The 53,403-nt window shown below is 57.6% G+C and carries 46 protein-coding genes and 3 pseudogenes; 30 read left to right on the forward strand and 19 right to left on the reverse strand.

Annotation, left to right across the window (positions count from 1 at the left end; translation table 11 throughout):
- Nucleotides 1-398 precede the first annotated feature (398 nt).
- A complete protein-coding gene (locus ACIQWP_RS29685; RefSeq protein ID WP_402795519.1) occupies nucleotides 399-695 on the reverse strand; it encodes a hypothetical protein in 297 nt (98 codons plus the stop codon).
- Between the two features lie 248 nt (nucleotides 696-943).
- Nucleotides 944-1,594 (reverse strand): GntR family transcriptional regulator, encoded by a 651-nt coding sequence (locus ACIQWP_RS29690; RefSeq protein ID WP_402795626.1) that lies wholly within the window; start codon nucleotides 1,592-1,594, stop codon nucleotides 944-946.
- Nucleotides 1,595-1,722: 128 nt separating this feature from the next.
- Between ACIQWP_RS29690 and ACIQWP_RS29695 the strand changes: the two genes are divergently transcribed.
- The 7 genes from ACIQWP_RS29695 to ACIQWP_RS29725 all read left to right on the forward strand — a co-directional run bounded on the left by ACIQWP_RS29695 (nucleotide 1,723) and on the right by ACIQWP_RS29725 (nucleotide 9,137).
- Complete coding sequence (locus ACIQWP_RS29695) at nucleotides 1,723-2,370, forward strand: GntR family transcriptional regulator (RefSeq protein ID WP_402795521.1); 648 nt, start codon at nucleotides 1,723-1,725, stop codon at nucleotides 2,368-2,370.
- Nucleotides 2,371-2,477: 107 nt separating this feature from the next.
- A complete protein-coding gene (locus ACIQWP_RS29700) occupies nucleotides 2,478-3,314 on the forward strand; it encodes an ABC transporter substrate-binding protein (protein ID WP_402795523.1) in 837 nt (278 codons plus the stop codon).
- A gap of 70 nt (nucleotides 3,315-3,384) precedes the next feature.
- Nucleotides 3,385-4,077, forward strand: coding sequence for an amino acid ABC transporter permease (locus tag ACIQWP_RS29705; protein ID WP_402795526.1), 693 nt, complete (start codon nucleotides 3,385-3,387; stop codon nucleotides 4,075-4,077).
- 16 nt (nucleotides 4,078-4,093) lie between these two features.
- Nucleotides 4,094-4,984, forward strand: coding sequence for a 4-hydroxy-tetrahydrodipicolinate synthase (gene dapA, locus ACIQWP_RS29710; RefSeq protein ID WP_402795529.1), 891 nt, complete (start codon nucleotides 4,094-4,096; stop codon nucleotides 4,982-4,984).
- Nucleotides 4,985-4,986: 2 nt separating this feature from the next.
- A complete protein-coding gene (locus tag ACIQWP_RS29715; RefSeq protein ID WP_402795532.1) occupies nucleotides 4,987-7,908 on the forward strand; it encodes an FAD-dependent oxidoreductase in 2,922 nt (973 codons plus the stop codon).
- Entirely contained in the window at nucleotides 7,905-8,633 is a 729-nt protein-coding gene (locus tag ACIQWP_RS29720) for an amino acid ABC transporter ATP-binding protein (RefSeq protein WP_402795534.1), read from the forward strand. Before ACIQWP_RS29715 ends, ACIQWP_RS29720 begins: the two co-directional genes overlap by 4 nt.
- A gap of 87 nt (nucleotides 8,634-8,720) precedes the next feature.
- The gene (locus tag ACIQWP_RS29725; protein WP_402795538.1) at nucleotides 8,721-9,137 is read left to right on the forward strand and encodes a DUF3830 family protein; all 417 of its coding nucleotides are present in this window, start codon (nucleotides 8,721-8,723) and stop codon (nucleotides 9,135-9,137) included.
- 174 nt (nucleotides 9,138-9,311) lie between these two features.
- Here ACIQWP_RS29725 and speB read toward each other — a convergent pair whose 3' ends face one another.
- Nucleotides 9,312-10,367 carry an agmatinase gene (gene speB, locus ACIQWP_RS29730; RefSeq protein WP_402795539.1) on the reverse strand — a complete coding sequence of 352 codons (1,056 nt, stop codon included), beginning with the start codon at nucleotides 10,365-10,367 and terminating at the stop codon, nucleotides 9,312-9,314.
- Between the two features lie 96 nt (nucleotides 10,368-10,463).
- On the opposite strand from speB, the gene ACIQWP_RS29735 reads away from it, so the two are divergent.
- Entirely contained in the window at nucleotides 10,464-11,627 is a 1,164-nt protein-coding gene (locus ACIQWP_RS29735) for an aminotransferase (protein ID WP_402795542.1), read from the forward strand.
- On the opposite strand, the gene ACIQWP_RS29740 is transcribed toward ACIQWP_RS29735, so the two are convergent.
- The 4 genes from ACIQWP_RS29740 to ACIQWP_RS29755 all read right to left on the reverse strand — a co-directional run bounded on the left by ACIQWP_RS29740 (nucleotide 11,604) and on the right by ACIQWP_RS29755 (nucleotide 15,288).
- Complete coding sequence (locus tag ACIQWP_RS29740; protein WP_402795545.1) at nucleotides 11,604-12,143, reverse strand: flavin reductase family protein; 540 nt, start codon at nucleotides 12,141-12,143, stop codon at nucleotides 11,604-11,606. The genes ACIQWP_RS29735 and ACIQWP_RS29740 overlap by 24 nt on opposite strands.
- Before the next feature lie 11 nt (nucleotides 12,144-12,154).
- A complete protein-coding gene (locus tag ACIQWP_RS29745; protein ID WP_402795546.1) occupies nucleotides 12,155-13,495 on the reverse strand; it encodes an LLM class flavin-dependent oxidoreductase in 1,341 nt (446 codons plus the stop codon).
- Nucleotides 13,496-13,606: 111 nt separating this feature from the next.
- Nucleotides 13,607-14,548: a LysR family transcriptional regulator gene (locus ACIQWP_RS29750; protein ID WP_402795549.1), complete on the reverse strand. Its 942-nt coding sequence runs from the start codon at nucleotides 14,546-14,548 to the stop codon at nucleotides 13,607-13,609.
- Nucleotides 14,545-15,288, reverse strand: a complete 744-nt coding sequence (locus ACIQWP_RS29755) for a UTRA domain-containing protein (protein WP_402795551.1) — start codon at nucleotides 15,286-15,288, stop codon at nucleotides 14,545-14,547. The genes ACIQWP_RS29750 and ACIQWP_RS29755 overlap by 4 nt, the downstream gene beginning before the upstream one ends.
- Nucleotides 15,289-15,518: 230 nt before the next feature.
- Here ACIQWP_RS29755 and ACIQWP_RS29760 point away from each other — a divergent pair, with 230 nt between their 5' ends.
- The 5 genes and pseudogenes from ACIQWP_RS29760 to ACIQWP_RS29780 form a co-directional block, all read left to right on the forward strand.
- Nucleotides 15,519-16,346, forward strand: coding sequence for a transporter substrate-binding domain-containing protein (locus ACIQWP_RS29760; protein ID WP_069614156.1), 828 nt, complete (start codon nucleotides 15,519-15,521; stop codon nucleotides 16,344-16,346).
- Between the two features lie 97 nt (nucleotides 16,347-16,443).
- Entirely contained in the window at nucleotides 16,444-17,085 is a 642-nt protein-coding gene (locus ACIQWP_RS29765; RefSeq protein ID WP_402795555.1) for an amino acid ABC transporter permease, read from the forward strand.
- Nucleotides 17,082-17,750 carry an amino acid ABC transporter permease gene (locus ACIQWP_RS29770; RefSeq protein ID WP_402795558.1) on the forward strand — a complete coding sequence of 223 codons (669 nt, stop codon included), beginning with the start codon at nucleotides 17,082-17,084 and terminating at the stop codon, nucleotides 17,748-17,750. Before ACIQWP_RS29765 ends, ACIQWP_RS29770 begins: the two co-directional genes overlap by 4 nt.
- Nucleotides 17,747-18,538 carry an amino acid ABC transporter ATP-binding protein gene (locus ACIQWP_RS29775; RefSeq protein ID WP_402795561.1) on the forward strand — a complete coding sequence of 264 codons (792 nt, stop codon included), beginning with the start codon at nucleotides 17,747-17,749 and terminating at the stop codon, nucleotides 18,536-18,538. Before ACIQWP_RS29770 ends, ACIQWP_RS29775 begins: the two co-directional genes overlap by 4 nt.
- A 71-nt stretch (nucleotides 18,539-18,609) precedes the next feature.
- A pseudogene (locus ACIQWP_RS29780) lies at nucleotides 18,610-19,462 on the forward strand (ISKra4 family transposase); the annotation flags it as partial.
- A 155-nt stretch (nucleotides 19,463-19,617) separates the two neighbouring features.
- On the opposite strand, the gene ACIQWP_RS29785 reads toward ACIQWP_RS29780, so the two are convergent.
- The 7 genes from ACIQWP_RS29785 to ACIQWP_RS29815 all read right to left on the reverse strand — a co-directional run bounded on the left by ACIQWP_RS29785 (nucleotide 19,618) and on the right by ACIQWP_RS29815 (nucleotide 29,470).
- The gene (locus tag ACIQWP_RS29785; protein WP_402795564.1) at nucleotides 19,618-24,141 is read right to left on the reverse strand and encodes a molybdopterin cofactor-binding domain-containing protein; all 4,524 of its coding nucleotides are present in this window, start codon (nucleotides 24,139-24,141) and stop codon (nucleotides 19,618-19,620) included.
- A gap of 174 nt (nucleotides 24,142-24,315) precedes the next feature.
- Nucleotides 24,316-24,921 carry a deaminase gene (locus ACIQWP_RS29790; RefSeq protein WP_402795567.1) on the reverse strand — a complete coding sequence of 202 codons (606 nt, stop codon included), beginning with the start codon at nucleotides 24,919-24,921 and terminating at the stop codon, nucleotides 24,316-24,318.
- Nucleotides 24,922-24,933: 12 nt separating this feature from the next.
- Nucleotides 24,934-25,941, reverse strand: coding sequence for a nucleoside hydrolase (locus tag ACIQWP_RS29795; RefSeq protein ID WP_402795570.1), 1,008 nt, complete (start codon nucleotides 25,939-25,941; stop codon nucleotides 24,934-24,936).
- Nucleotides 25,938-26,771, reverse strand: coding sequence for a nucleoside phosphorylase (locus ACIQWP_RS29800; RefSeq protein ID WP_402795572.1), 834 nt, complete (start codon nucleotides 26,769-26,771; stop codon nucleotides 25,938-25,940). The genes ACIQWP_RS29795 and ACIQWP_RS29800 overlap by 4 nt, the downstream gene beginning before the upstream one ends.
- Before the next feature lie 22 nt (nucleotides 26,772-26,793).
- A complete protein-coding gene (locus tag ACIQWP_RS29805) occupies nucleotides 26,794-27,765 on the reverse strand; it encodes an ABC transporter substrate-binding protein (protein ID WP_402795574.1) in 972 nt (323 codons plus the stop codon).
- Nucleotides 27,766-27,795: 30 nt separating this feature from the next.
- Nucleotides 27,796-28,608 (reverse strand): ABC transporter permease, encoded by an 813-nt coding sequence (locus tag ACIQWP_RS29810; protein WP_402795577.1) that lies wholly within the window; start codon nucleotides 28,606-28,608, stop codon nucleotides 27,796-27,798.
- Entirely contained in the window at nucleotides 28,598-29,470 is an 873-nt protein-coding gene (locus ACIQWP_RS29815; protein ID WP_402795580.1) for an ABC transporter ATP-binding protein, read from the reverse strand. Before ACIQWP_RS29815 ends, ACIQWP_RS29810 begins: the two co-directional genes overlap by 11 nt.
- Nucleotides 29,471-29,608: 138 nt before the next feature.
- On the opposite strand from ACIQWP_RS29815, the gene ACIQWP_RS29820 reads away from it, so the two are divergent.
- From ACIQWP_RS29820 to ACIQWP_RS29830, 3 genes are all read left to right on the forward strand, one after another.
- Nucleotides 29,609-30,538 carry a LysR family transcriptional regulator gene (locus ACIQWP_RS29820; RefSeq protein WP_402795581.1) on the forward strand — a complete coding sequence of 310 codons (930 nt, stop codon included), beginning with the start codon at nucleotides 29,609-29,611 and terminating at the stop codon, nucleotides 30,536-30,538.
- A gap of 335 nt (nucleotides 30,539-30,873) precedes the next feature.
- Nucleotides 30,874-31,125 (forward strand): antitoxin, encoded by a 252-nt coding sequence (locus ACIQWP_RS29825; RefSeq protein WP_402795584.1) that lies wholly within the window; start codon nucleotides 30,874-30,876, stop codon nucleotides 31,123-31,125.
- Nucleotides 31,122-31,433: a type II toxin-antitoxin system RelE/ParE family toxin gene (locus ACIQWP_RS29830; RefSeq protein WP_402795587.1), complete on the forward strand. Its 312-nt coding sequence runs from the start codon at nucleotides 31,122-31,124 to the stop codon at nucleotides 31,431-31,433. The genes ACIQWP_RS29825 and ACIQWP_RS29830 overlap by 4 nt, the downstream gene beginning before the upstream one ends.
- A 451-nt stretch (nucleotides 31,434-31,884) precedes the next feature.
- Here the strand turns inward: ACIQWP_RS29830 and grpE are convergent, their stop codons facing one another.
- From grpE to ACIQWP_RS29850, 4 genes are all read right to left on the reverse strand, one after another.
- Nucleotides 31,885-32,514, reverse strand: coding sequence for a nucleotide exchange factor GrpE (gene grpE / locus ACIQWP_RS29835; protein ID WP_402795589.1), 630 nt, complete (start codon nucleotides 32,512-32,514; stop codon nucleotides 31,885-31,887).
- A gap of 73 nt (nucleotides 32,515-32,587) precedes the next feature.
- Complete coding sequence (locus ACIQWP_RS29840; protein WP_402795592.1) at nucleotides 32,588-33,154, reverse strand: HdeD family acid-resistance protein; 567 nt, start codon at nucleotides 33,152-33,154, stop codon at nucleotides 32,588-32,590.
- A gap of 258 nt (nucleotides 33,155-33,412) precedes the next feature.
- Nucleotides 33,413-34,384 carry a cation diffusion facilitator family transporter gene (locus tag ACIQWP_RS29845; RefSeq protein WP_402795629.1) on the reverse strand — a complete coding sequence of 324 codons (972 nt, stop codon included), beginning with the start codon at nucleotides 34,382-34,384 and terminating at the stop codon, nucleotides 33,413-33,415.
- Nucleotides 34,385-34,469: 85 nt separating this feature from the next.
- A complete protein-coding gene (locus ACIQWP_RS29850) occupies nucleotides 34,470-34,664 on the reverse strand; it encodes a hypothetical protein (protein WP_092714340.1) in 195 nt (64 codons plus the stop codon).
- Nucleotides 34,665-35,350: 686 nt separating this feature from the next.
- Between ACIQWP_RS29850 and dnaK the strand changes: the two genes are divergently transcribed.
- The 12 genes and pseudogenes from dnaK to ACIQWP_RS29910 all read left to right on the forward strand — a co-directional run bounded on the left by dnaK (nucleotide 35,351) and on the right by ACIQWP_RS29910 (nucleotide 48,653).
- Nucleotides 35,351-37,249 carry a molecular chaperone DnaK gene (dnaK, locus tag ACIQWP_RS29855; protein WP_402795597.1) on the forward strand — a complete coding sequence of 633 codons (1,899 nt, stop codon included), beginning with the start codon at nucleotides 35,351-35,353 and terminating at the stop codon, nucleotides 37,247-37,249.
- A gap of 229 nt (nucleotides 37,250-37,478) precedes the next feature.
- Complete coding sequence (locus tag ACIQWP_RS29860; RefSeq protein ID WP_402795600.1) at nucleotides 37,479-38,381, forward strand: DnaJ C-terminal domain-containing protein; 903 nt, start codon at nucleotides 37,479-37,481, stop codon at nucleotides 38,379-38,381.
- Nucleotides 38,378-38,659 carry a chaperone modulator CbpM gene (locus tag ACIQWP_RS29865; RefSeq protein ID WP_402795602.1) on the forward strand — a complete coding sequence of 94 codons (282 nt, stop codon included), beginning with the start codon at nucleotides 38,378-38,380 and terminating at the stop codon, nucleotides 38,657-38,659. Before ACIQWP_RS29860 ends, ACIQWP_RS29865 begins: the two co-directional genes overlap by 4 nt.
- A 177-nt stretch (nucleotides 38,660-38,836) precedes the next feature.
- Nucleotides 38,837-40,150: a sigma-54-dependent transcriptional regulator gene (locus ACIQWP_RS29870; RefSeq protein ID WP_402795632.1), complete on the forward strand. Its 1,314-nt coding sequence runs from the start codon at nucleotides 38,837-38,839 to the stop codon at nucleotides 40,148-40,150.
- The gene (locus ACIQWP_RS29875) at nucleotides 40,143-42,185 is read left to right on the forward strand and encodes a cache domain-containing protein (RefSeq protein WP_402795605.1); all 2,043 of its coding nucleotides are present in this window, start codon (nucleotides 40,143-40,145) and stop codon (nucleotides 42,183-42,185) included. Before ACIQWP_RS29870 ends, ACIQWP_RS29875 begins: the two co-directional genes overlap by 8 nt.
- Before the next feature lie 184 nt (nucleotides 42,186-42,369).
- Nucleotides 42,370-42,768 carry a hypothetical protein gene (locus tag ACIQWP_RS29880; RefSeq protein ID WP_402795607.1) on the forward strand — a complete coding sequence of 133 codons (399 nt, stop codon included), beginning with the start codon at nucleotides 42,370-42,372 and terminating at the stop codon, nucleotides 42,766-42,768.
- A 166-nt stretch (nucleotides 42,769-42,934) separates the two neighbouring features.
- Nucleotides 42,935-43,465, forward strand: coding sequence for a DUF1269 domain-containing protein (locus ACIQWP_RS29885; protein ID WP_402795610.1), 531 nt, complete (start codon nucleotides 42,935-42,937; stop codon nucleotides 43,463-43,465).
- 58 nt (nucleotides 43,466-43,523) lie between these two features.
- The gene (gene clpB / locus ACIQWP_RS29890; protein WP_402795613.1) at nucleotides 43,524-46,127 is read left to right on the forward strand and encodes an ATP-dependent chaperone ClpB; all 2,604 of its coding nucleotides are present in this window, start codon (nucleotides 43,524-43,526) and stop codon (nucleotides 46,125-46,127) included.
- Nucleotides 46,128-46,252: 125 nt separating this feature from the next.
- A complete protein-coding gene (locus ACIQWP_RS29895) occupies nucleotides 46,253-46,495 on the forward strand; it encodes a DUF2171 domain-containing protein (protein ID WP_112400213.1) in 243 nt (80 codons plus the stop codon).
- A gap of 57 nt (nucleotides 46,496-46,552) precedes the next feature.
- Nucleotides 46,553-46,669 (forward strand): annotated as a pseudogene (locus ACIQWP_RS29900) (formate dehydrogenase); the annotation flags it as partial.
- Between the two features lie 87 nt (nucleotides 46,670-46,756).
- Complete coding sequence (locus tag ACIQWP_RS29905; RefSeq protein WP_402795616.1) at nucleotides 46,757-47,827, forward strand: Dyp-type peroxidase; 1,071 nt, start codon at nucleotides 46,757-46,759, stop codon at nucleotides 47,825-47,827.
- 1 nt (nucleotide 47,828) lies between these two features.
- On the forward strand, nucleotides 47,829-48,653 hold the full coding sequence (locus ACIQWP_RS29910; protein WP_402795618.1) for a family 1 encapsulin nanocompartment shell protein: 825 nt from the start codon (nucleotides 47,829-47,831) through the stop codon (nucleotides 48,651-48,653).
- A gap of 188 nt (nucleotides 48,654-48,841) precedes the next feature.
- On the opposite strand, the gene ACIQWP_RS29915 is transcribed toward ACIQWP_RS29910, so the two are convergent.
- Nucleotides 48,842-49,768 carry a bestrophin family protein gene (locus ACIQWP_RS29915; protein WP_402795621.1) on the reverse strand — a complete coding sequence of 309 codons (927 nt, stop codon included), beginning with the start codon at nucleotides 49,766-49,768 and terminating at the stop codon, nucleotides 48,842-48,844.
- Nucleotides 49,769-50,042: 274 nt separating this feature from the next.
- Between ACIQWP_RS29915 and ACIQWP_RS29920 the strand changes: the two genes are divergently transcribed.
- Together ACIQWP_RS29920 and ACIQWP_RS29925 are read left to right on the forward strand one after the other, a co-directional pair.
- A complete protein-coding gene (locus ACIQWP_RS29920) occupies nucleotides 50,043-52,310 on the forward strand; it encodes an FdhF/YdeP family oxidoreductase (RefSeq protein WP_402795623.1) in 2,268 nt (755 codons plus the stop codon).
- A 77-nt stretch (nucleotides 52,311-52,387) separates the two neighbouring features.
- Nucleotides 52,388-53,275 (forward strand): annotated as a pseudogene (locus ACIQWP_RS29925) (cytochrome ubiquinol oxidase subunit I); the annotation flags it as partial.
- Nucleotides 53,276-53,403: the final 128 nt, after the last annotated feature.

Genomic DNA, 53,403 nt, shown 5'->3' on the forward strand with positions numbered 1-53,403 from the left:
CCCCGCAGGGCGGCGAAGGACCGGTCTATCCCAATATGTGAGATGCAATGACTGAGATTGCGCAAGGCGCCTGGACGGTCCGCGCCGCCAGAGCCCTCTCGCCACCCACATTCATCGCATCTGTGCAATATGGTATTTCTCCCGACTGTTGGGCTATCGGGTTGTCTTATATCCACACCGGTAGAGCGCGCCGCTGCAGCAGCGCATGGCCCTCATGACAAGAGCGCAGATTCCATTCATCTGACGCTGATATCATATCTATTTTCCCCGGCATGCCAGTCCGCTTTCAGCCCCAAATCGGTCACTCCTTCTCGGCCGCAGTCGACGCTTCCTCATTTCGACAAGCGGTGGCGGGGTCCACCTATGTGGTCCAGAGCAAAGGACGCTTGGGCGGCGCTTCAATCCATTTTTTCGGGGATTAGACGTATCGGATTTCCATTACATGCTGCGACGTTGATTGCCGTTGATATCTGATGAAGCGGTCCACGCGCGATGAGCGCCTCTGGCCGAGGGACTTTTCCGGGACCCGAATCGATAAAGGCGGCCCACTCGTGTTCCGAGTGGAGCATCGCCATGAACGATGTCGCGACAACCGCTTCGCCGCACGCGGCGCATCGAAGAATGTACGAGCCACCGTGGACGACTGACTCGGTTTTGTCTAATCCGCACGACATGCAGGTCAACGTATCACCCATTGCGCTATCCCAATCTCCACTGGCTCGAAGACGTTTCGACAACAGAATCCGACATTCATTTCAAGAAGATCTACGACGAAATCCCACAATGATGTTAGGACCGATATTGGGTGGACTTCCGACTGGGGCGTCCTGGCAACCAGCCCGCTCCTTCCTTTTTGATACGCCGCCGCGCAGGGGCATACTTATCAAGAGCTTAGTCAAATCAACTTGGCCCCCGATGGTCCGATTCTGTTCAAGAGCATTAGTCATTCCAATTGCTCTCGAGCGAAATTGATTAAGCTTTCAACGTGGCCAGCCACGGCAAGGCGTGTTTGCTCCACATCGCCGCGTTCCAATGTTTCAATTATGAGCAGATGCTCTGTCGAATCTGGTTTGAGCCGATCTTTCAGTCGATCGATCTCGAACAGGCGCGTGGTGGCGCGCAGTTCCCGCAAGACTTTCGCCATCACCGCGTTGGCGCAGTGATCAATGATGAGATTGTGCAGATTGTCGTCCGATACCCAATGGGCGTCCGTGTGATAGGCGGTGGCGCCGAGAAGGTCGTTGATTTCATGCCGGACAGCGATCAGTTGCCGCCGTGGGATGTTGGGGATCGCCAACACGGCAGCCTCAGGCTCGATCAGGAGTCTCAGCCGTAGGCTCTGCAGATATTCACCGATATCGACGCGGCGAACAACATAGTTGCGGCCGTCTCCCTTGCGCACCGAGCCTTCGCCTTCCAGCCGTTGCAGGGCTTCGCGCAAGGGAGTCCGGGAAATACCCAAGGCCTCGGCCAGCTTCGCCTCGACGATGACCTGGCCGCCTTTGAGCCGGCGGTGGCGGATCATGTCAGACACTGCCTTATATGCAAGCGAGGCGAGATTGTGCTGCCCGCCGGTCGAAATGCCGTTCTGCATGGTTGGAATGTCGCTCACCTTTTCCTCGCTCTGCGTATGGTCGGCACCGTTGGCAACGGCCGGCTTCCCTTGGCGCAATTGGTGTTACATATGGTAGCTGAACTTAGGAAGAAGCAAAAAGGGGAGTCATGGACGACCGGATAAACGACGCGGCCGAGGAAAGCTTGGCTGAGGAAACCTATCGGCTGCTTCTGGCGGAAATCCTCTCGGCGCGGCTTGCAGGCGGATCGGTGGTGCAGCAAAGGCGGCTGGCAAGTCAATATGCGGTATCCCGCTCGCCGATGCGCCATGCGCTTGGTCGTCTCGAAGGCGAGGGGCTTCTTGTCCGCAACGACAAGGGCGTCCTGTGCGTGCGTGTCATTACCTTGAAGGATTATCTCGATAGCCTTGCGATGCGCATGTTGCTGGAACCGAGTGCGGCGGCAGCGGCGGCGGCGCGTATGGCTCCGACGACATTGCATTCGCTGGAAGCGATGCTCGACGCGATCGAAGCCGATGACGAGCCGGAGCCGGAATTTGTCTGGCAATTCGACGATAACTTGCACATGTCGATTGCCGATGTGAGTGGCAATGGTTTTATGGCTGCCACCATCGGTGAAATGCGTCGCTATACCACGATTTTCGAGCGGCAGATGGCTGTCGTCCGGGCCAAGCCGGGCGTTGCCGAGCATCGCGGCATTCTCGCGGCCTTGGCGGGGAACGATCCGGAGGCCGCGCGTCAAGCGATGATGCGTCATCTCGAGGCGGTTCGCCAAGGCGTTCTTACAAATTTCTAACGGCAATCGAGTCATCTCTTGCATCGATGGGAAAGATTTGTATAAAAGTGGGATACCAGATGAATGCAAGTGTCTGGGCACAACAAAAAATAACTCCAGAGGTCAGCATGTTTCGATTTTCAATGTCACGCGGCCTGCTCGCCGCTTCGTTTCTATCCTTGACGACATCGGTCGCTCTCGCTCAATCCTGCACGCCGAAGGTCGCGGCAGGTGATCTGATTACCCCCGGCAAACTCGTCATGTCGACGAACCCGACCTTGCCACCCCTGCAATTCGTCGATTCCAGCGGCGACCTGAAAGGCATGCGCATCGAACTCGGCACCGAGATCGCCAAACGCCTCTGCCTTGAGCCCGAATATATTCGCATCGAGTTTTCGGCCATGGTGCCGGGCCTGCAATCCGGCCGCTGGGACATGATCGATACCGGCATCTTTTTTACCGAAGAACGCGCCAAGATCATGCAGATGATCCCTTACGAAGATCAGGCGATCAGTGTTTCCGTCGCGCCGGGTTACGACAAGAAGATCACTGGCAAGGACGATTTGGCCGGCATGACGATTGGCGTCGAAATCGGCGGCTTCGAGGAGACCAAGACGCGTCTGCTCGATAAGGAGTTGCGCGATGCCGGCAAGCCGGGTCTGACGATCCTGACCTTTGACAATTTCGCGCTCGCGTATCAGGCGCTTCGCGCCGGCCAGGTTCAAGGTGTGGTCTCGATCGACGCCGTCGCCAAGGACTACGATGCGCGCGGCGACTTCAAACGCGCCCTGAGCGGCCTCTATCCCGCCCCCGTCGCCGTTGCCTTCAAGAGCCCCAAGCTTGCCGATGCCGTTTCGACGACCCTTCAGGAGATGAAGGCCGATGGTTCGCTAAAGACGCTGTTTGACAAGTATGGCTTGCCAATGGTGACGGGCGACTATTCCGTGAAGGGACCCGGCCGCTGATTGGACTGATCGGTCCATCGGAAGGGCTGCGCGCGGCCTGGCCGCGCGCTTCGGAAGGAAGGTTACGTTCATGCAGCTTTGGAGCTGGTCGGGTTTCTTCGGATATCTCTTCAACCCCTTCATTCTCGGGGGTGTACTCACTACTATATGGTTGACGGTCGTCTCGCTGAGTGCCGGCCTGATCCTCGGATTTGCCCTGGCATTGATGCGGCGTTCCAAGGCGCGTTTGGTTCCGCTTATTGCCAAGGCCTATATCTGGCTTTTCCGCGGCACGCCCTTGCTTGTCCAACTGATCGCCATCTACACGGCATTGCCACAGTTCGGCATCCGATTTTCGGTTGTCGAGGCCGCGCTGATCGGGCTCGCGCTCAACGAGGCGGCATATCTGGCCGAGATCATTCGTGCCGGCATCGAAGCCGTCCCCGAAGGGCAGGCGAGAGCCGCGCGCGCGCTCGGCATGACCGAGCGCCAGATCATGCGTCATATCGTCATGCCGCAGGCGTTCAAGGTGATCATTCCGCCGCTCGGAAATTCGGTCAATGGCCTGCTGAAGACGACATCGGTGACCTCGGTCATCTCCATGGAAGAACTTCTGCGCCGCACCCAGGTCCTTATCCAGGAGCGCTTCATGGTGCTGGAGCTCTTCTCGGTGGCGGCCATCTACTATCTCCTTTTGACCACGCTCTGGGACTTTTTCCAGCGCCACATCGAGAAACGCTTCGGTCAGGCAGACTCCCGGCTGTCCATGACGGAAAAGCGCTAAAAGCAGGATAATCGACATGACCAAGAAATTTCGCGGTGTCTATACCGTGATGATCACGCCGCTAGACGAGCATGGCGCGGTGGATCTGAAGGCGCTCACCGCTTTCACCGATTGGCAGGTTCGCCAAGGCATCCACGGGTTGATACCGCTGGGGTCGACGGGAGAGTTTCTCTCGCTCAGCGAGGACGAACGCGATGGCGTTGCACGCACCGTGGTCGAAACTGTGGCCGGCCGTGTGCCAGTCCTGATCGGCGCCGGCGCGGAAGATACGCGGGAATGTGTTCGTCTCAGCCGCAAGGCGGAAGCGATAGGTGCCGACGGCGTCATGATTATCCCGCCGTTTTATTCGACCCCGACCGACGATGAACTGGTACACCACTATCGCACCGTCGCATCATCCATCTCCATTCCCATCATGGTCTACAACAATCCCGCAACGGCCAATGTCGACCTGAAGCCGGAGTTGGTCGAACGGATCGCTGAAATCGATGGTTGTGACTATATCAAGGAGTCGACGCTGGAGGTGACGCGCGTGCGTGATATCATCCGGCTCGCAGGCGACAATATGACGGTTTTTGGCGGCATTCTAGGCTTCGAATCCTTCGTTATGGGCGCGCAGGGCTGGGTGGCGGTCGCTTCTAACGTCGCTCCAGGACCGATGGCGCGTATTTTCGAATTGGTGGCCGACGAGAAGAGGATCGATGAGGCCCGTGCGCTCTATCTCCATTGGCTGCCGATCATTCAAGCCGTCGGCGGTCAGGCCTATGTCGCCGGTTCGAAATCGTTGTTGCGGCATATGGGTTTTGGCGCCGGTGCTCCGCGGCCGCCGCGTCTGCCTCTCTCCGCCGAACAGGATGCGGCCATGAAAAAACTGGTTCAGGATTTCAGCCTGAAATTCGACGCCTGAGGATGTCGTCTTTGTCGCCCGCTCCTCGACCCATGGCTGAAACGGCCATTGAATTCTTTGTCGATGGCCGTTCTCTTCATGCCGAGCGCGGAATGACGATCGCCGCCGCGATCGAGGCCGGCGGCCATCACGGATTTTCGCGCGGTTTGAAGGGTGAGCCGCGCGGGCTTTTCTGCGGCATGGGCGCTTGTCAGGATTGTCTCGTGACGGTCGACGGTAAAACCAGCCAACGCGCCTGCATGACGACCGTCGAGGCCGGCATGCAGGTCCACAAGCCATCCTCGCGTCCGGCTATCGCGTCGAGAGACATTGCAGATCTCTGTAACGTCCCCGGGTCGATCGCGACCATCGAGATGGATTTGCTGGTCATTGGCGCCGGCCCAGCCGGTCTTGCGGCTGCAGAAGCGGCTGCAAGCGCCGGTGCCAAGGTCACGGTTGTCGATGAACGCAAGATTGCAGGCGGCCAGTACTATAAGCAGCCTGCGACATCGACGGCCGCGGCGCAGCTGGAACGCGATGCCCAGGCCCGCGAGGGACTGGGCCTGATCCGAAGTGCCGGCGAGGCCGGAGCGACCCTGATCGGCGAAACGGTCGTCTGGGGCGCTGAAAACGGTGAAGGCGGCACCGTCATTGCCTGCCACAACCCGTCGGGTGCATTCTACTGCAGGCCTCGAATGATCGTGATTGCAACCGGTGCCTATGAACGGCCATACGCGGTGCCGGGCTGGACGCGTGCGGGCGTCATGACCACGGGGGCGGCGCAGACCCTCCTTAGAAGCTACGGCACAGTACCCCGCGGCAGGATTCTGATTGCCGGCAACGGACCTCTTAATATCCAGGTCGCCAACGAGATCCGTAGGGCGGGCGGCACGGTAGTCGCGCTGGTCGAAGCCGCAGCGTCGCCATGGTCGAAGCCGCTCGAAGCCTTGAATTTGCTGAAGCTTCACGGCGGTCTTGCCGTTTACGGCGCCCGGCAGCTTGCGACTTTGCAGACAGCCAGTATCCCAATCTACTGGGAAAGCAGGATTGCCTCGGTTGATGGACCCGCCGGCGTCCACTCCGTCATCATATCCGGCCCGAAAGGTGACAGAAAACTGGATGCCGATAGTGTCCTGATTGGTGGCGGCTTTGCTTCCTCGAACGAACTTGCGCGGCTGCTCGGCTGCGGTCACGCAGTCGCCGATGGCGAGCTTGCAGTTGCGAGCGCCGATGATGGCGAGACGACGCGTTCACATATTCATGTCATCGGCGAGGCTGCACGTTTCGGCGGTGCTCATATCGCCAGGGCGCAAGGCCGGCTGGCCGGGCTCGCTATTGTGCGCAAGCTGGGTCTCGGCGGCACGCCCGATTGTGAAACCGAGCGCAGGCTTGCCCGCCATCGTGCCTTCCAGGCTGCTCTGTGGAAGGTTTTCGAGCCGGCAACCGTCGATCGAGGCGAGACGCTTGCCGACGGGACGATCATCTGTCGCTGCGAAGGTGTAACGGGCGGCACCCTAAAGGCGATCATTGCAAGAGGCGCGGCGGATATCGCCACGTTGAAACGACTTTCGCGCGCTGGCATGGGACGCTGCCAGAGCCGTTACTGTGGTCATATGCTGGCTAATTTTGCACGCGAAGAGCGCAACGCGGGAGAGATGCAGGGTTTTCTAGCGCCACAAATGCCGCTACGGCCCATTCCCCTGGCAGCCCTCGCCGTCGAAAAGCCCGAATGGGGAGGACACAAGCGCGCAATGCTGCCCGAGAGGCAGCCGTTGCAATCGGCTGAGCCCTTGCCGTTCCGTGAAACGTCGACATTGGTGATCGGGGCGGGGATCGCCGGCCTGTCGACGGCGCTTTTTCTGGCACGCGAAGGCGAGGACGTCGCAGTTGTCGAACGCGCCTTTGCCAATTCGCTTGCCTCCGGCGGCAATGCCGGCAGCCTGCATGCACAGCTTCTATCCTTCGACCATGGCGCACGCGCGGAAGGCGGTGGCGGGCCGGCGGCGCAAACCCTGCCTCTGCAGCGGGATTCCATCGCACTTTGGGCTGCCTTGCAGCAGGAGCTTGGCCGCGATTTCGAGATGAAGGTAACCGGCGGCCTGATGGTCGCCGAGACCGAGGCGCACATGGGTTTTCTCGCCGAAAAAGTTGCTGTCGAGCAGCGCGCCGGCATTGATTGCCGGCTGATCGGTCGCGAGGAGTTGCGTAGCTTGGAGCCGGGATTGTCGCCGACCTTCTTCGGCGCTGCCTATTGCCCGCAGGAGGGCAAGATCAATCCGCTCGTTGCGACCCAGCATATCCTTGAGGCCGCGCGCGCAAGGGGAGCCCGCATCATCGAGAAATGCGAGGTTGTCGCCATCGCCGCGGCGTCGTCCGGCTTCGAGGTGCGGACATCGCGCGGCATCATCAGGGCGAAACGCATCGTCAATGCGGCCGGCGCCTTTTCTTCGCGCATCGGTGCCATGCTCGGGCTCGACATTCCCGTGTTCGGCGCGCCGCTGCAGATGGTCGTCACAGAGGTGGCTGCCCCGCTGATAACCTGCCTCGTCGCTCATGCCGATCGCCATCTGACATTGAAGCAGGCGGCCAACGGCAACTTCATCATTGGCGGCGGCTGGACTGCCGGCCTCGATCCGGTACACCAGCATCCTCGACCATTGCTGTCGAGCCTCGAAGGCAATCTTTGGGTGGCCCAGCATGTGGTTCCGGCGCTGCGCAAGCTGCATGTCATCCGCAGCTGGGCGGCGATGAACATCAATATCGATGGTGCGCCGATCCTCGGCGAACATCCGCAGCAGCCCGGCTTCTTCAGCGCCGTGACCTCCAATGGCTATACGCTCGGTCCGCTTGTCGGCCAGCTTACCGCGCAGCTCATCTCGGGCCGGGAGACCGGGCGGGCGCTGCAACCTTTTTCCATCACTCGTTTTACGAAAGGCCGCTCATGATCGAGATTAATGGCGTTTCCAAATTCTACGGCACCTACCAGGTTCTGAAGAACTGCAGCGTCAAGGTTGAGCGCGGCGAGATCGTCGTCGTCTGTGGACCGTCCGGTTCGGGCAAGTCGACCTTGATCAAATGCGTCAACGGTCTGGAACCCTTTCAGGAAGGCTCCATCCAGGTCCACGGGATAGAGGTGGGCGATCCGAAAACGGATCTGCCGAATTTGCGCACGCGCGTCGGTATGGTCTTCCAGAATTTCGAGCTTTTTGCCCATCTCAGCATCCTCAACAACATCATGCTGGCCCAGAAGATCGTGCTCGGGCGCAGTTCCGCCATGGCAGAAACCAAAGCCATGCAACTGCTTGATCGTGTTGGCCTGACCGACCACGCCAGGAAGTTTCCAAGCCAGCTTTCCGGCGGCCAGCAACAGCGCGTGGCCATTGCCCGCGCTCTCGCCATGGACCCTCTTGCCATGCTGTTTGACGAGCCGACGTCAGCGCTTGATCCGGAAATGGTGTCCGAGGTGCTTGATGTCATGACTGGCCTGGCGAGAGACGGAATGACCATGATGGTGGTGACGCATGAGATGGGTTTTGCCCGCCGCGTAGCCACACGCGTTATCTTTATCGACCAAGGGGAGGTCGTTGAAGATCGGCCCAGTGAGGAGTTCTTCGCCGGCACACACAATCCGAGGACGGAAGCCTTTCTCGGCAAGATTCTTCGGCATTGATGGAAGCTCGGACCGCTGCATGAAATGCACAAATGCCCAGGCGGCGGATAAATCAAAATTTCAGACAACGACAAAAGAGAGAGTGGAATGAAACTGAGAATTACCGCCGGTCCCTTCGAATTCGATGCCGTGCTGGAAACGGCGAAAGCACCAAAGACCTGCGAGGCGTTTCTGAAGGAGATGCCCTTCGAAGGCAAGATCGTTCATGTGCGCTGGTCGGGCGAGGGCGTCTGGATTCCGCTCGGCGAACGCGATTTCGGCGTCCCTTACGAAAACCATACCAGCCACCCAGCTCCCGGCCAAATTATCCTTTATCCGGGCGGCATCAGTGAAACGGAAATCCTGCTTGCCTATGGCGGTGTCGATTTCTCGTCAAAGATGGGACAGCTCGCCGGAAACCACTTCATCACGCTTGTATCGAACGTGGACGCGCTCCCTGAATTGGGCCGCTTAGTGTTATGGGAAGGTGCCCAGAATATCATGTTTGAGCAGGCTTCCGCGTAGTTTGAAGCTGACCGCCATGGTTGTGATGCTACGGATAGTATCAATCAGCATCGGTGCGTGATCCAAGATCACGCACCGATGCCCGTGATGTTGATGCCAAGATGACGATCCCCTCGCGCTGAAGAGTTGGCCTAGAAATTATTCGCAGGCTTCGCGTTAGTTGGCCCGTAATGCTCAGCGTTTGTCGATCGATGGGCTGAATACCATTAGGCTCAGGATCTCGAAGAGGACTTGAGCTCCTGCATGTGCTGTGTTGGTCGTTGCATCATATTGCGGCGCAACCTCGACGACGTCACCGCCCACGATGTTTATGCCTTTCAACCCGCGGATCAGCTCAAGAACTTCGCGCGTCGTCAATCCGCCGACCTCGGGCGTACCCGTGCCGGGCGCAAAGCTTGGATCGAGACTATCGATGTCGAAGGAGAGATAGGTCGGGCTGTCGCCGACGATGGATTTGGCCTTGGCGATGACGGCCCCGATCCCCATTCCGCTGAGGTCTTCCGCATGGATCACGGTCATTCCCGACGCATAGGAGAATTCCCACAAATATTCCGCCGAGCCACGGATGCCGATCTGGATTGTCCTTGTCGGATCGAGCACGCCATCCAGCACGGCGTTGCGAAACGGTCCTCCATGATGAAATTTCGTCTGATCGAAAGCCCCGCTGGTGTCGCAGTGCGCATCGATATGGATGAGACCCACCGGCTCCCTCCGGCCGACTGCCTTCAAGATCGGATGGCTGATGGAGTGGTCTCCCCCGACCGAGAGCGGCGCGACGCCGGCATCGACAATCTGGCCGATACGTTTTTCGATGTCGTCGTGACTGAGCTCCAGCCGGTAGCGGCTCTGGAACGGCACGTCGCCAATGTCGGCGACCCGAAGATCGAAGACCGGCGCCGTTCCCAGAACGTGGTTGTAGGGGCCGATCCTTTCGATGGCGCGAAGGGCACGTGGTCCGAAGCGGGAGCCCGGGCGATTGGTGACGCCAAGATCCATCGGTATTCCCGTGATCGCGACCTGAAGATTACCGAAGTCCGGCTCGTCGGCTGCGACCTGCATATAAGGCGCGCTGAGGAAAGTCGGAATTCCGGCATATGGCGCTAGTCTCGTGCCATTCTTCGAGATGATTTTCTCCGCCACCTTGCGAAACTTCTCGTCGAATATTTCGCCGCCATTGGCGTCTGAAAATTCCGCGCGCAGCTGTTCGAGCCGCATCTTGTCCCACACCATGTGCATGCGTCTCCACTTGAGGTCCGTCTCGCCCAACAAAGAGGTTGAGAAAGCAATTGGTATCGTTGTAGCAATCGGTATCAAAGAGAAATCGATATGACCGCTGCAAAATCCAACTCGCTCGTTGCCCGCCTTTCGGCTCCACCCATCCCTTCTGTCGTTGCCTGGGGCCGCGAATACAAGGGACTGAAGGGGCCGCTCATTGATCTGTCGCAGGCCGTACCCGGCTACCCCGCGCATTCGGAAATGCTGCGTCTCCTTGGTGAGGCGGCCGGACAACACGCGATGACGGGATACGGTCCGATCGAGGGCGAACCTTTGCTGCGACAGGCCTATGCCGCACATGTCGCAGAACTTTATGGGGCTGACATATCCGCCGGCAATATCCATATTACGGCCGGCTGCAATCAGGCATTCATGTGTACGGCGATTGCCCTTGCTGGCGCGGGCGATACCGTCGCACTCACCAATCCGTTCTATTTCAATCACGACACGACGCTGTCGATGCTGGGGATCGGGCGACGACTGGTCGACTGCGATCCCGTCGCCGGCTTTCTTCCCGATCTCGGTTCAGCCGAGGCCGCGCTTGCCGCCGGCGCGAAGATGCTTGCCGTGGTTACGCCCAACAATCCTACCGGAGCCGTCTATCCGCCTGGCCTGCTTCGCGCGCTTTTCATGCTGTGCCGGAAATATCGCTCCTGGCTGGTCGTTGATGAAACCTATCGCGATTTCCTCGCCGAAGATTACGGCCGGCCGCACTCACTGCTGTCGGAGCCGGGTTGGGAGGATACGCTCGTTCTTCTCTATAGCTTCTCGAAATCCTTCTGTATTCCTGGCCATCGGCTGGGTGCCGTCACAGCGGGGCCTAAGCTCATTGCAGAGATCGCCAAGGTTATGGACAATATGCAGATCTGCGCCCCGCGTTCGGCTCAGATCGCCGTTGCATCGGCTCTGCCGGTGCTTGCCGATTGGCGGGCTGGCAACCGGCTGGAGATCGCCCGCCGTGCCGATGCTTTGAGAGCGGCTTTTTCCGGGTTGGCGGGCTGGGAGATCGCAGCGATCGGCGCTTATTTCGCCTTTGTTCGCCATCCTCTGGTGGATCGATCGTCGTCCGCGGTTGCCGAAGAACTTGCCAGAGAGCGCGGTGTTGTCTGCATTCCCGGAGCATATTTCGGGGAAGGGCAGGAGCGGTATCTCAGACTTGCCTTTGCCAATGCCGATGTCGCCTCGATCGGCTTATTGCCGGATCGGCTCCGCTAGGCAGCGCTGATCAGCAGCCGCCGGAAGGTCATGATAGCCGCCTTGCCAGTAGAGAAGCGGCCCGACGTTCTGCCGGACTTCCATCGCACAGATATGCCCGATCAGAATGGCGTGGGAGTGATGATGGAAAGCGGTTTCGAGCTTGCAATCGAGGACAGCCAGAGCCTTTTCAAGGGCGGCCGAGCCTGTCTTGAGGCGATACCACCCGGCACCATCATAGCGATCGACACCCTTGCGTCCGCCAATGCCGGCGAAGGATTGCGCCACGTCCCGCTGGTCGGCCGCAAGCACGTTGACGCAGAAGCAACCATACCGCTGTAACGCCGGCCAGGAGGAGGAGGTCCGGTTGACGCTGACGATCAGCGAAGGCCGCTCCGCCGAAAATGAGGAAACCGACGTTGCCGTGAAGCCGGTACGGTCCTGTCCGTCACCGACGGTTATGACGCTGACCGCGCCGGCCAGATGGCGCATGGATAGCCTGAATTCCGCGTCGCTGATCAGAGTCTCGTCAGCCATCGGACTGGCCCTCACGTCTTGGCAAAGCGATTTACCGGCGTTGAAATGCCGAGGTTTTCGCGCAGGGTCTTGCCCTCATATTCCTTGCGGAACAGGCCGCGGCGGCGAAGCTCCGGCAAGACGAGCCGCACGAAATCGTCGAGACTGGACGGCAAGGTCGGAAACATCAGGATAAAGCCGTCGGCGGCACGCGTCTCGAACCACTCCTCCATGTAGTCGGCGATCTGGGCCGGTGTGCCTGTTATGCCGTTGCCGGTGTGCTTCTCGGCATAGTGCCGGATCAGCTCGCCGACTGTGTGGCCGCTCTTGACGAAATCGACCAGCTCGTCGAACAGGGCGCGTGATCCCTTTGGCGCCGCCGGTAGCCGGTCCATCGGAAAAGGCTCGTCGAGCGCCACGCCACGCAGGTCCGCCTCCAGGAACTCGGAGAGCATCAACCGCCCGACATCGGGATGCATCTTGTCGATGAGATAGTCGACTTTTGCCTTTGCTTCGGCCTCGGTTTCACCGACGTTGACAACAATGCCCGGCATGATTTTCAGATCATCCCGATCGCGGCCATAGGCCGCCATTCGGCTTTTGACATTGTCGTAGAAGGACCGGTTCCGCTCGATGTTCGATGCGAGGCTGAAGACGATCTCGGCCGTGCGTGCCGCCATGTCCATTCCGGGTTCGGAACCGCCTGCCTGGGCGATGACAGGACGGCCCTGCGGCGTGCGCGCGATATTGAGCGGGCCGCGAACCTGAAAGTGCTTGCCCTTGTGGTTGAGCGTGTGGTGCTTGTCCTTGTCATAGTAGATGCCGGATTCACGGTCGAGAAGGAGTGCGCCTTCCTCGAAGCTGTCCCAAAGGCCGAACACGACGTCGACAAACTCGTTGCCACGCTCGTAGCGCAGCGCGTGCGGATCAAGCCCCTCGCGATTGAAATTATAGCCGGTTTCGTCATGGTCCGACGTGACGACATTCCAGCAGACGCGGCCCTTGCTCAAATGGTCGATCGAGGAAAACAGACGAGCGACATTGTATGGCTCATAATAGCTCGTCGAGACCGTTGCCACGAGACCGAGATCGTTGGTCGTGACGGCCAGTGCAGAGAGCAACGACAGCGGCTCGAAGCGGTTCATCTTTGTGGGAATGCGGGCAAGCGCACTCGGATCGCCGACGGCAGCTGCCGGAGAATCGGCCATGAACATGAAATCGAATTTCGCCGCCTCGGATCGTTTGGCGACATCCAGCAGATGCGCGAAGTCGTTGGCGCCGTTGACATCGCTTGCCGGATGCAGCCAGGAGGCTGGATGAAAGCCGAACGTATAGACGAAAGTTCCAAGTTTCATCTTGTCGGTCCGTGCCATCGAACTCTCCCGTCATGTCGGTCACGCCGTTCCCTTGAAGGCGAATGCGTAAATTATCGCCAGGCGCAAAATTTCATCAATATCGTGCGGCTGGGTTCCGTTTTAGTTTTTCTAAAGTGTCGGCTTCGGCGCCGACGCCTGAGCTTGCTGGCGGGAAATGGCGAGAAGCCAATCACGGAACTTGTGTCCATGGGGCTTTTGCAGGGCTGCCCTATCCCAGGCGAGAAAATAGCTTTCGCGCAAGGCAATGCGGATGTCGACGGGAATGACCAGCGTTTGGGCCTCAAGCTCATCGGCGATCATCGACATTTGTGCAAGAACGACGCCGCGCTTGTTGACGGCCGCGTCAATTGCGCTGCTCGACAGAGTGAAGGAGAGGCCGGCGGCGCTGTCCGCAAGGGCGGCGCCACTCTTCGCGGCAAACTCAAGCCAGCTCGGATAGGGCGTGAAATGCCGCTCCCATTCGACGTGCAGGAGTGGATATTCCAGAAGCCGCGCGGGCGAGGGCATCTCGCCCTTGATCAATGCCGGCGAGCAGGCCGGAACCACCCAATCGCGGAACAGCTCCGTATAATGTTCATGCTGCAGTACATCCGACCCGTAGCTGATACGGAAATCGATGTCGTCGAAGCCCATGCGCGGCTCCTTGTCACGGCCGACGATCCTGACATGCGCGTTGGGATGAAGGGCCTGCCAGTCGAAGATCCGGCGACCGATCCATTTGTTGACGACGGAGGACAGGGCGCTGAGTACAAGGGCATTCTCGTTGCGCGCTCGTTCCAGGATTTGTTCCGCGGCTGCGAATTGCTCGAATCCTTTCGATATTTCCAGATGATAGAGCCGTCCCCATTGGGTGAGTTCCACCGTGCGACCATTGCGCTCGAGCAACGTCACGCCGAGAAAGCTTTCGATCTTCCGGATCTGCTGACTGATGGCTCCGGGCGAAACCTTCAGCTCCAACGCCGCGGCGTTCACGCTGCCACAACGGCCGACGGCTTCGAAGGCCTGCAAGCCCTTGAGCGGAACTGCCCTGTTGATCCGTTTCTCGTTCAAGAGGCGCTTCCTTGCGGCGGTTGATCGATGGTCCTGCTTTCATTGGGATGAAAGTCCCCGGCGAACTGGAAACGGTCGCCGGGATGGACGAACTCGACATAGGTGACCGTGCGGCTGCTATGCCATGTCTGGCGGATAAGCTTCAGGCAGGCTTCGCCACGCTCGGTTTCAAGCAGGCGTGCCGTCGTGGCATCGGCCGAGACGGCACGAATGACATGCCGGGCCTTTGACCAGGGTACCATGTCCAGCAACCATTTGCCGGGGGGTACCGATGCGAAGCTCTCAGTTCTTGCGGACGGCACCAGGTCCAGCATGATGATGCGCCGCTCCAGCGCATTCGCCTTGCCGTCGACCGCATGCAGGCAGTGGAGCCGAAGGATTTCGGCTCCCATGGCTTCGCCAAGCCGCATCGCGGTGGCGGAATCGAGCCTCTCGACTTTCCGCATCAGCATCGTGTGGCTGTGTTTATGCCCTGCCAACTCCGCTTCCGTGGAAATGTCCTGGATGTCCATGACCGTGCGGTCGATCTGCCGCGAGGCGACGAAGGAACCGAGCTTGCGGCGACGGATGATCATGCCACGCTCGGCCAGGGTCGAAAGCGCCTTGTTCACGGTCATCCGGGAGCATTGATACTCTTTCAGCAACTCGTGCTCGACGGGTATCCGATGACCGGGCGGCCAGATGCCGCTCATGATCCTGCTTTCGATATCCTTGAGAATTCTCTGATGAATTGGAACCAACGCTCATCTTGCTCCAGCAATGAATTCAGTGTCCGTGGGCGCCGTGTCCGCCAGATTCATCGGCATCACTCGGCATAAATCTTGCGTCTGTTGTGTTTTGTGTTTGACAGTGTAGGCCAGTCTGTATCTATTTGTATAGACAAAAGCGGATCATAGAAATCCGCCTAGACGGGACTATGCCTGGGGAACCTGAACCTTCCAAAGGAAGGGTACAAAACTGGAGAGAAAACATGAGGAAGAATTCGCTTCTGAAGGGGCTGGTTGGCGCAGCACTTTTGTTCGGTGCAACGATTTCGGCCCATGCGGCTGATACGCTTGCCGCCGTCAAGGCAGCGGGCACGCTAAAGGTCGGCACCGAGACGGCTTTCGCCCCGTTCGATTTCATCGACGCAGGCAAACATGTCGGCTTGAACGTTGATCTCTTCGATGAGATCGGCAAGGAGCTGGGCGTGAAGATCGAATGGGTCACGCTGCCATGGGACGGCGTTTTCCCGGCACTTGAAGCCGGCAAATTCGACGTCGTTGCCGGGCCGGCGACGATCACCAAGAAACGCATGGAGCGCTATCGCTTCACGCCGCCCCTGGCCGAAGCGACCATCGCGATCCTGAAAAAGGCGGGTGATAAGACGATCAACAAGCCGGAAGACATCGCTGGCAAGAAGATCGGCGTCGGCAAGGCAACCGCGCAGCTCGATCAGCTCAAGGAGTTTTCTGACACTCTGCCGACCAAGGCCGATATCCGCGAATATCCGGCCTTTACGGAATCTTATGCGGATCTCGCGGCCGGCCGTATCGCCGGCGTCGCCAACTCGCTGCCGAATATTGCCTTTGTCGCCAAACAGCGTGAAGGCACGTTCGAAGTCGTGCTGCCGCCCTTCGGCAAGAAGTCCTATTTCGGCTTTATCGGCTTGAAGGATGCCGATCACGCACCTTTGATGGACGCCATCGATGCCGCCATGTTGAAGATCAAGGCTGACGGCCGCATGGCGACGCTGCAGAAAAAATGGTTCGGCGCGAGCTTCGACACGCCTGACGCCGTCAAGGACCCGGCATTCTGATCAAACTTAGGAAATCGGCCGTGCCACACCGTTGTCCTGGCATGGCCGAAGACCGAGATCGCAGCTTCCTGGTCACCACACGGGCGAAAACTCAACAATGTCCATCGAGCTCTTCGGGTTGCTTCTGCAGGCATCGATCTACACCGTGACGATCAGCCTTGTGTCGATCTTTATCGGCTTTGCGATTGCGATCCTTGTTTCGGGAATGTTGCTGACGAGGCGCAGCCTTTTCGTGCGACCTGCCCAGATTTTCATCAGCTTTTTTCGCGGCGTGCCGCTGCTGGTGCAATTGCTGCTGATCTATAATCTGCTTCCAGCAGTTGGCATCAACGTGCCGAGCATCGTCGCCGCGATCATCGGCCTGTCGCTCTGCACGGCCGCATATCAGGCAGAGAACCTGCGTGGCGGCTTTGCCAGCGTGCCACTCGGCCTGGTCGAGTCAGCTGAGATGGTTGGCCTGACGCCGCGCCAGATCTTCCGCCGCATCAAGGTTCCAATTGCCCTGCGCCTGACATTTCCGGCTCTTGTCAACGAGGCGATCCTTATTCTGAAGGCATCGTCGCTGGTCTCCGTTGTCGGCATCGTCGAACTCACCCGCATGGCCCAGGATCTTGCTGGCAGCACCTTTCTGCCGCTGCAGATCTTCGCCTCGGCCGGCCTCATCTATCTTGTGATCAATTGGGTGGTGACGCTTGCCGGCGGCCTGATCGAAAGCAGATTGCCCGGAGTACCGCGATGACCTTCGACATCAACGTCCTGATCGGGCAGTGGCCTGCGATCCTCAGCGGCGCCGGCGTAACGATCATGATCTGGGTTCTCGGCACCATTGCCGCGGCTGTCATCGGCTTCCTGATGGCGGTCGCCCGGCAATATGGCGGCATGGTGGTCGACAAGGTGCTTGGTGCCATCGTGGCGGTACTGCGCGGCACGCCGTTTCTCATCCAGATCTTCCTCGTCTACTATGGTGGCCCTTTCATCGGCCTCGAGCTCGATCCTTTGCCCGCCGGATTGATGGGTATTTCGATCTATGGTGCCGCCTATTTCAGCGAAATCTTCCGTTCCGGATTTCAGGCCGTGCCGAAGGGCCATATCGAGGCTGGCGAATGCGTTGGCCTGACGCGGGGGCAGATCATCAGGCGCATTCTGTTGCCCGAGATGACGATGCTCGTGCTGCCGCCCTCCGTGAACATGGTTGTCATCCTGATGAAGGAGACGGCGGTGTTGTCGATCATCACCGTGCCGGAGCTGACGGCGACCTTGAGCGCGATCGGATCGCAGCAATATGCCTTCGTCGAGGCGCTTTCGGCCCTGGCGCTCTTCTACTGGGTGCTCGTCGAAGTCACCGGCTGGCTTGGCAACCTTGCCGAAACGAAACTTTCCAGATTCAGGTTTTTCAACGCATGAGCGTCCCCGCTATCGCAGTCAGGAATCTCGTCAAGACGTTCGGAGAGACCACGGTCCTTCATGGCATCGATCTTGCCATCGAGCCGGGGCAGGTCTCCTGTCTCATCGGCCCATCCGGCTCCGGCAAAAGCACGCTTTTGCGATGCATGGCCTTCCTTGAAGAGGCGACTCGCGGGATGATCTCCATCAACGGCGAGGTCCTTGGCTTTGCCGAGGATTCTCAAGGACGCCGTGAACGTATTTCGGCGGCTACCAATCGTTCGATCCGCGCCCAGATCGGTATGGTGTTCCAGCAATTCAATCTTTGGCCGCATATGACCGCACTCGGCAATGTGAGCGAGGCGTTGAAGACGGTTCACAAGATGAGCCGAAAGCAGGCAGAAGATGCGGCCATGGTGCAACTTGTCAAAGTCGGGCTCGAAGCAAGGGCAGGGCACTATCCCTCGCAGCTTTCAGGCGGACAGCAGCAACGCGTGGCGATCGCCCGTGCCCTAGCATTGAAGCCGAAGATCATGTTGTTCGATGAGCCGACCTCATCGCTCGATCCGGAGCTGACGGGCGAAGTCCTGAACGTCATGCGTGATCTGGCGACCGAGGGTATGACCATGGTCGTTGTCTCGCATGAAATCGGTTTCGCTGCGACCGTCGGTCAGCAGATCATCTTTCTCGATCACGGCAAGGTACTGTTTAGCGGACCGCCTCAAGAGGTTTTCAAGAAGCCGAGAAATCCGCGTCTGGAGCAGTTCCTCGATACCTATCTCGACCGTGGTGCGTCGATGCTGCTTTAACAATGCGGGAGTGGTAAAAACGTGGGGGTAAGGATCTTCAGGTAATCGAATGCATTTTGGAAAGGTACTCGTTGACCGCGCAATTGAAGATGATCATCTCCGTCGAGCTCGTAGGAGTGGACGGCGTTCGACAGCGTCGCGAAATTGCCAACGTTCAGCGAAGTGTCGATGAGGCTCGTCTCGACGATTTCGGCCCTTCTTTGCAAGAAGCCAAAGAAATTCAGCAGCGTCTGCAGAAGGAGCTGACGCAGTTTCAGGCGGATCAGGCCATCCGGCGTGATCGGAACTGCCGGCACTGCCATATTCCCCGCCAGATACACGATTACAGATCCCGTACGATCCATTCGCTCTTCGGCCCTTGTCGTGTGCGCGTGCCAGGTGGAGGCGTTGCGAATGCGGATCGAATGCAAGATCGGGCACCGATCGCGTCGCGACCCTATTGAATGGAAGAGCAACACCGGAATTGGAGCGAATTCAGGCAGAACTTGGCTCCCGTCTGTCCTTTCGAGAAGCAGCTCGTGTGCTTGATATCTTTTTGCCGACGGGAAGAGCCCATAATCACCGGACTCTCAGTAACCGTCTGGCCAAGGTTGCCAATCAGGTCGAAAAGTGGGACGTCGCGAGCCTCTATCGTCTCGTCGTTCCGGCACGTCTCCCGTTTCCGTTTTCGTCGATGGCGCCTATATTGGCGCGGTTCCCGGCTATCAAAGCCGGCATTTCGGGATCGCGATGGGACGCGTTGTTGCGCAAGGCCGAGCACCGCGTCAGTTTGCCGGTGCGCCGAATATCGCTACCGGCAAACATGATATCGTTCGCGCGGCAATGCGCGCGCAAGGATGGCTGCCCGGCCGAGACGTCAGTGTTTTCAGCGACGGAGACGTTGGCTTGCAAAGCATCGTCGTCAGCGCAACGCGCCAGCCGTTGCGCACGGCCGTCTCAAACAGGCAAAGCTTAATCTTGCAGTGTGACCCCCATGTTTTTCCCGCTCCCGGCATTCGGCCGCTCCAACAGTCACGTCCGAACGCACAAGCCTTATACGGGCGGATTAGTCTTCTCGTGGTTGTCCCCGGGAAAACCGCCTAATTAGGCAGGTCGAGGGTGCATGCGCGGCGCACCTCCTGAACCGTGGCTGGCGCTCTCAAGTTGAACAGGCCGGAGAGGCCGCGTTCTATTCTTGATGCCCGGATTGCATCCTTGATGGCAAAGAAGACCGAATTTGCCAGCACCAGGGGAGGCTCGCCGACTTCCTTGGCAGAGAAGATTCCCTGATCGTCCGGAGGGATGTTGACAACCGACGGATCGTTTCGCGGAAACAACGACACATTGAACTCGAGTGGGATCGTGACCTGCGCAGGGATCTTATAACGCCAGGTATTGGTCGTATTGAGTTGCCCCTTCTGATTTCCAGCATTCGTGTCGGGCTGGTATACGAGGTCCTCTGTCATGAGAAAGCCGACACCCTGAACGAAGGCGCCTTCGACTTGCCCGACGTCGAGCGCGGGGTTCAGACTCCATCCAACGTCGTAGACGAGGTCGGAGCTACGTATCTTCGTCTCGCCTGTGAGGATGTCGACCTCGACAACCGAGCAGGCTGCCGAATAGGTGAACCCCACGAACTGGTTCTGCACGTCGGTGACCGTTGTGACGTTGGCTCGCGTTATGCCAGGGATATTCGGCTGGTCCTCGGCTTGCTTGAAGGTCAGGACCGGCATGTCGAAGTCGCCGTGCTCGATATTGGCGTTGAACGTTGCCGTCAGCGGCAGTCGCTGTACATAGGCGTAGTAAACAAGGTTTTGCCAGATTAGGGCAGCGACGTCGTTGATGGTGACTTCGGTGTTCCAGCCGGCCTCGCCGTAGTTCCAGAAGTCAACCCCATGTGCTTGGCACCAGTCATTTCCGTTGTCCTTGAGGAGCCGATAGCCGAATTCGGTCAGTTCCTGCCGCAGTTGCTCGCAGGTTCGTTTCACCGCCTCCGCGCTATAAGGCGTTCCCGTTGAGGCACCAGAGCTGCTAGTGTTGGGGGTCGTATCTGTTTGCGGACTTTCCACATGGATGAGCGACTGCGGGATGTTGAGCACATAGGCCGCCACCTGCCTGACCTGGGTCAGCAAGCCCTGACCCATGTCGACGCCGCCCTGATGAATGACGAGCGAGCCGTCCGATTGATTGACTACGACGATTGCAGACGACTGCTTCAATTGCTCGAAATTATATCCCGATCCGTATTTGACGGGAATGAGCGCGATGCCTCGCTTCCTCCATTTGTTCTGGGCGTTATATGCCTGAACCTCCATGAGCTTATTTTGGAATTGGCATTTTTCCTTCAGGTAGTTCCAGACTTCAAGCATGTAGCAGGCGGTCAAGGTCTGGCCGTAAGGAGTGACTTCGCCACGCTGGTAAAAGTTCTTCTCCCGCAAGTCCTCCGGGCGAAGACCAACCGCGGTTGCCGCGTCGTCTATGAGGTTTTCCAGAATATTGGTGGCCTGAATGTCTCCAAACGCTCTCATCGCCGTATTTGGCGGCGTATTGGTCCTGCAGGCATCGATCTGGCTCTCGAAGTTGTCGATCATATAGGCGTTATCGATCCGGGTCTGGATGCAGTTCGTGACCACGAACGAACAGTCGTAGTAGGCACCACCGTCTGCCCAAAGGGTCAGATGCGTGCCTTTAATTCTACCCTTATCGTCCGGGCGGACCGAACCATCATCGACGGCTATCTGCCCCACTCCATAAAGGGCGTGCCGTTTGCCGATCATCGCCATATCGCTGTCGCGGGCCATCGCCAATCGGACGGGCGCATCCATCACCGCGGCGGCGACGGCGGTCGGCCCCGTTGTGAAACGCGCCTGCTCGGTTTTCCCGCCAAAGGCGCCGCCAAGCAGTCGCGTCTGGATCTTGACCTTGTTGTATTGTCGTCCCAGTGCCAAGGCCACGGTCTGATGCATCTCCATCGGGCTCTGCGTCGACGAATTGACAATGATCCTTCCTTCGTCCGCCGGAATTGCCAGGCAGGCTTGCGTTTCCATGTAGAAATGGGCTTGTCCGCCGGTTTTCTGATTGTTGACCACGCGGATGCAATTGGCCCCGTCGACAGTCACGTTGTCCGTCGTTGCCGGCTCGGCGTCGAAATCGCTCGGTACAGCCGGTAGGGACGTCATCCAATCAAATCGACTGCGCGGGCGCGTGATCTTCCAGATGTGGCATAGATAGCCTGCCGTGGATGGAGTATCAGGAAAGATACTTCCCTTTGTAATAGCATCCTCGATCGCCAATATTGGTTCTTGCCAACTCACGTCCCAATTAATCGGCTGATAGCCGAGGCAATATTCGGAAACATAGTCAGCTATCAGATTCGCGTCCTCTTCGGTCTCGGCAAGCACCATTGCGATCGCCTGGCCGAAATAAAGAACGGAGCCTTCGGCAAACATGGGTTGATCGCCGCCCATGCCTTGGAAATTGGCCGGCCGGACCGGCACGTCCTCGCATGTCAGCAATCGGCGGAAGTGCGGGAACATGTCCGCCAGCTTGTCGCTGAGATCATCAGGCTGAACCGGGTTGCTTTCCCATTGGAATGAAAACTGGGCTAGCGCGCTGCGACTCTGGACGAAAGCGGCATGAAGGGTGCCTTGGGGATAGGCGAGCTCGTGGGTATAGTGCGTGCGCCCTGAACACTGTTCCAGGGCCGTCGCCTTGACATATGGCTGTCCGACCGGAGCTTTGAAATCCTGTGCGGTATAATCCTGAAGACCGTTGCTGACGGCCCATGTCCCCCAGGTCATTTCGCTGGCGGAATTGGCGTTGACTGGCATTGCAAAGCCCAATCTGACAAGGACCGCAACACCCGCCTTGTAAAACATCGCAACGGCAAGGTTCGCCTTGTACTCGTCGGTAAATCCTTCCCATGGAGCCTCCTTCCTGCGAGCCGCAGAATCCGCCAGAGCTTGTGTTACGTCTGCCTTGAGTTGCGCGCAGGCGGACAACAGATTTTCATAGGAGAAAACCTTGCCACTCCAGAACCAGCCCTCAATGGTCGAGGCCCTCCAATAGGAGGCATTTATCCCTCCGAATATGACCTTCCCAGGACTCTTTGCGTTGCCCGATGGAATATCAATATCAAATGAAATGAAGGAGTTAACGATGGAGTGTGAATTTACCTCCCGCAATGCCACCTTCTGGGCAAAGGAAAAGTAGCGCTCATAGGGGTCCGAGATGGACGTGCGGGCGGGAGTGATCTGAAAACTGACGATCACAATTTTGCCCGGAAAGGTTGGATCAGCGTCAATCCTGGTAAGAAGCGCATCGACCTGATCGGTCGATTGCTGTCCTGGCACTCCATTGACGAGATCCAGTTCATAATAGGTTACGGTCAGGTTTGTCCCGATCAGCGCGAGCGTCAGATCGGACGGGAACGGCTCACCGCTGCCGCCGGCAACGTGATGGAGCCACAGCATAAAGTTGCCGCCGATCGACGCGGCATTTCGAACAATGCGTCCCGCCGTCCTTTCGGCCATATACAGAATGGCGGCAAAATCGGGAGAGTCATCATCGAGGCTGGCGATAAATTCGATGAGTTCACTGTAGGTGGTGCAGGCGGGGAGAGTGTAATTAAGCTGATCGTGAAATGCCGGGCCAGGTTTGCCTTGCAGTTCCTGTACGTCTCGCAGGTCGATAAAGGCATCGACCGTCTCGAATTCGGTCTTGTAGATCCCATAGGACGTGCCGCCATGTATGAAACGGAACGTCTTGCCGCCATTCGTCAGGTGGGCCGCGTCCGCTGCCAGTTCATCCATAGTCGATGGCGTGAACCACTGCACAGACCCCGGAACGTCCAGGGGCTCCACTGGAAATGCTGAGGCTGGCGCGTCGATTCTGACCGGCGTTCCTTTTGGAATATCGATTTCCGGATCCTCAAGACACTTCATCCGGTTGTCCTCGTCGTGCGAGGACCAGTCGCTGGCTAGGGTCTTCATGCCAGTGAGGATTGGACGGTATCCCGTGCATCGACAGAGATTGCCATCGAAAATACCTTCGACATCTTGCTTGGTGGCCTGGGGATTGCTTGTGATAAACTCCGACATGTTCATCACAAAGCCAACACTGCAATAGCCGCATTGGCTGCCATTGTTGCTTGAAAGTGCATGGGCAACAGGATTGATTTGAGAGATATCCGGCCCCGCGGCAAGTGTGAGATCGCTCTTGTTGCTTGCCTTCACCTGCTTGATCGCTTCAACCAGGCTTGTGGGCAGGGAATCCTGGAAATCAGGACCTCCGCGTGAGGCCGTCGGATGATGTGCGGGATAAGCGGCCAACGAGGCCGGCATGCTGCCTGTCCCTTCGATCGTTGTAATCGCCATTCCATTCAGCGAGCAGAGTCGGCGCAGGCAGGAATTGATGGCTCGGTGTCTGATAGACGCTCCATCCGGCCAGTCCGAGAGAATAACCGTGCAGCCACCGCACCCGCCTTGCCCGCAGGGCTTCTTTGTGCCTGTCAGCCGCACCTCCGGCGACCGCAAATAGTCAACGAGCAAAGTGGACGGAGAGGGGTTCTCGATAGTCACAGACTTACCGTTGAGATAGAACTGTAAGGTCGACGTGGCTGTCATTTGTGGCTCCCTGGCTGACTACGATTAAAAATTCGCCTCTACAGCGGAGGCCCCGCTGGTCATGAGGCGGCTGCCTATCTGAGATTGATTAATCTGCTTCGGCCGGTCCGGCTGTTCCAACCGGGAATCCGCCCGTGAATTTGCTTTTGTGCGCAGAAAGGCGCAGCCCGTGCGTCAGTTCAGCGGTATGGCGTTTTGATGCTTGCCCTGTTGGTAGAGCACTGACAATGAAGCGTATCTGTCGGCTATCACGGACGCGCGCTCTTCGAAATGTGAACGCATCGGTTCGTCTGAAACGGCGATCATGTCGCGAATGAACCGGCTATCCCAAAAGGCGTTTTGGCGCCGGTATTGTCCAGGGGCCAGTCCAAAAACTTCCTTCAGGATCTTCAAGTCGTGAGGGATGCTGAAGGCGTCGCGGGAATCTTCATGTGTGAAGAATGAATAGAAGTTGTCGAACCCCGCCCAGGTGATCGCCGAAAGGCACATGGGACAAGGTTCGTGCGTGGACAGAAAGATCAGGTCTTTCGGAGAGGGTCTTTCTGCCGCGGGCAGTTCGGAAAACTGCTTGAGAGCATGGATCTCGCCATGCCACAATGGACTTTCCATCTCATTGTTCGTTTCTGCCAGGACGACGGAATAGTCGTCTTTTCGCAACAAGGCGGCGCCGAAGATCTTGTTGCCGCGCGACACGCCCTGCTGTGTCAGAGGCAGTATATGGTCCTCAAGTGCGGCCAGAAGTGCATTCAAAAGCAGGTTTTCATCTCTCGGAACAGCCATGCTTGTCATCCCTCACGATGCCAGAAGGCAGGGAATATGCGTTCCAAGCAGCATGCCAAGCACGCGATTGGCGTCTACGCTGACAGCAACTTTCTGATCGGGCGCCATATCCCATTCGCCAGGTGGATAAAGGGTTCCCCAGTCGCGTTGAATCGTCTGCCCGACCGCAACTCCTTCCGTTGCGACGCGGATCGGCCCTGATCGCACCTTGAACAAGGATGGATCGATCACGTAGACGGCGGCGGTAGCATCGTGAACGTAGTAGCCGTCTATTCCGAACTGCGCATGGAATGCGCGGTATCCCTTGGATATTTCGACAATAAAGCGGCCTGCCTCGCCACCATGCGCTGCCAGGCGATTGAGCTCTGCCGGTCCCATCACAACCTGTCGGGTGACATCGAGGCCAATCGCGGTAACAGGCCATGCCGCACCGAACACTTCATCGGCCGCAAGAGGATCGCCGATGATGTTTGCTTCGGCCACCGGCGTTACGTTGCCATTGTGCCCGCGGAGCGAAAAAGCCCCGCCCATGATGACGACGTCCTTGACGAGGGTGGCGATGTCGGGCGCCTCTCTCAGGGCAAGCGCAAGATTTGTCAATCGGCCGACGGCCAGGAGCGTGACTTCACCTAGATTTTCCCGCACCGTGTCGATGATGAATCTGTGCGCTGGTCGCGGGTCCAGCCCTGGGAGGTGGGACTCATCCAGTACAATGTCTCCAATGCCGTTCTGGCCATGGATATGAGCCGGCGGCAGGCTTGTCTCGCCGGCAAGCGAGATGCCGGCGCCGCGCGCGACCGGTGCCGGAATGGCGAAACGCTTTTTGAGATAAAGAGCGTTGCGTGTGACCGTATCGATGTCGGCATTGCCGAAGACGGTGGTAACGCCAAGGAGCGTGACACGGGGATAAGCGTTAAGGAACAGAAGCGCTGTCGCATCATCGACGCCAGGGTCCGTATCGAAAATGACCTTGAGCGATCTGTTCCGTGTAAGGGTTTCCGGGTTCCGCATCGTCGTCATGCTTTCGCCAGGAGCGTCGGGAAGAAGTGCTTCTTGCCTGCTTCGGCTTTCTTCGCATCCCAGCCAGCGAGAATAACCACCGCGCGGCTGGCAACTGCACAACACCTTTTTATCGAATCGGCGGAATCCTCGCGTTTGCGCGTGATGCGGTTGGCACCGACAGAGCATATCATCCCGCCGCGAAACCCGAACAATTGTGCCAGCGTGAATATGGTCGCTGCTTCCATTTCGAAATTTGCGACCTTGGCCTGCTGGAGGTCATCGATGACATGGTCCATTTTTGACTGGCGGAAACCGCCAGGCATCGGATTGACCTCGCCGGCGTAGAAGCTGTCGACGCTGGCCGCAAGGCCAAGATGATAGCGTTCGCCCATGTCTTCGGCTGCCTGGACCAATGCCATCAACACTTCATGGTCGGCGACCGCCGGATAGGACCTGTCGACATAGGCGTCGACCGTGCCCGATAGGCGTAGCGCGCCAGTGGAAATTACCAGGTCGCCGGGCTCGATCTCAGGCTGAAGGGCCGCACAGGAGCCGACGCGAATGAAGGTATCGGCGCCGCAATTCGATAGTTCCACTACGGCGATGTCCGTCGAAGGGCCGCCAACGCCATGGGAGCAGGCCGTGATGTCTACGCCATCGAGCGTCCCGCGCGCCGTCCGGTATTCACGGAAATAGGCGACCTCTGCATACGAATCCCAGGAGCTTCCGACGACCGGCACACGGCCGGGATCGCCAGGGGTGAGGACGTAGCGGGAAACATCGCCCGGCCTGATCTTCAGGTGCATCTGTAGGCCGCCGGGATGAATGGGAGTGTGCTGGATCGTCATGATTTCCTCCTCATGTGCACGATCATTTCGCGGGGATGAATTCGGTCGAATAGGTCTTCGCAACATCGACCGCGGTCTTCAGATCGCCGAATTCCCGAAGTGTCTTTTCGGTCTCTCCGATCACTGCGCCGTCGAAGGCGCAAGTGCCCTTGGCGCGCGAGAAATCGGTGTAGACAAAGCTTTCCTGCAGCGCCATCTGTCTGGTCTGCTGGACCGAATCGAGCTGGCTGTTGAGGCCGACGACGGTCCTTACGGTCTCGTCCTTGTGGGCGTAGGCATAGTCATAGCCCCTCTGTGTCGCGGCTACGAAACGCTTGACCAAATCCGGGTTACCATCGACTGTCTTGCGGGCCGCAAAGATCACCTCGGCGTAGGTGCTGACACCAAAATCGGACGGCAGCAGCGTCGATGTCTTGTGCCCCTGCAGGTCGAGGGCGACGGCCTCATTGATGACGAAGCCGGTCTTGGCGTCGACAGAACCGTTGACCAGGAGCTGGTCGCTCGGCGACACGACCAGTTTGATCTTTTCGAGTGGCACTCCCGCCTTGGCGAGCATCGCCTTGGTCAGTGCCCATGGACCGCCTTCATTGTAAGCGAGTGTCTTGCCGATTAGATCGGCGGGTTTCTTGATACCGCTTTTCTCCAGCGAGACCACTCCGGCTGGATGGCGCTGAAAGCATGCCGCGACCATGACGAGGTTCATGCCATTAGCATCGCCCAGCAGAATCTGCCCGACATCGCTCGTTCCGAATGTGTTCGCGCCGGAAGCCACCAGAGCCGTCGAATTCAGGTTGGGGCCGCCAGGCATGATATCCACGTCCAGGTCGGCATCCGCGTAGAAGCCTTTTTCGCGGGCCATCACGTAACCGGCGGACTGCACATTGAGGAGCCACGGCAAGCGAAGCGAGACCTTGTCGGCCGCAAGAGCTGGCGCCGAAACAACGACGGGAGCCAGCATCAGGGCAGCAAAAAGGGCATGTGCACATGATCTCATTGCAAAGTCTCCGAACAGGTTGTGAATGGTTCAGGCGTCCATGCTGGCTTCGGGCCAGAACAGACTGATTTTTTCGACGACGACCACCAGGTAAAACATGAGGATGGTTGCGACGGATGACGCAACGATCGCCGAAAACAGCATGGCGGCATCCTGCTGGTAACCGGCCGTGACGATGACCGTGCCGATCCCGAAATTGGCGCCGGTGAATTCCGCCACGATGGCACCGATAACGGCGGTACTCGAGCTTACCTTGGCGGCCGCGAAAATATAGGGAAGGGCGGCGTAGAACCGCGCATGACGAAAGACTTGCGCCTTTGTCGCGCCGATGACCGAAAGAAATTCCAGGCTTTGCCGATCGACGGTGCGCAATCCCTTTACCGCGTTGACCAGTGTCGGGAAAAAGCAGGCAATTGCGGCGATCGCCACTTTGGGCTGTAAACCGAAACCGAGCCAGATGGTGAGAAGTGGAGCGATGGCAAGGATGGGGATTGCTTTCAACGTGATCGCCCACGGAAAAAGCGCCTGTTCGGCGGCTCTGGAATAAAGGAAGAGCACAGCCAGCGAAACCGCGAATGCCGTGCCGATGATGAAGCCGAGAACCGCGGCAACCATAGTCCAGACGAGATTTTGCAAAAGCATGTCACGTGCTTGCCAGATTTTCACGCCGATGGCGCTCGGAGATGGAAGGAGATAGGTCGGAACGGAGAAGACCCTGACCGCGACCTCCCAGAAGATCCCGATTGCAACGAACAGTCCGATGGCGGGCGCGAGGTCGATGATGCTGGAAACAACGCGTGCGGCGGCGATTTGCGTGGTGCGTGCGACGGAATCATTGCTCATGGATCAATGCCTCCAGATCCCGCATTTGAGACACATACTCTGGACTGGCGCGCAACGCGGGATCGCTGACGCGTGGATTGAGAACGGAAACAATCGATTTTACCCGGCCGGGGCGGGGAGCCATGACGACGATCTGATCGGAAAGGTACAGCGCCTCGCTGAGTGAATGCGTGACGAATACGACCGTCAAACCCCGTGCGTTCCAGATGCGGATCAATTCGTCATGCATCTCCTTGCGCGTCAGGTCATCAAGCGCGCCGAACGGCTCGTCCATCAGCAGAATGTCTGGCTCGTAGGACAAAGCGCGTGCAATCGACACGCGTTGTCGCATGCCGCCGGAGAGTTGAGCTGGATAATGATCGGCAAATGCATCCAGATGGACGAGATTAAGGAGATCAAGAACCTTGTCCCGGCGCTCAGCCGGAGATCCGGCGCCAAGAATGGCCAGAGGAAGTTCTACATTCTGGAAAACCGTCTTCCAGGCGAAGAGGCTGGCATCCTGAAACACGAAGCCGAATTTCTTGCGGTGCTGGTACTCGACCGAGGAAAGGCCGTGAACGCGGACATCACCCTTCGTTGGCGGAAGGAGATTGCTGATGATCCGAAGCAAGGTCGACTTGCCGCAGCCACTGCGACCGATTATCGATATGAAGCGATTTTCAGGGATGTCCAAATTGATGTCGACCAGTGCCTCGACGGTTGCCCGCTTTCCGGGAAAGGACATGAACACATTTCTGATCTCGATCGCGGCACGCAATGGGGATATGTCTGATACCGTCTGTTCAATCGAGGAAAAAACCTCCCTCACGGGTTTGATCAGCATTTCAATCCCCTGTGTTGCGATTGTCCTGAAATGATCCACTGCCCATTTTGTGGCATCGCTGAAGATGCCTTATCGGCTTCTCTTCGGTAATATCGATGATATGGCTGTCGGATGGCCTTGCACTAGCAGATTTATTGATGCTCTCTGCTCGAATAATTCGCTCACTTGGAGGCTGGCATGGCGCTTCTCAAGACGTCGCTTATTCATTTCGATGCCGCGATCCGGCATGGCTCCATTCGAAAGGCGGCCGAAAGTCTGAACGTCGCGTCCTCAGCGATGAACCGCCAGCTTCTTCAACTCGAGCAGGAGATCGGTGTTGAACTGTTCGAGCGGCTGCCGCGTGGTATTCGTCCGACGGCAGCTGGGGGTGTTCTTCTGAGCTACATCCGTCGCTGGAGCAGGGAGGTGGCACTGGTGAAGCAGGAAATTGGCAGCCTCAGCGGCGGTGTGCGAGGCACGATCCGCATCGCCGCTGCGGAGACCTTCACCGAGGACCTGTTGCCGAACGCAATGATGAAGCTGCAGGCCGCCTTCCCGCACGTGAATTACACGCTGATCTCAGGCGACAACCAGCGCATTACCAACGAACTTCTGGCAAAGGAGGCGGATCTCGTGCTCGCCTACGATGTCAGCGACCATGTCCGCGCCGAAAGAGCCTATTCGATCATCGATCCGATCGGGATTATCACCGCCCCAGATCATCCGTTATCCCGAAAGGAATTAGCGACACGGGCCGATATTGCCGAGTGGGCGCTCATTGCGCCTGGCGATGACTGGCTCCGGCATAGCGGTTTGAAGCATATTTTCGAAGGAGAGCAGGCTCCTGGCCGTATCGTCGCTCGAGCTGAGCGGCCCGGTATTCTAAAGGCGCTCGTTCGCGCCGGCCTGGGTATCGCTTTCCTCTCGTTGCTCGGCGTGGAAAAGGAGGTCTCCGAAGGCAAGCTTGCATGGATACCGCTGGGCCCTAGCATCATGGAGCCGGCGCAGATCTCACTCCTGATACCACGCGGCCGTGTGCAACCCGTCTACATGATGGAATTCATAGAAATCGTGAAGGGCGAGCTGAGCGAGTATTTGCGCGCCAATCGTCAGGGTTCATGGATCTGACAATTGTGAAATCTTTGCGTGCCGGCGCTGGACTATCGAGGGGCCTATTCAAGCTGTGACCATGACTGAGCGTAAATTCAGTAAATTGTGGTTATCGCCCGGATAGAACAACGGGGTCACCGGTTCTGATCCCATCAAGAGCGGCATAGGCCGATCGGTATTTGTTGAGATAGGATAGCAGAGATCCGTCCGGTCGGAGCGAAAATCCCACTTCGCTCAAGACACGCAAAAATCAGAAGTGTTAAGCGACATCGGGAAGATCAGGAGCATCGCGGCGGTGGCCACATACCCACATATGTGTTAATGGGGGTTTTCTAAGTTCAGGAGCACGTCAGATGAGCCGATTGACGATCGACATAACGGACCAGCAACATCAAAGCCTGAAGGCGCTCGCTGCTTTGCAGGGCAAGACAATCAAGCAGTACGCGCTCGAGCGCCTCTTTCCCGGTGACACAGATGGAGAGCGAGCCTGGGAGGAGTTGAAGACGTTGATGAAAACGCGCATCAATGACGGGCTCGCCGGAAAATTGTCGATCAAAACCGTAGGTGAGATCCTCGACGAGGAGATTGCCGAGGACCGTGCTTGAGGGCCTACATTCTTACCGCAGAGGCGGAATCGGATCTACGTTCGGTAGTCCGCTACACACGTGCGCAATGGGGTGCTGCCCAAGTACGCCGCTACGTCTCAGCTTTGGAGCGAGGTATCGTAAATCTGGCTGAGGGCAAAGGTCCTTTCAAGGATGTGAGCGAGCTTCATCCGGCGTTACGAATGGCGCGGTGCGAACATCACTACGTCTTTTGTCTGCTTCGCGAGGATGCGCCCGCCCTGATCGTGGCGATTTTTCATGAACGAATGGATCTCATGCAGCGTTTGGCAGGCCGTCTAAACGAATGATCTTTCGACGAAGGCGAGATTGCCTGAGCGCCAGGTCCATAGGTCATTGTTATCGCGTGGTTAGAAGCGGGATCGCCAGTTCTGATCCGTTCAAGGCGAAAGGGTATTTCGGCTGTGTTGACATTGTCGATGGGCAGCGGCTGCCTTCGGGTCTAACAGGCGTCAACCCAGTGCCTCACTAGCCACAGCTGCAAACGCTCCTTGCAGGCTTCTTGGCGCAAAGTCCAGGAGGGGCGCTCGCAATTTGGAAGCGCTTGCCTCGGTCATCGCGCCTTCTTCGTCAAGGCGGCATGCGTCCCCGCAAGGATCAACACGGCGGCGAAGACCAGGAAAACGTATTGGAGCAATTCTGTTACCAATGTCATTGTTCAGTCCTGCTCAAACCGAAGAGGGCTCGGCGTCTTGGTTGGTGTTTTTCGTGCGGCGCGGCATAGACGCGGTCGACGGACAATCAGTTTCGAGACCCGCGTGGCGGGCCGCCACGTGACACCGCGACTTTTGCTGGTTTGAGGGGACGGGTTCCTATGGCGTAGCCAGGTTCAGCCACCATCGTGACAGTGCCATGAGGGACACTTGGATCTTCTGTCTCGAACATTGCTTCGTGAAAATTCGGATCAAACGCCTCGCCAGTCGGATCGAGCTTGGTGACACCGTGCTTTTCCAGCGTGCGCAACAGCTCCTTCTCGGTGAGTTCGACACCTTCTATGAACCTTTTTACAGGCCCTTCTTGAGGCCGAATGGCTTCTGGAATGCTGCTGACTGCCCGCTCGAGGTAGTCGGCCACTTTTGTCATGTCGCGGGCGAATTGGGTAACAGCATATTGCCGTGCATCGTTTACATCGCGTTCAGCTCGTCGGCGCACATTTTCCGTCTCGGCCAAAGCACGAAGCAGGCGATCTTGAAGGCTTTTATTATCTGCCTCCAGGCTCTTCAGTTTTTCAGATAGGGCCGTTTCAGAGAGAAGCTCGTCGGTACAAACCGACTCGTGGCTATTATTTCCTTCTACAGGTTCGTTTGGCGAATGTGGGTCCTTCGCGGACTTTGTCGATCTTTCGTGAGGTTGCCGTTTCTCGTCGCTCATCTCGATCTCCTGTCAGGGTTTATCACTGGAGGCTGGGAACGAAACCGCGCCTCGAATCTAATGATGGGAGAACTCATGGAATTGTTCCGAGCCAGCAGGCAAAGCCGATGAGCGTCATGCCCTGGAACATCAGGTCGATCGTCAAAAGCAAGCCAAGGAGCCAGATGCTGTTGACCGGCCACCCGATCAGGAAAATCAATCCTGCAAGAGCCGTCACCGCACCGGATGCGATGATCCAGCCCCAGCCCTTCGTCGACCGGGCGCGAACGCCAATGAGCAGTCGGAGCACACCGGCAGACAGGGTCAACACCGCAAGCAATAGTGTGAGGATCACCGACGCGAGCGCTGGATTGGCGAGGGCGGTTACACCGGCTATCGCATAGAATAAGCCGCTGACGAGCCAGAGCAAGAAACCACCCCAGGTCCTGACGCTGAAGGCGTGCAGAACCTGCAATGTTCCAGCCATGGTCATAAGGATGCCGACATAAAAGACGGCGGCGATCGTCGCATAGAATAGGTTGCCTGCAGCAATAGCACCGAGGGCGATAAAAGCGACACCGAGGAGGAGAAACCATCCCCACTTCCCGTGTGCATTGGCGAATGTCTCCCGCCGAGCGGGAATCACGCTGATCGACGTCATCTGCGGCCTCCTTTGCCCGAGCGGGCGGCAAGGATTTCAAATCCGGCTTTGAGGTTGGTGAGCGGCGCCGTTCCAAGCTCATATTGGATGGACGCAATGAATGTGCCAGTTGGAATGACGCGTAAAAACAGTACCTTGCTTTAGAAGCGAAGAGGGAAATAGACATATTGTCCAAACCTGCCGGGACAACATGTCAGATAAGCAAGTGGGAAAAAGCTCTCGGTGGCGAAGGAGATGGCTGACCCGGGCATCTCACCTTCATGGCGGTGCCGTTGAAAACAGATAATTGCCGAACCGTTTCCTACGAGCTCTTTCGAATTGCTCGAGCGTCTGCGGTTTGACGAACAAAGCAACGACCTCGGGATGTGCTGAGCGGATCTTTTCCTCGATCAAAGCCACGCATTCCTCAATCTGCTCGGTGAATAAGGTAGGGTCGAATTCAATACTCAGTGCCACCATCGCCTGATCGGGAGCGAGTTGTGCCGTTAGTGCGCTGTTTGCGTGCACCACGCCATGCTGTTCCTGTGCAATGTTGCAAATGGCCTCGACAAGGGCAGGGGTTGCCCGTTCTCCTATGAGCAAGCTTTTGCTCTCGGCCGCCAAAAGAATCGCCGTTATCGCGAGAACAATGCCGATCAGAATCGATGCTACTCCATCCAGCACCGGCATTTGAAGCTTTTCGGCCGCGGCAATCCCGATCATGGCAATGGCAATGCCGATCAGGGCAGCGCTGTCTTCGAACAGCACCATGAATGAGGGCGGATCCTTGCTTTGGCGGAATGCTTTCCAGAAACCCAAGCTGCCACGCGCCTTTGCAAAGGCCCGCCAGCCGACAACCCAGGACGCGCTCTCGAACATGAAGGAAAGAGTGAGAACGATATAGCTGATCTGCGTGTCTTCGACAGGATGAGGAGCCAGCACATGCCGTATGCCTTGGTAGATCGATACGCCCGCGCCTAATGCAAACAGCAGCAATGCGACAATGAAACTCCAGAAATAGAGTTCACGGCCGAAGCCGAGGGGATGGACGAGGTCTGGCCTTCGAACGGCACGACGGTACCCGTAGAGAATGAGGCCTTCGTTGCCGCAGTCGACGACTGAATGGACAGCCTCACTGAACATTGCCGCGCTGCCGGTGATGGTAGCTGCAGCGAGCTTCGTTATTGCGACGGCGATGTTACCGGCCAACGCTGCATAGACGGCCGTTCGAGCGGAATGCCGTCCCTGTATGCGCGGATCGGAAATCGCTGTGGACACCGCCGTCTCCTATGAAAAAGTTGACGCCGGCAAAATCACATCGACCGATCGAATGGCATTAATCCATGTCACGGAATGCATGTCCGGCCGTGGCCACCCCTTCGATAACACTCGGCGGCAGGAGATCTGCTGCGTCGGTGCCGTCAAAAATCCATTCCTTTGGGTCGGCGAAGTCTGGGAGACTTGCTCCGGTACGCACGTAGAGACCGATGGCAGGCTTTTTTTCGTTGATGTAAAGATCATATTCTTGCACGATCAATCTCCTCTGCAGCCCAATTCAAAACCTATGCAAATCTGCTGCCGGGCCGAAGCTTGCCATTGGCAAAGGGCAGCGTAATAGTTGCAACGACATTGAAGCAACGGTCGTGCCAGTTCTAAAAGATCAGCATAATCAATCGTCTATTGCTATGATGCATTTGACTTCCGACATTATGTCGGTGGGGTTTTGGACAAAATGTCCACTCCGGGGAGCACGTTTGCAAGATCCATTCCTGCTCGTCTGGAGTATCGGGTCGGAAGCGGATCTCTTTTCCAATTCAATGTATGCATGGTATATTTGCCGCGACTGCAAGACGCTGCTGCAGGGCTAGTCGATGCAACGGCATATCTGTCAGCTTTGACAGAGCCTTCTATGAAAAATCCGGCGTGGCGCCGGACATTTTGTCCGATCGTCGCGGGACATCCTGTCTGAGAAATTCGACAAATCGCCTCTAAGCGATTGATATTCATGAATATCAAAAACTGGCACGGCTGTTGCTCTTCCCTTCGGCAATACCAGCTCGTCGCCCAATATCGTCACGGCGGCGGGGTCCAATCCGGATGACCGCCGTTGCTCCTTGAAGGATCACGGCATGTGCGAGCTGGCAAAGGGGTGATCCCGGACGGACGGCTGTGCGGGGCGCGAACATCAATCCGCGAAGGAAACAGAGGAGTAATACGGTGAGTAAAGTTATCGGAATCGATCTGGGTACGACTAACTCCTGCGTTGCCGTGATGGACGGCAAGAACACGCGAATTATCGAGAACTCCGAAGGTGCGCGAACAACGCCCTCCATCGTTGCGTTTACCAGCGACGGTGAACGCCTGGTTGGGCAGCCGGCACGCAGACAAGCCGTCACCAACCCCACAAACACAATCTTCGCGGTGAAGCGTCTCATCGGCCGTCGTTACGATGACCCGACGGTCGAAAAGGATAAGGGCCTCGTCCCTTATAAGATCGTCAAGGCGGGCAATGGTGACGCCTGGGTCGAAGCGGAAGGCAAGACCTATTCACCGTCCCAGATTTCCGCCTTCATCCTGCAGAAAATGAAGGAAACTGCCGAAGCAAATCTCGGCGAGAAGGTGACACAGGCGGTCATCACGGTTCCTGCCTATTTCAATGATGCGCAACGGCAGGCCACTAAGGATGCGGGCAAGATCGCGGGGCTTGAGGTCCTGCGTATCATCAACGAGCCGACAGCCGCAGCGCTGGCATATGGGCTTGAAAAGAAGAAGCAAGCTAAGATCGCCGTCTATGACCTTGGCGGTGGCACCTTCGACATTTCGATCCTCGATATCGGTGATGGCGTCTTCGAGGTGAAGTCGACCAATGGCGACACGTTCCTTGGTGGCGAGGACTTCGACATGCGTCTTGTCGAATACCTCTGCTCGGAGTTCAAGAAGGAGCAGGGCATCGACCTGAAGACCGACAAGCTTGCCCTGCAGCGTCTGAAAGAAGCTGCCGAAAAGGCGAAGATTGAACTTTCGACAACGACACAGACCGAAATCAACCTTCCTTTCATCACCGCCGACGCCACCGGACCGAAGCATCTGCAGGTCAAGATTACGCGCGCCAAGTTTGAATCCCTGGTTGAAGATCTGGTGCAGCGGACAATCGAACCATGCCTCAGCGCCTTGAAGGACGCTGGCCTGACGGCGAAGGAAGTGAGCGAGGTCGTACTGGTCGGCGGCATGACCAGAATGCCGAAAATCCAGGAGGTCGTCGAAAAGATCTTCGGCAAGGAGCCTCATAAGGGCGTGAATCCCGATGAGGTGGTCGCCGTCGGCGCCGCGATCCAGGCGGGTGTATTGCAGGGCGACGTCAAGGATGTCCTGCTTCTCGACGTGACGCCTCTTTCGCTCGGACTGGAGACCCTGGGCGGCGTCTTTACGCGCCTTATTGAACGAAACACGACCGTCCCTGCGCGCAAAAGCCAGACTTTCTCGACGGCTGAGGACAACCAGAACGCAGTCACGATCCGCGTCTTCCAGGGCGAGCGCGAACTGGCGGCAGACAACAAGCTGCTCGGCCAGTTCGATCTGATGGGAATCCCGCCGGCGCCGCGCGGCACTCCGCAGATCGAGGTCACGTTCGACATCGACGCCAACGGTATCGTCAACGTCTCAGCCAAGGATAAGGGGACCGGCAAGGAACAGCGCATCCAGATCCAGGCTTCGGGTGGTCTTTCCGAGGCCGATATCGAAAGAATGGTCAAGGATGCCGAGACCCATGCCACCGAGGACAAGAAGCGCAGGGAGACCATCGAAGCCAAAAACGCTGGTGACGCTCTGATTCACGAAACGGAGAAAACCTTGGCCGAGCACGGCGCAAAGCTGGGGGATGCCGATCGGCGGGCAATTGAAGACGCCGTGTCGAACCTCCGCGAAGCGTTGAAAGGCAATGATGGCGACGCGATCACAGCAAAGGTCAATGCGCTTCAGCAGGCGAGCATGAAACTGGCTGAAGCCGTCTATTCGCAACCTCAGCAGCCTGAAACCGCTTCACCGGCGTCGGGGAATGATGATGTCGTCGATGCTGAATTCACCGAGCTCGACGACGACCAGAAAAAAGCGAATTGAGATTGAAGGGGCGGAGCTTTGGCAATCCGTCCCCCCGATCGCCCTTGCATGATCACGGCAAAAGTCCAGCCATAGGGTGCTGCGTCCGGCTGGACTTGCCGTACTTTTTCCGCGGGGATCAATGGCCGGCCCCTTCTTTATTCGTTGTCCCGCGTCGCGGAAAGGGCTCGGACGTCCGAGACGCCTCCTGCTCGATAATTGCTCAACTCAACTATATCCGGAGTAAGACGTGAAAAATCCTTATGAGGTTCTTGGGGTCAGTCCCACCGCCTCCGCATCGGATATTCAGTCCGCATATCGCAAGCTTGCAAAAAAGCTGCATCCCGACCTGAACCCCGGCGATAAATCTGCGGAAGACAAGTTCAAAGAGGTTGCCGCCGCCTATGATCTTGTCGGTGATGCAGACAAGCGGAAGCGCTTCGATACCGGTGAGATCGATGAGACCGGTGCGGAACGGCCGCAACATCATTATTACAGGGATTTCGCGCATTCTGATGACGGTCACCCCTATATGGATACATCCGGGTTTGCGGACTTTATGGATTCCGACGATGCCTTCGCGGAACTGCTAAGGCGTGGTCAACGCAGCCGGGCAAATCGCCGCGGTGAAGATTTGCATTACACGCTGCCCATATCCTTCGTTGAATCGATCACCGGTGCCAGCAAGCGTTTGACGCTTCCGGGCGGAGGCACCCTTAATGTCACCATTCCGGCTGGCCTCGTCGACGGCAAGATCCTTCGTCTCAAGGGCAAAGGCGCTCCCGGTGTGGGGAAGGGCGGGCCTGGCGACGCTCTCATTCAGGTCGAGGTTCTGGCCGATCCCCGCTTCGAGCGCGACGGCGACAACATATCGATAGAATTGCCGATTTCTCTCAACGAGGCCGTGCTTGGTGGAAAGATACGAGTGCCGACACCCACCGGTGACGTGTCCATGTCGATACCAAAAGGATCGAACACGGGTACAACGCTGCGCCTTCGCGGCAAGGGTGCTCCACAGCGGGGAGGAGGACACGGCGACGAGTTCGTCAAGCTCAAGATTGTCCTACCCAAGCACACTGATCCAGAGCTTGAGACCTTCGTGTCGAACTGGACGACCGGAAGAGACTTCAACCCACGCGAGGACAGATCATGATCGTCACAAAGAAGGAGTTCCTCACTCAGTCGGGTCTCAAGGTGAAAACACTGGAACTATGGATCGAGCAGGAATGGGTCATTCCGCAGGACACACCTTCCGGGCCGGGTTTCTCGGATGCCGATATCGCCCGGGTGCATCTCATTCGCGACCTAACGGAAAAGGTCGGTGCGAACGATGCCGGGGTCGACGTCATCCTGCATCTGCTCGATCAGCTGCACGGCATGCGGCGTGCTTTTGAACAGTTGCAATCTAATCTGAAGGATACACTACCCTGAGGCGTGGATCGAAACAGTTGACAGCCCCTCCAGAGCGAGATGCTTTAGTGGCATGGCAATGCGCAATCGTCGATACAATAGCATCCAGGAGTGACGGTGATGTCTGAGCAAGAGTCCAACGATATATCGGAACGCGTCAAGAATCCCGAGTTCGGACCGTGGCTCGCTCAAGCTTCGATTCTCGTCGTCGATGACGAGCCAGGCATGAGAAATTTCCTTCTCAAGACCCTTGGTCCTCGCTGCAAGATTATTGATGAGGCTGCGAATGCGGCCGAGGCGTCCCGCAAGCTCGATCAGCAGCATTTCGATGTTGTGATCCTCGACAACATCATGCCGAATATGAACGGTCTCGACTGGCTGGCGGAACAGCGCGCCGCCGGTTTCTTCGCGGATGTCATCCTCATGACGGCCTATGCCGATCTCGACACGGCGATAAATGCGGTTCGCGTCGGCGTGGTCGATTTCGTTCTGAAGCCTTTCAGATCGAACCAGCTGCTAAATTCGATTGCTCGTTGTCTCGATCGCAGCCGGTTGCAGCGCGAAAATGACATTTTACGGCATCAACTGAATTCTTCGGCCCATCAGATCTATCTTCGAAACAATATTATTGGGCAATCGCCTGCCATCGAGAAAGTACGGGCGATGATTGCCCGTGTTGCTCCGATCTCGACATCTGTCCTGCTGACTGGACCGTCTGGGACCGGCAAGGAAGTGGCCGCACGCTCCATACACTCTCTTTCAGATCGAGCCGACAAGCTGTTCGTACCGATCAATTGCGGGGCAATCCCGGCTGACATGATAGAGAGCGAACTGTTCGGCCACCTGAAGGGGGCGTTTACCGGCGCCAACCGCACGCGCGAGGGCCTGTTCCTGCATGCGCAAGGCGGCACGATCTTCCTCGACGAAATCGCCGAGATGCCGTATTTGCTTCAGAGCAAGCTGCTGCGGGTGCTGGAAGATCGGCGTGTTCGGCCGATCGGTTCGGAGCGGGAGTTGCCGTTCGACGCCAGGTTTATCTTTGCGACGAATGCCGATCTCGAGAGCCGGGTTGCAGCAGGGACCTTCCGAGCGGACCTTTATTTCCGCATTAACGTCGTCCAGATTCAACTGCCGCCGTTGAAGGACCGGGGCAGCGACGTTTTGGAACTGGCAGGGCTGTTCATGCGCGAAGTCGCACAGCAGGTCGGTATGCCGGCAGTGGAGATCGATGAACATGTTCGATCCTATCTTTTGAGATATGATTGGCCCGGCAACATAAGAGAGCTACGAAATTTCATCGAGAGGGCGGTCATCCTCGGGAGCTTTCCCGAGGAGGCGGAAAGGTCTCATTTGGTCCCCGCACGAGCCGGTGGGCAGAGCTTGGCGGAAATCGAAAAGCGTCATATTCTGGCTGTGCTGAGAGAGGTTGGCGGCGATCGTGAGGAGGCCGCTCGACGGCTCGGGATTTCTCGCAAGACGATCGACCGGAAATGTGTAAGCTGGAATGGGTGAGGGAACGAGCGAGATTTCAAACCGCAAGGCATCGGTTCGTTATCGCCTTCTGGCAATCGCACTCGTGCCGATGCTTGTCATCCTGCCCATATTGCTAGGCATTACGATCTATCGCTGGAACGAGCGATTTGACGCGCTCGCGATATCGAAGGTCAATGATGACCTGACGATTGCCCGTTTTTACATCGATAGAATGCTGGCGGTGACTGAAGAGCGTCTTGCTGCGGTCAGCCAATCCGCACGCTTTCGGGATCTCACCCTTGGCGGACATGTCTCTACCGGTGATCTCGATGCCTTCCTGAAAGAGACAGCCAGCGATCGCGGACTGGATTTCCTTTATCTTATCGATGGTGCAGGCAATGTCGTCGCCAGCAGCCGTCCGCTTGCCAGCGCGCTACCTCGTTGGGACTGGCCTGTCGTCAAGGCGGCTCTTGACGGAAAGTCCTCTGCCGGTTTCGATGTCTTCGACCAGAATGAACTCTCCGCGCTGACACCAGAGCTTGTCGAGCGAGCGCGGATCGCGCTTGTGCAACCGGGTTCCGATTCCGCTATTCAACAGGAAAGCCGAGGTCTTGTTCTTCATTCCGCCACTGAGGCGACCTGGGCGAATGGGAAGCGTGGCGCATTGGTTGCCGGGGTACTTCTGAACAAGAACACCTCGTTTATCGATACCATCAACAGATTGATTTACAACGAAGCCAGCCTGCCCGTGGACAGCCGCGGGACCGCAACCGTGTTCCTGTCGGATGTCCGGATCAGCACGAATGTGGATCTTTTCGAGGGAAGACGCGCAATCGGAACCCGCGTTTCGCCGGAGGTGGGCGAAGCGGTGCTCAAATATGGGAAGACCTGGAGAGAGCAGGCCTTCGTCGTCAATGACTGGTATATCTCGGCCTATCAACCGTTGCTGGATACCTACAATCGTCGCGTGGGAATGCTTTATGTCGGTTTCCTACAGAAGCCATTTACCGATGCGAAAAGAGAAACGCTGATCGCTATCGTCATCGCTTTCGGCGTGGCGGTCGCCGCGACCGTACCCCTGTTTCTTGTCTGGGCGACCAACATCTTCCGACCACTGGAGCGCATGACCCGGACGATCAGTGCCGTCGAAACGGGCGACCTTACGGCGCGAACCGGCCTTCCGAAAATGGGAGACGAAATCGGCCAGGTCGCATCGGAATTGGACCGATTGCTCGACCAGGTTCAGGAGCGCGATGCGGAATTGCGGCTATGGAATACGGAACTCAATCAGCGTGTCGAGGAGCGGGCCCGCGCGCTGCAGATGGCGAACGAGCAGCTCGAGACGACAACCAAGCAGTTGATCATGTCGGAAAAACTTGCAGCGATCGGTGAAATTACCGCCGGCGTCGCCCATGAGATCAACAATCCCATTGCCGTGATCCAGGGCAATCTCGAAGTCATTCAGAGCATTGTCGGAGATGAGGCTGACAATGCCAGAGGCGAGTTCAAGCTGATCGACCAGCAACTCATCCGCATCAGCGAGATGGTCACCAATCTCCTCAAGTTTTCGAAGCCCCAGGAATATGCGGGGGTTCTGGAGCGGTATAATCCTGCCGATGTCATCACCGACACCTTGCCGCTCGTGCGGCACCTTCTGAAGAAAACCACCATCGCGATAGAGCGGGAGGACATTGCGTCCCGGCTCATTGCAATGCCCCGCACCGAACTTCAGCAGGTGTTGATCAATCTGATCGTCAATGCGTTCCATGCCATGCCTCAAGGCGGTAAGCTGGCTCTTCGCACATTCGATTCAGAGGTGGATCGAACACCGGGGATAACGATCGAAGTCTCGGACACCGGCAGCGGCATGGAACCGGATGTCGTCAAGAGAATTTTCGACGCATTTTTTACGACCAAGCGCCGCGAAGGCACAGGTTTGGGCCTTTCCATCTGCCAGATGCTTGTGACGCGCCAGGGCGGCACGATTGCGGTCTCCAGCAAACCCGGCGAAGGAACGACCTTCACGGTCTGGCTTCCGGAAGCAGCCTGGGGCAATCCTGCCGGAGACAAATAGTCCTTTATCCGATGACAGTTTGTCCACAACCGGTGCCGTTCCCCACTGCGAACCATTGGAAATGCTTGAAAACAACAACTGGCACGATTGTTGCGGCGTCGTTTCGCGGCCCGCCAATCAGGCTGTGTGACGGACAGCGATTGGACGGTGACATTCAACGCAAACGGAACCCTGGAGGTCCGCAATGACCGCCGTATCGACCGAACAGCTTTCGAAAGACATGCAGGCCTCGGCACAAAAGCTCGAAGAGGCCGGGCTGATCCCGCAATCGCAGGATCAGCCGCTGAACGCAAATGATCTGCTCTTCTATTTGACCGGGACATCCATGCCGATGGCCGATCTTCTGCAGCAGCACGGTCTTTTTCTCGATGATCGGGGACTGAATTACGCTCTCGCGCAATTCGGCGCGATCAGCCAGATCGCCAACAAGGTGATCGCGGAACGGCGGTCCGGCTACCTGGATGGCGTCTGGAAGCAGCTCGATTTGTCCACCGACGAGGATATGGATTCAAACGGAACTTATATTCTGACGGCGCTTGCGGCACTTGAAATCCTGTACGGCCCCAACCGGTCTCGGCAATAGACCTAGGCGCAAAGACAATTTGTCCTGCCCGAGCCGACACATTGTCTTTGCCTGCGTTGCTTCAAGAGGTCAAGTAATTGATCTTAAACGACTTTGCCATCTGGCACGATGGTTGCTCCAGTGTTTCGCGCCTGGAGAAGAATGGTTTGGAACGAGGGAGAGAATTGTGTCCGATCTGATCGTTATCGTTTACCCGACCGAAGACAAAGCCGAAGCTATAAGGCAGAAGCTCGTGAACCTTCAGAAGGAATATTTGATCGAGCTTTCCGACGCCGTGATCGCCGTCAAACAGGATAATGGCAGGGTCAAGCTCATTCAATTGATGAACACGACGGCAGTCGGCGCCATTTCCGGCGGTTTCTGGGGACTGTTGATCGGGTCCATTTTTCTCATGCCGCTCCTTGGCGCATCGATCGGTGCCGCTTCCGGCGCACTTGGCGGCGCATTGACCGATTACGGCATCAATGATGGCTTCATGAGGGAGCTTGCAACAAATCTGAAGCCGGAGAACGCTGCGCTGTTCCTGCTGATCCGCAAGATGACTGCTGACAAGGTTCTCGATGAACTCAAGGGCACCGGCGGAACGGTGCTTAGAACATCGCTGGATCACACCAAGGAACAGGCACTGCGTGACGCGCTGGCGGCATCGCCCGGCTTCGGAAGCACGGCGCCCGCCGAGGTCTCCTCGAACAACTGACGCTGACATCTTCCAGCTTGTCTCAGTCGTCCAATCGCCGTTGTAGAAGGTGGCCAAAATGAACATCGAAAAATTCACGGATCGTGCGAAAGGCTTCATACAGTCGGCTCAATCGCTCGCCATGCGGGACGGAAATCCGCAATTTAACAGCTTGCACCTCCTGAAAGTATTGCTGGACGATAATGAAGGTCTCGTTTCCGGCCTTATCGATCGTTCCGGCGGCAACTCCCGCACCGTTCTCGGCGCGACCGAGGACGCGCTTGCAAAATTGCCGAAGGTCTCTGGTTCCGGAGCAGGGCAGGTCTATATGGCTTCCGAACTTGCCCGCATATTCGACGCCGCAGAAAAGATCGCGGAAAAAGCCGACGATAGCTTCGTGACCGTGGAGCGATTGTTCCAGTCTCTGGTCGAGGAGCGTAGCAGCGATGCGGGCAAGATTCTCTCCGATACCGGGGTAAGCCTTCAGGCGATCACGGCGGCGATCAGCGCGCTACGCAAGGGACGAACCGCCGACAATGCGTCGGCAGAGAACGCTTACGATGCCTTGAAAAAATACGCCCGCGACCTGACCAAGGCCGCCCGGGACGGAAAACTGGACCCTGTGATCGGCCGCGACGAAGAAATCCGGCGTACGGTCCAGGTCCTTTCGCGCCGCACCAAGAACAATCCTGTCCTGATCGGCGAGCCGGGTGTCGGCAAGACCGCGATCGTCGAGGGGCTGGCGCTTCGTATCGTCAATGGTGACGTGCCCGAAAGCCTGCATAACAAGATGCTTCTGGCGCTCGACCTCGGCGCTCTGATTGCTGGGGCGAAGTATAGGGGTGAGTTCGAGGAGCGGCTAAAGGCTGTTCTGCAGGAGGTCACCTCCGCAGAAGGCGGTATCATCCTGTTCATTGATGAAATGCATACATTGATTGGTGCGGGGAAGACCGATGGCGCCATGGACGCCTCCAATCTGTTGAAACCGGCGCTGGCACGCGGGGAATTGCACTGCGTCGGTGCGACCACGCTCGATGAATACCGCAAGCACGTCGAGAAGGACCCGGCGCTGGCGCGGCGCTTCCAGCCGGTCTTCGTGCCGGAGCCGAGCGTGGAGGATACGATCTCGATCCTGCGCGGCCTAAAGGAGAAATACGAGCTGCATCATGGCGTGCGGATTTCGGATGCGGCGCTGGTGGCGGCAGCCACCTTGTCCAATCGATACATCACGGATCGCTTCTTGCCCGATAAAGCCATCGATCTCGTCGACGAAGCCGCGGCGCGCCTGAAAATGCAGGTCGATTCCAAACCGGAAGAACTGGACACGATCGACCGCGATGTCATTCGGCTGAAGATCGAGCAGGAAGCGCTGAAAAAGGAGAATGACAAAGGATCGAAGGCCCGCCTCCAGGCGCTCGAAAAGGAGCTGGCCGACCTGGAAAAGAGGTCAGCCGACCTGACATCCAAATGGCAGGCGGAAAAGGGCAAGCTTTCCGATGCGCAGAAGATCAAGAGCGAGCTTGAGCAATATCGCACCGAGCTTGCGAATGCCCAGCGCAAAGGCGAGTTCCAACGGGCGGGCGAGCTTTCTTACAGCACAATTCCGGAACTGGAAAAGAAGCTTGCCGCGATCGAGGCAAACGAAACCTCTTCGATCAGCGAGACAGTAACCGCCGACAACATCGCCCAGGTCGTATCGCGGTGGACCGGCGTGCCGGTCACCAAGATGCTTGAGGGTGAAAAGGACAAGCTGCTCCACATGGAGGAAAAGCTCGGCGAGCGGGTCGTCGGCCAAGCGCAGGCCGTGCGCGCTGTATCGACAGCCGTGCGCCGTGCCCGTGCCGGCTTGCAGGATCCCAATCGTCCGATCGGCTCCTTCATGTTCCTGGGGCCGACCGGCGTCGGCAAGACCGAACTCGCCAAAGCTCTTGCGGAATTTCTCTTCGATGACGAAACCGCGATGGTTCGCATCGATATGTCCGAATTCATGGAAAAACACTCGGTTTCGCGGCTGATCGGCGCGCCTCCCGGTTATGTGGGCTATGATGAGGGCGGCGTATTGACTGAAGCCGTCCGCCGGCGGCCTTACCAGGTCGTTCTCTTCGACGAGATCGAGAAAGCGCATCCGGATGTCTTCAACGTCCTGCTACAGGTGCTTGACGATGGGCGCCTGACCGACGGCCAGGGCCGGACGGTCGATTTCCGCAACACGCTGATCATCATGACGTCGAATATCGGCGCCGAATATCTGGTCAACCAGCCGGAAGGTGAAAAGACGAGTGTGGTACGCGAAGAGGTCATGGCGATGGTTCGGGTCCATTTTCGTCCGGAATTCCTCAATCGCATCGACGCGATCATCCTGTTTCATCGTCTCCAGAAGACCGAGATGGGCCGTATCGTCGACATTCAGTTCGCACGCCTCAAGAAGCTGCTCAGCGATCGAAAAATCAATCTGTCGCTCGATACCAAGGCGCAGAATTGGCTTGCCGAGAAAGGGTGGGACCCGGCCTTTGGCGCGCGCCCGCTGAAACGGGCCATCCAGCGTTTCGTCCAGGACCCGCTCGCCGAACTGCTTCTGGGCGGAGAGGTTCACGATGACTCGACCGTGAAGCTCTCGGTCGGAAAAGATGGGCTCACCTTCAACGGCAAGGCCGTCAAGATACTGGACGACGAAGACGAATAGGCGCCGCGGTCGACCGCGTAGCCCACCCTTGCCAACCATATCGCTGATCCCAGCGCAGTCGCCTTGGGGTCCCAGTTCAGCAGCAAAGGAGAAGAAACGTGACGGACCATAAGATCAAAGAGGGCATGGAAGTGATCGGCGCTGATGGCGTCCACGTCGGAACTGTCGACCGCGTCGAAGGCAATCGCATCAAGCTCATCAAGAGCGACAGCGGCGATGCGTTTCACAAGGGCCGGCATCATCATTATATCGAACTCGGTTTCGTTGCCGGTGTCGAAGGCGATAAGGTTCGCCTTTCCGCCAATGCCGATATCGCTGTTACGCTCGAAGAGGAGCGATCCGGCCGCCCTGTTCCGGAGAATGAGTGATCGCGGCTTTTAATCGATTGCCTCGCGGCGGCTGCCAGGGGCGATCGATCTCAATGAGGCACGCTTGAAATATTGCAGGACTATTTTGGTGGGAAGCCTATTCGCGAGGACTATCTCATTGTCGAGGACGGTGGTCTTGCCGGCAAAGGCGCGCGCTCCTACAAATTGAGGTAGAAATTCCAAGACCAAAAACTGTGTGCGGCAATGTCGTTCCTCACCCGCATGCCAGGCGCGACATTTGAAAGATTTAACGGACGGATTATGGCGGCAGACGAAACAAAACCAACCCCACAGCCTGTTGTTGCCCGCCTCACGCGCGCGGCGATTTTTCTGGTTCTGACCATCAATCCCGGCCCGGACAACGAAAGAGCCGTACGGTCGCTGTGCGCCGATCTCGGCGGACTGCTTCGCGCGGTCGGATTCCGCGACCTGGAAGGCAGATTGTCCTGCGTGATGGCCTTTGGATCCGACGCGTGGGACCGCCTGTTTGACGGACCGAGGCCGAAAGACCTGCATCCTTTCAAGGAAATCCACGGCGTGCATCACGCGGTTTCCACCCCGGGTGACATCCTCTTTCACATTCGCGCGGCCCGCATGGATCTTTGTTTCGAGCTCGCGATGGAGATCATGTCGCGGCTTAGAGATGCGGTGGCAACCGCAGATCAGGTCCAGGGCTTCAACTATTTCGACGATCGCGATCTCATCGGTTTCGTCGACGGGACGGAAAACCCGGTCGATCAGGCAGCGGTCGACGCGGCGATCATCGACGACGAAGACCCAGCCTTTGCCGGCGGCAGCTATGTGATCGTCCAGAAATACCTGCACGACCTGAAAAAATGGAATGCGATACCTGTCGAAGTGCAGGAGGGTATCGTTGGCCGCAAGAAATTCTCCAACGTCGAGCTCGATGACAGCGTCAAACCGAGCTACGCGCATAATGCGCTGACGACGATCGTCGAGAACGGCGAGGAGCTCGATATCGTCAGGGATAATATGCCCTTTGGCGATGTCGGGAAGGGCGAATTCGGGACCTATTTCATCGGCTACGCCCGATCCCCAGCGCGTATGGAACAGATGCTCGTCAATATGTTCGTCGGCCGCCCCCCGGGAAACTACGATCGCCTGCTTGATGTCAGCCAGGCGATTACCGGCAGCCTCTTCTTCGTTCCGTCGGCAACCTTTCTTGACGGTGTCGAGCCCGACGCAGCCCCTGCACCGGTTGCCGAAGCTGAATCTGCCTCCACAGATCAATCGGACAATACGAACTCCGCTCCCCGGAATGAAAACATAGACGGCTCCCTCGGGATCGGTTCTTTAAAGAAAGAGGTTTGACATGGACAATCTTCACAGACACCTCGCTCCTATCTCGGCCAAGGCATGGGAGCAAATCGAGGAAGAAGCGAAGAGGACGCTCAAGCGTCACCTGGCTGCGCGTCGTGTGATGGACGTCGACGGTCCGAAGGGCGCCGAATTTTCCGCCGCCGGCACGGGGCACCTTAAACAGGTCGATAGCCTAGGCGAGGGTGTCCAGGCTTCCCTGCGCGAAGTCAAGGCGGTTGTCGAACTTCGCGTTGCCTTCGAACTTTCGCGGTCCGCAATCGACGACGTCGAGCGCGGATCGGAGGATTCCGACTGGTCGCCGGTCAAAGAAGCCGCACGCAGGCTGGCCTTCAGCGAAGACCGCGCTGTCTTCGAAGGCTTTACTGCGGCCGGGATCCAGGGAATTCGCGATGCCAGCAGCAATCCCGCCCTGAACCTTCCTCCAAGCCTCAAGAACTATCCCGATGTCGTTGCGAAGGCTGTCAGCCAGTTGCGTCTCGCCGGCGTTCAAGGTCCCTATGCCCTGGTTCTTGGTGAAGAAGAATATACCGCCGCAAGCGGCGGAAGTGACGAAGGCTACCCGGTGTTCCATCATATCGAAAAGGTTGTCGATGGCGGGATCATCTGGGCGCCTGCAATCAAGGGCGGCTTCGTCCTGACGACCAGGGGCGGGGACTTCGAGCTCGATCTTGGCCAGGACATCTCCATCGGCTATCTCAGTCATTCGGCGACGACAGTCGAACTCTACTTCCAGGAAAGCTTTACCTTTCGGATGCTGACCGCCGAAGCGGCGATCGCTTTGCTGCCTGCGCAGGCTCAGATTGATAAGAGCGTGTAGGTTACTGGTAAGGGTGATGCGACCGTGGACAGCGGCTTGTCTCATCTCGGGTTTTACGAGGCAAGCTATCCGCGCTCAATGGATTTTCGCGGGGCAGAAAACGGCGGCGTATGCACAAGCCTGACACACCGGCCGCCGCCGCTACTCCAAGCCATGCAGGGTGGCATGCATCCGCAGTCTTCAAAGCATCAGAGAAGGATCGATTCCACCGGCACAGGCATTTCCGGGAGATCCTCCTCTCCTAAAGCCTCTCTCAAGGTAATTTCGATTGATTTGGCGATCGCAGCAATCGGCAGGTCGTTGGGCATGGTTCCGAATGGCATCTCCAGCTCGTCCCCAAGCGCATCCAGCCCGAAAAACGTGTAGGCGATAATGCCGGCGGCCAGCGGTGTAATTGGTCCCAGCATATTGGCGAGACCGAACGGCAGGAGGAAGCAGAAGAGGTAAGCGGTTCGGTGAAGCAGAAGCGTGTAACCGAACGGAACCGGCGTGTTGCGAAGACGCTCGCAGCCGGCGATAACTTCATTCATTCCCGAGATCGTGCGGTCGAGGATGCTGAACTCGATGTCGGTGACGTAGCCTTTGGCTGAAAGACCGGCGAGACATTCGCCCATCAATTGCAGGATATAATTGGGCGCATTGGATGCTCTAAGAAGCCTAGCTCTTTCTTCATTCGAGAGCAGGGTTTCAACGTTGTCGCCTAGCCGATCCCCATAACGCAGGTGGCGCACAAGATCCTCGACAAGGACGATGTTCAGCCGGATCAGCCTTTCGCGCTCTTTGGCTGCCTGATCGCCACTCGGCAGTAAGATGATAGTCTGACGCGCCAGATCACGGCTGTGGGCAAGAAGATGCCCCCAAAGCCTTCGCCCCTCCCACCAGCGATCGTAGCAGGCGTTGTTTCGAAACCCGAGAAAAATGGAAAGCGTCAGGCCGATCAGATAAAACGGCGCGCCGTCGACCAGCGGAACGAGCGTCGGGTGTCGCGTGTGCGCCCATACGACGATAGCCGACATGAACATGACGATGAGGACGCGGGGATAGATGCGTCTGATCACCGACCCTCGAATCTCAAGGAAGAGACGGAGCAGGTTCGGAGTTTCTCGGACGATCATGTTTCACCTGATTGCTGTGGCATTGCGTTTCGCGGTGATGAGGAACGACGTCACGGTCACAAGGGTGAGCGAAACGGCTTCATCTGGCCTCTCACGCCAGGTTCGCTTCGCAAGAACTGTACCATTTCGCGCAGACAGCATTGTCAAAGGCTTAGCAGGGCGAACCCACCGCAAAATGGACAAATTGTCCCCGGGAACGAGACAAATCGTCTATGGAAAACAATGGGATAACGTGTTCTACTGGCATTAATGATACAGCGGCGGAGTGCGGGCTATGAGTGACAAGAAAGCGCAGTATAAAACCTATCATCATCCCGCTGGGGGATGGGGTGCCGCAGCCGCGACGGCAAAGGTGCTGCTCGAGCAAAGTGTCGTGACAAAGGGGTCACGAGCCCTCCTTGCCATGAACCAGCCTGGCGGCTTCAAATGTCCAAGCTGCGCCTTCCCGGATGCCGATTGCAAGAAGACGCTCGAATTCTGCGAGAACGGTGCCAAGGCGCTGGCGCATGAAGCGACCAAATTCCGGGTCACGCGGGACTTTTTCGCCAAGCACACCGTCTCCGAACTCATGGAACAGTCGGACTATTGGCTCGAGATGCAGGGCCGTTTGACGGAGCCGATGCGCTACGACGCCGCGACAGACAAATATGTGCCCTGCGACTGGGACACCGCCTTTGCAACGATTGGCAAGCATCTGAGATCGCTCGAGAGCCCGCATCAGGCCGAATTTTATACCTCCGGGCGCACACCGAACGAAGCAGCCTTCCTCTACGCCATCTTCATCCGGGCGTTCGGCACCAACAATTTCCCCGACTGTTCCAATATGTGCCATGAGCCCACCAGCCGCGGTCTGCCGCCTGCGATCGGCGTCGGGAAGGGCACGGTGATCCTTGAGGATTTCGAACATGCCGAGGCGATCTTCGTCATTGGCCAGAACACCGGCACGAACTCGCCGCGCATGATGACGAATCTGGTTGAAGCACGAAAGCGCGGCGTTCCGATCGTCGCTGTCAATCCCATGCCGGAACGTGCGCTGATACGCTTCACCGAACCTCAGGATATGATCCAGATGGCGACATTCGGCTCCACTCCGATCGCCAGCGAATTCGTCCATATGAAAATCGGCGGCGACCTCGCTTTCCTCAAAGGCATCATGAGGGTGATGTTTGAGCGCGAGGCCAAGGGCGAAACGATCCTCGACCATGAGTTCATCGCCAAGCACACGGTTGGTCTCGACGCCATTCGCGACGAGGTGATGACCCACGATTGGCCCGAACTCGTCAAGACGTCGGGGCTGGATGAAGACCAGATCCGCCGTTGCGCCGAAATCTATATCCGTTCGAAAGCAACGATGATCTGCTACGGCATGGGGCTCACCCAGCATCAGGACGGGTCGCGTCTGTTGCAACAGGTCGCAAATCTGTTGCTGCTGAAGGGCAATTTCGGAAAGCCGGGAGCGGGGATTTCCCCGATCCGCGGACACTCGAATGTCCAGGGCGACCGCACCGTCGGGATCGATGAGAAGCCGACGCAGGAATATCTCGACCAGGTCCGGGACGTCTTCGGCTTCGAACCGCCCCGCGAGCACGGCCATCATACGGTTGAATCCGTGGAGGCAATGGAGAATGGGACTGCCAAGGTCTTCATCGGCATGGGTGGGAATTTCGTTCGCGCAATCCCTGACACAGAGCGATCCTATGCGGCCATGAGCAAGCTTGCGCTCACTGTCGGGATTACGACCAAGCTCAATCGTGGCCACCTCGTTCACGGGAAGGAGGCGCTGATCCTTCCCGTGATCGCCAGGTCTGAATGGATCCGGACGTCGGCCGGTGAACAGTTCGTAACAATCGAGGACTCGATGTCGAACGTCACGGCCTCCCGTGGCGTGCTGACGCCGGCCAGCGAGCATCTGAAGCCGGAGGTGGAGATTGTATGCCGCATGGCCATGGCGACTCTTCCCGACAGCAAGATCCCGTGGGCGAGCTATATCGAGGACTATAACCTGATCCGTGACAAGATCGCGGCCGTCTATCCGGAAATCTATACCGACTTCAATGAGAAGATCAAAAATCCAAAGGGCTTCCACCTGGACGTTGCGCCGCGTCGGCTTGTCTGGCCGACACCGAACGGCAAGGCGAATTTCCTTCTACTGCCTGGCCTGGAAGTGAATGCACCGGTCGCGGACCCGGCTATGCTGAGGCTTGCGACCGTGCGCTCGCACGACCAGTTCAACACGACCATCTACAGTTACAATGATCGCTATCGCGGCGTCTATAACGACCGCATGGTCCTGTTCATGAACGAGGACGATCGGAAGCAACGCAACCTCGAAGCGGGCGCACGCGTCTCTTTGGAGACGATCACCGAAGACGGCGTGCAGCGTCGGGTCGATGGTCTCACGGTGTTGGACTATCCGATGCCGCGGGGGTCGGTCGCCGGCTATTACCCGGAGCTCAACCCGCTTCTTCCGCTCGAATATTACGACAAGATCAGCGGCACTCCGGCAGCAAAGTCCATCCCTGTCAGGGTACTGGCGGCATAAGAAAGCGCCAGCAACAGTCACTTTCGAACCGATCTTAGCCAGGGAGACGGACGTTATTTGAGAACCTAGACGCGGTCATTCTAGCGACAGCCCAGTTCGCATTCACTGTCTCGTTCCATTTCATGTTTCCGGCCTTTTCGATCGGGCTTGCGAGTTTTCTCATGGTGCTCGAGGCGCTCTGGCTGAAAACGGGAGACGGTGTGTACGCCAACCTCTATCGCTACTGGCTGAAAATCTTCGCAGTCGTCTTCGGCATGGGCGTGGTCTCCGGCGTGGTCATGTCCTACCAGTTCGGCACGAATTGGTCCGTATTCTCTCAAAAGGCGGGGCCTATCATCGGCCCGCTGATGGCATACGAAGTGCTCACGGCATTCTTCCTCGAAGCCGGATTTCTGGGGGTCATGCTCTTTGGAATAAACAAGGTCGGCAAAGGGTTACACTTCTTTGCCTCTTGTATGGTGGCTCTCGGCACGCTCATTTCGGCAACGTGGATCCTCTCGGTCAACAGTTGGATGCACACGCCGACCGGCTTTGAGATCAATGCGAATGGACAGTTCGTGCCTGCGGGTTCTTGGCTGGCGATCATATTCAATCCGAGCTTCCCTTATCGCCTCGTGCATACGGTCCTGGCAGCCTACCTGACAACGGCGTTTGTCGTTGGCGGTGTCGGGGCGTGGCATCTGCTCCGGGACCGTTCCAATCGCGGGGCCAGGAAGATGTTCTCGATGGCGATGTGGATGGCGGCGATCGTCACACCGATCCAGATTTTCGCCGGCGACGCACACGGTCTCAACACGCTGGAACATCAGCCTGCCAAGATCCTCGCGATGGGAGGGCATTATGAAGCACATGCCGAGGGCGCTCCGCTGATCCTCTTTGGTCTGCCGAGCAACGAGGAAGCGCGGGTACGCTACGAGATTGCCATCCCGCATCTCGGATCGCTGATCCTCAAGCATGATCGAGACCGGTAATTTCCCTGGGGTCGAATACAGGTTGTTATACTAACGAGCGCGATTTCGGACTCTTTGCGGCTTTCCAAAACGGCGCGAATCTGAATCCATGTTGCAAACTGGAGGTTTGCCGTGGGTTCAGC

It is taken from the genome of Rhizobium sp. NPDC090279, from assembly GCF_044769665.1.
Taxonomy (GTDB): Bacteria; Pseudomonadota; Alphaproteobacteria; order Rhizobiales; family Rhizobiaceae; genus Rhizobium.

What these genes read in the sequence shown, in the direction of transcription:
- ACIQWP_RS29775 (WP_402795561.1), top strand. Translation starts at nt 17,747, where the DNA reads ATGAGCGTCCCCGCTATCGCAGTCAGGAATCTCGTCAAGACGTTCGGA.
- ACIQWP_RS29910 (WP_402795618.1), top strand. Translation starts at nt 47,829, where the DNA reads ATGGACAATCTTCACAGACACCTCGCTCCTATCTCGGCCAAGGCATGG.
- ACIQWP_RS29700 (WP_402795523.1), top strand. Translation starts at nt 2,478, where the DNA reads ATGTTTCGATTTTCAATGTCACGCGGCCTGCTCGCCGCTTCGTTTCTA.
- ACIQWP_RS29760 (WP_069614156.1), top strand. Translation starts at nt 15,519, where the DNA reads ATGAGGAAGAATTCGCTTCTGAAGGGGCTGGTTGGCGCAGCACTTTTG.
- ACIQWP_RS29905 (WP_402795616.1), top strand. Translation starts at nt 46,757, where the DNA reads ATGGCGGCAGACGAAACAAAACCAACCCCACAGCCTGTTGTTGCCCGC.
- ACIQWP_RS29770 (WP_402795558.1), top strand. Translation starts at nt 17,082, where the DNA reads ATGACCTTCGACATCAACGTCCTGATCGGGCAGTGGCCTGCGATCCTC.
- ACIQWP_RS29695 (WP_402795521.1), top strand. Translation starts at nt 1,723, where the DNA reads ATGGACGACCGGATAAACGACGCGGCCGAGGAAAGCTTGGCTGAGGAA.
- ACIQWP_RS29725 (WP_402795538.1), top strand. Translation starts at nt 8,721, where the DNA reads ATGAAACTGAGAATTACCGCCGGTCCCTTCGAATTCGATGCCGTGCTG.
- ACIQWP_RS29690 (WP_402795626.1), bottom strand. Translation starts at nt 1,594, where the DNA reads ATGCAGAACGGCATTTCGACCGGCGGGCAGCACAATCTCGCCTCGCTT.
- ACIQWP_RS29790 (WP_402795567.1), bottom strand. Translation starts at nt 24,921, where the DNA reads ATGGCTGTTCCGAGAGATGAAAACCTGCTTTTGAATGCACTTCTGGCC.
- ACIQWP_RS29705 (WP_402795526.1), top strand. Translation starts at nt 3,385, where the DNA reads ATGCAGCTTTGGAGCTGGTCGGGTTTCTTCGGATATCTCTTCAACCCC.
- ACIQWP_RS29735 (WP_402795542.1), top strand. Translation starts at nt 10,464, where the DNA reads ATGACCGCTGCAAAATCCAACTCGCTCGTTGCCCGCCTTTCGGCTCCA.
- ACIQWP_RS29745 (WP_402795546.1), bottom strand. Translation starts at nt 13,495, where the DNA reads ATGGCACGGACCGACAAGATGAAACTTGGAACTTTCGTCTATACGTTC.
- speB (WP_402795539.1), bottom strand. Translation starts at nt 10,367, where the DNA reads ATGGTGTGGGACAAGATGCGGCTCGAACAGCTGCGCGCGGAATTTTCA.
- ACIQWP_RS29715 (WP_402795532.1), top strand. Translation starts at nt 4,987, where the DNA reads ATGTCGTCTTTGTCGCCCGCTCCTCGACCCATGGCTGAAACGGCCATT.
- ACIQWP_RS29895 (WP_112400213.1), top strand. Translation starts at nt 46,253, where the DNA reads ATGGAAGTGATCGGCGCTGATGGCGTCCACGTCGGAACTGTCGACCGC.
- ACIQWP_RS29820 (WP_402795581.1), top strand. Translation starts at nt 29,609, where the DNA reads ATGGCGCTTCTCAAGACGTCGCTTATTCATTTCGATGCCGCGATCCGG.
- ACIQWP_RS29880 (WP_402795607.1), top strand. Translation starts at nt 42,370, where the DNA reads ATGACCGCCGTATCGACCGAACAGCTTTCGAAAGACATGCAGGCCTCG.
- clpB (WP_402795613.1), top strand. Translation starts at nt 43,524, where the DNA reads ATGAACATCGAAAAATTCACGGATCGTGCGAAAGGCTTCATACAGTCG.
- ACIQWP_RS29785 (WP_402795564.1), bottom strand. Translation starts at nt 24,141, where the DNA reads ATGACAGCCACGTCGACCTTACAGTTCTATCTCAACGGTAAGTCTGTG.
- ACIQWP_RS29810 (WP_402795577.1), bottom strand. Translation starts at nt 28,608, where the DNA reads ATGAGCAATGATTCCGTCGCACGCACCACGCAAATCGCCGCCGCACGC.
- ACIQWP_RS29795 (WP_402795570.1), bottom strand. Translation starts at nt 25,941, where the DNA reads ATGACGACGATGCGGAACCCGGAAACCCTTACACGGAACAGATCGCTC.
- ACIQWP_RS29875 (WP_402795605.1), top strand. Translation starts at nt 40,143, where the DNA reads ATGGGTGAGGGAACGAGCGAGATTTCAAACCGCAAGGCATCGGTTCGT.
- ACIQWP_RS29840 (WP_402795592.1), bottom strand. Translation starts at nt 33,154, where the DNA reads ATGACGTCGATCAGCGTGATTCCCGCTCGGCGGGAGACATTCGCCAAT.
- ACIQWP_RS29685 (WP_402795519.1), bottom strand. Translation starts at nt 695, where the DNA reads ATGGGTGATACGTTGACCTGCATGTCGTGCGGATTAGACAAAACCGAG.
- ACIQWP_RS29805 (WP_402795574.1), bottom strand. Translation starts at nt 27,765, where the DNA reads ATGAGATCATGTGCACATGCCCTTTTTGCTGCCCTGATGCTGGCTCCC.
- ACIQWP_RS29920 (WP_402795623.1), top strand. Translation starts at nt 50,043, where the DNA reads ATGAGTGACAAGAAAGCGCAGTATAAAACCTATCATCATCCCGCTGGG.
- ACIQWP_RS29915 (WP_402795621.1), bottom strand. Translation starts at nt 49,768, where the DNA reads ATGATCGTCCGAGAAACTCCGAACCTGCTCCGTCTCTTCCTTGAGATT.
- ACIQWP_RS29825 (WP_402795584.1), top strand. Translation starts at nt 30,874, where the DNA reads ATGAGCCGATTGACGATCGACATAACGGACCAGCAACATCAAAGCCTG.
- ACIQWP_RS29765 (WP_402795555.1), top strand. Translation starts at nt 16,444, where the DNA reads ATGTCCATCGAGCTCTTCGGGTTGCTTCTGCAGGCATCGATCTACACC.
- ACIQWP_RS29800 (WP_402795572.1), bottom strand. Translation starts at nt 26,771, where the DNA reads ATGACGATCCAGCACACTCCCATTCATCCCGGCGGCCTACAGATGCAC.
- ACIQWP_RS29740 (WP_402795545.1), bottom strand. Translation starts at nt 12,143, where the DNA reads ATGGCTGACGAGACTCTGATCAGCGACGCGGAATTCAGGCTATCCATG.
- ACIQWP_RS29865 (WP_402795602.1), top strand. Translation starts at nt 38,378, where the DNA reads ATGATCGTCACAAAGAAGGAGTTCCTCACTCAGTCGGGTCTCAAGGTG.
- ACIQWP_RS29720 (WP_402795534.1), top strand. Translation starts at nt 7,905, where the DNA reads ATGATCGAGATTAATGGCGTTTCCAAATTCTACGGCACCTACCAGGTT.
- grpE (WP_402795589.1), bottom strand. Translation starts at nt 32,514, where the DNA reads ATGAGCGACGAGAAACGGCAACCTCACGAAAGATCGACAAAGTCCGCG.
- dapA (WP_402795529.1), top strand. Translation starts at nt 4,094, where the DNA reads ATGACCAAGAAATTTCGCGGTGTCTATACCGTGATGATCACGCCGCTA.